At 52.3% G+C, this 43,781-nt stretch carries 37 protein-coding genes; 17 read left to right on the top strand and 20 right to left on the bottom strand.

What is annotated here, in order from left to right; translation table 11 throughout:
• Window positions 1-320 precede the first annotated feature (320 nt).
• The 6 genes from proX to OXI60_02940 all read left to right on the top strand — a co-directional run bounded on the left by proX (window position 321) and on the right by OXI60_02940 (window position 8,638).
• Window positions 321-1,322, top strand: a complete 1,002-nt coding sequence (gene proX, locus OXI60_02915; protein MDE0308769.1) for a glycine betaine/L-proline ABC transporter substrate-binding protein ProX — start codon at window positions 321-323, stop codon at window positions 1,320-1,322.
• 152 nt (window positions 1,323-1,474) lie between these two features.
• Window positions 1,475-3,040, top strand: coding sequence for a trimethylamine methyltransferase family protein (locus OXI60_02920; protein MDE0308770.1), 1,566 nt, complete (start codon window positions 1,475-1,477; stop codon window positions 3,038-3,040).
• Between the two features lie 393 nt (window positions 3,041-3,433).
• Window positions 3,434-4,126, top strand: a complete 693-nt coding sequence (locus tag OXI60_02925; GenBank protein ID MDE0308771.1) for a B12-binding domain-containing protein — start codon at window positions 3,434-3,436, stop codon at window positions 4,124-4,126.
• 89 nt (window positions 4,127-4,215) lie between these two features.
• A complete protein-coding gene (locus OXI60_02930) occupies window positions 4,216-5,091 on the top strand; it encodes a dihydropteroate synthase (GenBank protein MDE0308772.1) in 876 nt (291 codons plus the stop codon).
• 89 nt (window positions 5,092-5,180) lie between these two features.
• Complete coding sequence (locus OXI60_02935) at window positions 5,181-7,205, top strand: ASKHA domain-containing protein (protein ID MDE0308773.1); 2,025 nt, start codon at window positions 5,181-5,183, stop codon at window positions 7,203-7,205.
• Window positions 7,205-8,638, top strand: a complete 1,434-nt coding sequence (locus OXI60_02940; protein ID MDE0308774.1) for a D-aminoacylase — start codon at window positions 7,205-7,207, stop codon at window positions 8,636-8,638. Before OXI60_02935 ends, OXI60_02940 begins: the two co-directional genes overlap by 1 nt.
• A 23-nt stretch (window positions 8,639-8,661) precedes the next feature.
• Here the strand turns inward: OXI60_02940 and OXI60_02945 are convergent, their stop codons facing one another.
• Together OXI60_02945 and OXI60_02950 are read right to left on the bottom strand one after the other, a co-directional pair.
• Entirely contained in the window at window positions 8,662-10,638 is a 1,977-nt protein-coding gene (locus OXI60_02945; GenBank protein ID MDE0308775.1) for a hydantoinase/oxoprolinase family protein, read from the bottom strand.
• A gap of 139 nt (window positions 10,639-10,777) precedes the next feature.
• Window positions 10,778-11,779 (bottom strand): oxidoreductase, encoded by a 1,002-nt coding sequence (locus OXI60_02950; GenBank protein MDE0308776.1) that lies wholly within the window; start codon window positions 11,777-11,779, stop codon window positions 10,778-10,780.
• Window positions 11,780-12,152: 373 nt separating this feature from the next.
• Between OXI60_02950 and OXI60_02955 the strand changes: the two genes are divergently transcribed.
• Window positions 12,153-12,497: a histidine triad nucleotide-binding protein gene (locus tag OXI60_02955; GenBank protein ID MDE0308777.1), complete on the top strand. Its 345-nt coding sequence runs from the start codon at window positions 12,153-12,155 to the stop codon at window positions 12,495-12,497.
• A gap of 116 nt (window positions 12,498-12,613) precedes the next feature.
• Here OXI60_02955 and bamE read toward each other — a convergent pair whose 3' ends face one another.
• Genes bamE through OXI60_02975 form a run of 4 tightly spaced genes read right to left on the bottom strand, consistent with a single transcriptional unit; the run spans window position 12,614 to window position 16,012 of the window.
• A complete protein-coding gene (gene bamE / locus OXI60_02960; protein ID MDE0308778.1) occupies window positions 12,614-12,976 on the bottom strand; it encodes an outer membrane protein assembly factor BamE in 363 nt (120 codons plus the stop codon).
• A gap of 19 nt (window positions 12,977-12,995) precedes the next feature.
• Window positions 12,996-13,478, bottom strand: coding sequence for an N-acetyltransferase (locus OXI60_02965; protein ID MDE0308779.1), 483 nt, complete (start codon window positions 13,476-13,478; stop codon window positions 12,996-12,998).
• Window positions 13,465-15,144 carry a DNA repair protein RecN gene (gene recN / locus OXI60_02970; GenBank protein ID MDE0308780.1) on the bottom strand — a complete coding sequence of 560 codons (1,680 nt, stop codon included), beginning with the start codon at window positions 15,142-15,144 and terminating at the stop codon, window positions 13,465-13,467. The genes OXI60_02965 and recN overlap by 14 nt, the downstream gene beginning before the upstream one ends.
• A gap of 16 nt (window positions 15,145-15,160) precedes the next feature.
• Window positions 15,161-16,012 carry an NAD(+)/NADH kinase gene (locus tag OXI60_02975; protein ID MDE0308781.1) on the bottom strand — a complete coding sequence of 284 codons (852 nt, stop codon included), beginning with the start codon at window positions 16,010-16,012 and terminating at the stop codon, window positions 15,161-15,163.
• Window positions 16,013-16,321: 309 nt separating this feature from the next.
• Between OXI60_02975 and hrcA the strand changes: the two genes are divergently transcribed.
• The 6 genes from hrcA (at window position 16,322) to tsaB (ending at window position 23,922) form a co-directional block, all read left to right on the top strand.
• Window positions 16,322-17,377, top strand: a complete 1,056-nt coding sequence (hrcA, locus tag OXI60_02980) for a heat-inducible transcriptional repressor HrcA (GenBank protein ID MDE0308782.1) — start codon at window positions 16,322-16,324, stop codon at window positions 17,375-17,377.
• 97 nt (window positions 17,378-17,474) lie between these two features.
• A complete protein-coding gene (grpE, locus tag OXI60_02985; protein ID MDE0308783.1) occupies window positions 17,475-18,155 on the top strand; it encodes a nucleotide exchange factor GrpE in 681 nt (226 codons plus the stop codon).
• A gap of 74 nt (window positions 18,156-18,229) precedes the next feature.
• Window positions 18,230-20,149, top strand: a complete 1,920-nt coding sequence (dnaK, locus tag OXI60_02990; protein MDE0308784.1) for a molecular chaperone DnaK — start codon at window positions 18,230-18,232, stop codon at window positions 20,147-20,149.
• A 40-nt stretch (window positions 20,150-20,189) separates the two neighbouring features.
• Window positions 20,190-21,314: a molecular chaperone DnaJ gene (gene dnaJ / locus OXI60_02995; GenBank protein MDE0308785.1), complete on the top strand. Its 1,125-nt coding sequence runs from the start codon at window positions 20,190-20,192 to the stop codon at window positions 21,312-21,314.
• 63 nt (window positions 21,315-21,377) lie between these two features.
• On the top strand, window positions 21,378-23,297 hold the full coding sequence (locus tag OXI60_03000) for an ATP-dependent DNA helicase (protein MDE0308786.1): 1,920 nt from the start codon (window positions 21,378-21,380) through the stop codon (window positions 23,295-23,297).
• On the top strand, window positions 23,266-23,922 hold the full coding sequence (gene tsaB, locus OXI60_03005) for a tRNA (adenosine(37)-N6)-threonylcarbamoyltransferase complex dimerization subunit type 1 TsaB (GenBank protein MDE0308787.1): 657 nt from the start codon (window positions 23,266-23,268) through the stop codon (window positions 23,920-23,922). Before OXI60_03000 ends, tsaB begins: the two co-directional genes overlap by 32 nt.
• A 35-nt stretch (window positions 23,923-23,957) precedes the next feature.
• On the opposite strand, the gene OXI60_03010 is transcribed toward tsaB, so the two are convergent.
• Window positions 23,958-25,232 (bottom strand): CNNM domain-containing protein, encoded by a 1,275-nt coding sequence (locus OXI60_03010; GenBank protein ID MDE0308788.1) that lies wholly within the window; start codon window positions 25,230-25,232, stop codon window positions 23,958-23,960.
• A gap of 129 nt (window positions 25,233-25,361) precedes the next feature.
• Here OXI60_03010 and ffh point away from each other — a divergent pair, with 129 nt between their 5' ends.
• Window positions 25,362-26,723 (top strand): signal recognition particle protein, encoded by a 1,362-nt coding sequence (ffh, locus tag OXI60_03015; protein MDE0308789.1) that lies wholly within the window; start codon window positions 25,362-25,364, stop codon window positions 26,721-26,723.
• Window positions 26,724-26,832: 109 nt separating this feature from the next.
• Here the strand turns inward: ffh and OXI60_03020 are convergent, their stop codons facing one another.
• The 12 genes from OXI60_03020 to OXI60_03075 all read right to left on the bottom strand — a co-directional run bounded on the left by OXI60_03020 (window position 26,833) and on the right by OXI60_03075 (window position 39,030).
• Complete coding sequence (locus OXI60_03020; protein ID MDE0308790.1) at window positions 26,833-27,336, bottom strand: hypothetical protein; 504 nt, start codon at window positions 27,334-27,336, stop codon at window positions 26,833-26,835.
• Between the two features lie 3 nt (window positions 27,337-27,339).
• Window positions 27,340-30,294, bottom strand: coding sequence for a 2Fe-2S iron-sulfur cluster-binding protein (locus tag OXI60_03025; GenBank protein MDE0308791.1), 2,955 nt, complete (start codon window positions 30,292-30,294; stop codon window positions 27,340-27,342).
• An 8-nt stretch (window positions 30,295-30,302) separates the two neighbouring features.
• A complete protein-coding gene (locus OXI60_03030) occupies window positions 30,303-30,545 on the bottom strand; it encodes a sarcosine oxidase subunit delta (GenBank protein ID MDE0308792.1) in 243 nt (80 codons plus the stop codon).
• 38 nt (window positions 30,546-30,583) lie between these two features.
• Window positions 30,584-31,846, bottom strand: coding sequence for an FAD-dependent oxidoreductase (locus OXI60_03035; GenBank protein MDE0308793.1), 1,263 nt, complete (start codon window positions 31,844-31,846; stop codon window positions 30,584-30,586).
• Between the two features lie 43 nt (window positions 31,847-31,889).
• Entirely contained in the window at window positions 31,890-32,642 is a 753-nt protein-coding gene (locus OXI60_03040) for an amino acid ABC transporter ATP-binding protein (GenBank protein ID MDE0308794.1), read from the bottom strand.
• Between the two features lie 23 nt (window positions 32,643-32,665).
• Entirely contained in the window at window positions 32,666-33,577 is a 912-nt protein-coding gene (locus OXI60_03045) for an amino acid ABC transporter permease (GenBank protein MDE0308795.1), read from the bottom strand.
• Between the two features lie 74 nt (window positions 33,578-33,651).
• Window positions 33,652-34,476, bottom strand: a complete 825-nt coding sequence (locus tag OXI60_03050) for a transporter substrate-binding domain-containing protein (protein ID MDE0308796.1) — start codon at window positions 34,474-34,476, stop codon at window positions 33,652-33,654.
• A 34-nt stretch (window positions 34,477-34,510) separates the two neighbouring features.
• A complete protein-coding gene (locus tag OXI60_03055) occupies window positions 34,511-35,356 on the bottom strand; it encodes an amino acid ABC transporter permease (protein MDE0308797.1) in 846 nt (281 codons plus the stop codon).
• 30 nt (window positions 35,357-35,386) lie between these two features.
• Entirely contained in the window at window positions 35,387-36,019 is a 633-nt protein-coding gene (locus OXI60_03060) for a thiamine pyrophosphate-dependent enzyme (GenBank protein ID MDE0308798.1), read from the bottom strand.
• A gap of 2 nt (window positions 36,020-36,021) precedes the next feature.
• Window positions 36,022-36,549, bottom strand: a complete 528-nt coding sequence (locus OXI60_03065) for a thiamine pyrophosphate-binding protein (GenBank protein ID MDE0308799.1) — start codon at window positions 36,547-36,549, stop codon at window positions 36,022-36,024.
• Window positions 36,522-37,703 (bottom strand): histidinol-phosphate transaminase, encoded by a 1,182-nt coding sequence (locus tag OXI60_03070; protein ID MDE0308800.1) that lies wholly within the window; start codon window positions 37,701-37,703, stop codon window positions 36,522-36,524. Before OXI60_03070 ends, OXI60_03065 begins: the two co-directional genes overlap by 28 nt.
• Entirely contained in the window at window positions 37,669-39,030 is a 1,362-nt protein-coding gene (locus tag OXI60_03075; GenBank protein ID MDE0308801.1) for a Rieske 2Fe-2S domain-containing protein, read from the bottom strand. Before OXI60_03075 ends, OXI60_03070 begins: the two co-directional genes overlap by 35 nt.
• 186 nt (window positions 39,031-39,216) lie before the next feature.
• Between OXI60_03075 and OXI60_03080 the strand changes: the two genes are divergently transcribed.
• The 3 genes from OXI60_03080 to OXI60_03090 are packed head-to-tail and all read left to right on the top strand — an operon-like array spanning window position 39,217 to window position 42,713.
• The gene (locus tag OXI60_03080; GenBank protein ID MDE0308802.1) at window positions 39,217-40,404 is read left to right on the top strand and encodes a DUF1116 domain-containing protein; all 1,188 of its coding nucleotides are present in this window, start codon (window positions 39,217-39,219) and stop codon (window positions 40,402-40,404) included.
• 3 nt (window positions 40,405-40,407) lie between these two features.
• Complete coding sequence (locus OXI60_03085; protein MDE0308803.1) at window positions 40,408-41,679, top strand: amidase; 1,272 nt, start codon at window positions 40,408-40,410, stop codon at window positions 41,677-41,679.
• Window positions 41,676-42,713, top strand: coding sequence for a succinylglutamate desuccinylase/aspartoacylase family protein (locus OXI60_03090; GenBank protein ID MDE0308804.1), 1,038 nt, complete (start codon window positions 41,676-41,678; stop codon window positions 42,711-42,713). Before OXI60_03085 ends, OXI60_03090 begins: the two co-directional genes overlap by 4 nt.
• 24 nt (window positions 42,714-42,737) lie before the next feature.
• Here the strand turns inward: OXI60_03090 and OXI60_03095 are convergent, their stop codons facing one another.
• Window positions 42,738-43,361 (bottom strand): hypothetical protein, encoded by a 624-nt coding sequence (locus OXI60_03095; protein MDE0308805.1) that lies wholly within the window; start codon window positions 43,359-43,361, stop codon window positions 42,738-42,740.
• Between the last annotated feature and the right edge of the window lie 420 nt (window positions 43,362-43,781).

Here is a 43,781-nt window from a genome sequence, read left to right on the forward strand (position 1 = left end):
CCTGCCTTAGCCTATGCCTCATTTTAAAGAAATTGAAATATTTAGACGCACACCCGGAGGTGAAATTCGCGTCGGTCGATTCGCGTCGGTGTGGTACAATTTTCATGAATCTTGCCCTGTCTGTGTTTTGGTTTTGTTTCACCCATTGGGTGAAACGGTTTAAGTATGTAACCTATTATACCGGCAGGGCTTTTCTTGTTTTTGACTTGTCTAAAGAGATTTCAGGGTAAAATGTCATAAAATTTTTTCTAAGCTTTGCCGATACTTCCCGAAGGCAAGCGTAAGAATTTCATCAATCGGGAATATAGGAGAAAATTGAAGTGTCTAACTTTAAGAGAATCATTCTGGGCAGTTTGGCAATCTCGATGGTTGTGTTCGGTGCGAATACAGTATCCGCTGAGTCCATGCCGGGAAAAGGTGTTACGGTTCGACCTATTGAAGGTGTGAATCTTGAAGAGAAATTTCAGCATCAGATCATTTATCGGGCGTTGGAACAGCTTGGTTATGAAGTTGCAGACCCACAGGAAGTCGAGTACCAGACTATCCATCTTGCGCTTGGCACAGGTGATGGCGACTTCACGGCAGTACATTGGGACCCGTTGCACCTGGTATTCTTCAATGAATCGGGTGGCGAAGAGACAATGACGAAAGTCGGCGAGTTCATCGCAGGTGCGCTCCAAGGTTACCTCGTTGACAAGGCATCTTACGAAGCCGGCGTCACCAATCTGGGTGACCTGAAAGATCCGGAAGTCGCAAAGAGATTCGACGCCGATGGAAACGGAACGGCTGACCTCGCAGGGTGTGTTCCCGGCTGGGGTTGCGAGCGAGTCATTGAGCACCATCTCACTGAATACGGTCTTCGGGACACGGTCACACATAACCAGGGCGCATACAGCGCAATCATCGCCGAAACGATTGCCTTGGAAGAGGCGGGCGACCCGATCATCTATTACACATGGACACCGTTCTGGGTATCCGGAGTGCTCGTGCCAGGTGATAATGTTGAATGGATTGAGGTTCCATACTCATCCTTGCCGGACGGCCGCGAAGCCAACACTGAGTTCATGGGCATGGAACTGGGCTTTGAGGTCAACAGTCTTCGTGTGGTCGCAAACAACGATTTTCTGAACGCCAATCCGGCTGCAGCGAAGTTGTTTGAACTTGCGAAACTGGACATCAATGAAGTGTCTGCACAAAACAAGAAGATGCGCGATGGCGAAGACTCTGTAGCAGACATCGCTCGACATGTTGACGAATGGATCAGTGCCAATCAGGCAACATTCGACAGTTGGGTAGCTGAGGCCAGAGCCGCAGGAGGCTGAACTGTTGCATTTGCGGGGAGAGCGGGCACTCGCTCTCCCTGTAATTTTTGGGTTTTGCCGCTCCCAACTTGTCAATCACTGCAGCGAACCGTCTCGAACAGGGTTCGCCAACCAAGCGGATAAAGATCAAATTCGCATAAGTGACACGGCGGATGAACCAGCACCAGACTAACGACGGACTGCTGAATCAACGAGTCGGACGTTCCCGAAGAAAGAAAATCCGTAAAGATGTGCGCGAGGCGATGCTTCCGGCACTTGAATATGGAATTCCTCGAATTGAGCCCCTGTCCGCCGAGCAGATTGCCCGAATCCATGGCGCTTCGATGGATATCCTCGAGAATGTGGGTGTCGTATTTCGTGATCCTGTGGCAGTAGCCGACTGGAAACGCGCAGGTGCCGATATTCGGGACGGTGATCGGGTTCATCTCGATCGGGACATGGTAACCGAGTTGATCAGTACAATCCCGTCTGAAATCACCTACCACGCACGCGACCCTGAGAAAAGCATCAGGATTGGTGACAAAAGCGCAATGCTGATTCCCATGGCAGGTGCGCCTTATCTCAGGGATCTCGACGACAGACGACGTGCGCCAACGCTTGACGATCTGGCCATGTTCCACAAACTGTCTCACATGGCCCCTTCACTGCATTCAACATGCCACCATATTGTGGAGCCGATGGATCATGTTGTTGCACATCGCCACTTGAGAATCACCTATTCATCCATGAAGTACTCCGACAAGACATTCATGGGAATGACGACATCGGAACGAAATGCCGAGGACGTTCTGGACATGTGTGAGATCTTGTTTGGAAAGGACTTCCTGGAAACACGCCCTGTCATAACCGGCAACTGCAACGGCAATTCACCTCTGCTTTGGGATCAGACCATGCTCGGTGCGATGCGAGCATTCAATCGACGAAACCAACCCATCTTGTGTTCACCGTTTGTATTGGGCGGTGCCAATACGCCTGCATCGACTGCGGCAGCGGTGGCACAGCTGAATGCTGAGGCTTTATCAGCCCTCGCTTATACGCAGGTCGTGAGAAAAGGCTGTCCGGCGATTTACGGACACTACCTTTCGACTGTATCGATGCAATCCGGCGCACCGATGGCGGGCACCCCGGAAATCAGCCTGATGAATTTCATGATCGGTCAGCTTGCCAGGCATTACAACATACCGTGGCGCACCTCAAATACATTGGGCGGTGCCAAGACATTTGATGCGCAGGCTGGTTACGAAAGCGCTTCGACCATGATGGCAGCGTTGCTTTCCGGCGCACACTATGTATGGCATTCAGCGGGCTGGAATGAGGCTGGCATGCACTGTTCTGTGGCGAAATTCATGGTTGATGTCGAGCAATGCGCCATGGGGTACCGCATGGCACAAGGGATTGATTGGAGCGACTTCGATGAAGCGGTGGATGCCGTCTCTGATGTCGGACCCGGAGGTCACTACCTTGGACACCCTCACACGCTCCGGCGCTTTCAGGATGCGTTTTTCATGCCGAAGCTGTTTGACAATTCAACATTCGAGCAATGGTATGCAAATGGTGAGGTTGAGGTCACTGAACGAGCCTTGAAAGCGGCCCGTGAATTGCTCAACGCGTACGAGGAACCAAAACTCGAGGATTCTGTCGATGAAGCCCTGCTGGATTTCATCGCCCGAAGGGAACGTGAAATTCCGGCAGTTGATGAGTTGAATCAACGATACTGACAGCGACGGATGATGAACCGCGCGCCGAGTCCCGCACATTGTGATGACCCAATATCCTTCGAAGAGTTGCATGACCAGCTTCCAGTGCAGGATTCATTCATTTTGAGGCCACGCGCATTGACTGGTTCAACTCGACTTTTCGGTAGACGGTATGACCTGTTTCAGTGCTAATTCCATTGGTAATTCACATAGTATTATGCGGTTTGGCATTTCGCCGGGCATATAATTTTCGTGACGTACAATGAACTTGAATTATGCGGAAAAACTTGACTTGAATTCATCTGATTCAGAGTAAAATACGCCGAATTCTTGTCATGAACTGAAATTACAATCTCAATTACTTCGCTTGGATTGATTTGTCCACGATGCCCATCTTTAATTGGTCCGTAAATTATGGAAAACATAGACGATATTGATCTTTCATCATTGTCTGACGACGAACTGGTTGAGCAGATGCACGACGATCTGTATGACGGCTTGAAAGAGGAAATCGAAGAGGGAACCCATATCCTCCTGAGCCGGGGATGGGAGCCTTATGCGGTCCTTCAGGATGCCTTGGTTGAGGGAATGCGGATTGTTGGTATTGATTTCCGTGACGGAATACTTTTTGTACCAGAGGTTCTCATGTCAGCAAACGCCATGAAAGGAGGGATGGCAATTCTACGCCCACTTCTTGCAGAAACTGGCGCGCCCACTATTGGCAAGATGGTCATCGGCACCGTCAAGGGCGATATCCATGACATCGGCAAGAACCTGGTCGCGATGATGCTTGAAGGTGCTGGATTTGAAGTGATCAATCTGGGAATAAACAACCCCGTCGAAAACTATCTTTCCGCACTTGAGGAGCACGAACCCGAACTATTGGGAATGTCCGCATTGCTGACGACGACGATGCCCTATATGAAAGTTGTCATCGACACTTTGGTCGAACAGGGTAACCGGGATGATTACATCGTTGTTGTTGGTGGAGCCCCACTGAACGAAGAGTTCGGAAATGCAATCGGAGCAGATGCCTACTGTCGTGATGCGGCTGTCGCTGTAGAATCCTGTAAGGAATTGGTAGCTCAGTTTCGGGCGGCAAGCTGATCAAGACCTTTCTCTTCAGTTTTACTCTCTCCCGACCCTATCCCCCGGCTATGACTGAAACCGTTTTATCATCACCGACAAAAACGGTTGTGATCGGTTACGAAAAACCGTTTTGCGTAATTGGCGAGCGAATCAATCCAACGGGAAGAAAGCTTTTGGCGGCTGAAATGGCTCTCGGCGATTACAGTCGGGTTGAAGCGGATGCTCTAGCCCAGATTCAGGCCGGAGCACATATGCTGGATGTCAATGCCGGCATTCCTCTGGCGGATGAACCCAAGATACTGGCCGAAGTGGTTCAACTTGTTCAGTCGCTGACTGATATTCCTCTGGTATTGGATTCTTCCATTGTCGCTGCATTGGAATCCGCATTGGCCGTATACAAAGGACGCCCGTTGGTGAATTCTGTGACCGGAGAGGAAGAGCGGCTGGAAACGGTGTTGCCCCTGGTCAAGAAATATGACGCTGCAGTTGTCGCGATTTCAAACGACGAAACCGGAATATCGGAAGACCCTGATGTACGGTATGAAGTGGCAAAGAAAATTGTCGAAAGGGCAGAGGACTATGGAATTGCTCGCTGTGATGTGGTTGTCGATCCGCTTGTCATGCCGATCGGTGCGATCGGCCAGGCCGGTCGTCAGGTGTTCAATATCGTTCACAGACTACGCACTGAACTGAAGGTGAACACGACCTGTGGCGCTTCCAATATCAGTTTCGGATTGCCGAATCGTCAAGGTTTGAACGCAGCGTTCCTGACAATGGCCATAGGTGCTGGAATGACCTCGGCAATCACCAGCCCGTTACATCCCGAAATCATGAATGCCATCATGGCTGCCAATGTCATGACGGGCACCGATCGGGAATGTCGGACGTGGATTGCAAAATTCCGCGAACCGATTGGTGATCTTGACAGCGTAGAGAGAGCCAGTCGCCGTAATCGAGCCCGAAGACGAAGGGCGGTGCACTAGTTGTCGAGACTCGCTGTCCTCGGCTGTCGGCAAACACCTCCGACCGTTAAGTTTCTGAAATTGAGTCCTGATTTCAAGGTTGACCCAGGATGACGCAGAATACTGATTCCATGGTGGTATTCACCCCTTCCGGGCGGCGGGGTCGGTTCCCAAAAGGTACAACAATCCTTCAGGCCGCACGTTCACTGGGTGTGGATTTGGATTCGGTCTGTGGCGGTCGCGCAATGTGCGGACGCTGTCAGATCGAATTGAGCACTGGCGCTTTCGCCAAGCATGGCGTTGAGTCTCGAACCGAGCACCTGAGTTCGCTGAGTGCGGTTGAGACGGAGTACGCCAAGTCTCACGAGCTGCGGAACGGACGCAGATTGGGGTGTTCAGTCCAGATTTTAGGGGATGTGGTGATTGATGTCCCTCCGGAGAGTCAGGTTCATCGTCAGGTTGTGAGAAAACGCGCTGAAGTGCATGCAATCAACCTGAATCCTGTCGTTCGAATGTACTATGTCGAGGTGCAGGAACCGAACATGCACGATCCGTCGGGCGACCTGCAGCGCTTGAAAGACGCACTGGAGTTTGATTGGAGGCTGGAAAATCTTTCTTGCGACTTAAAGCAAATTCAACAGTTGCAAAGCGCCTTGCGGGAGGGCGAGTGGAAGGTTACCGCCGCGGTGCATGACGGTTCACAGATCGTTGCCGTTTGGCCCGGCTTCAGGGATCAGGCTTACGGATTGGCGATTGATGTAGGTTCCACTACGATTGCCGCACATCTTTGCGAGTTGTCAAGCGGTCAGGTTGTCGAATCGGCTGGCGTGATGAATCCGCAGATCCGATTTGGTGAGGATCTGATGAGCAGGGTTTCCTATCTGATGATGAATCCCGGACACGAAAAGGAAATGACTGATGAAGTGCGCCGGGCAATTCAGAAACTATCTGAAAATGTAGCGCAAGCCCATGGCATTGAGGTCGAGGATATTCTCGATCTCGTATTTGTCGGCAATCCGGTGATGCAGCATTTGCTGTTGGGGATCAGTCCGATCGAGCTTGGCGGCGCACCGTTCGCCCTGGCGACCGACGAGTCCGTCAGCATCTGGGCGAACGAACTGGATCTTTCCCTTCATCCGAATGCGCGCGCTTTCATTCTGCCATGTATCGCAGGCCATGTCGGAGCTGATGCGGCCGGAATGGTGCTGTCCGAACAGCCATACCTCAGTCAGGATAACATGCTTCTTGTCGATGTCGGCACCAACGCAGAGATTGTCTTGGGAAATTGCAACCGACTGGTTGCGGCATCCAGTCCCACCGGACCGGCTTTCGAAGGGGCTCAGATCAGCAGTGGTCAGCGTGCGGCACCGGGTGCCATCGAACGATTGCGAATTGACAAGGAAACCTTGGTTCCAAAGTTCAAGGTTATCGGATGTGATCTGTGGTCAACACAGGAGGGATTCGAGGACGGAATCAGGGATTTTGGAGTAACCGGAATTTGCGGTTCAGGAATCATTGAGGCCATCGCAGAAATGTACCTGGCTGGAGTGATCGATTCTGACGGAGTCATTCAGGGTGGCCTTTCGGCCCGAAGTGAGCGAATCATTGCCGATGGCCGTACCTTCTCCTATGTGATTCAGGATACCGCTCCGCGAGTTGTCATCACGCAGAATGATGTCCGTGCGATTCAACTGGCAAAGGCCGCTTTGTACGCCGGAATTCGTCTGCTGATGGACCGTCTGGCTTTGGAACAGGTCGACGTGATTCGACTGGCCGGCGCGTTCGGGAGTCATGTCGACGTCAAGTATGCAATGGTGCTGGGCATGATCCCGGACTGTGACCTGAGTCAGGTCACCTCGGCGGGAAATGCTGCCGGAACCGGAGCACGGATTGCCTTGCTGGACCGTAACTCCCGAAGCGAGATACGCCAGGTCGTCCGCAACATCGAAAAAGTCGAAACCGCGGTAGAACCTAGCTTTCAGACTTACTTCGTCGAGGCGATGGCCATTCCACATCGGTCAGCTTCGTTCCCGCAGCTCGGCAAGGTTGTGGATTTGCCGAAATCGGCAGGTTCATCGGATCACCAGTCGGGTCAGCGTCGAAGACGACGACGAGCCGCCAATCGGGAAGGCTGATGGCGGTTGACCTCAAGATCAGCGGTGGCCGGGTTATTGACGGTACCGGCGGCGAATCAAGAATTGCTGATGTAGTCGTCGACAAAGGCCGAATTACAGGTGTCGGTGAATTTCCAGATACTGCAGCGATCAGATTGCTGGATGCGCAAGGCAAATGTGTCGCACCTGGATTCATTGACGCCCACACTCACGATGATCGTGTGCTGTTGTCCTCACCGGACATGTCCTGCAAGATCAGTCAAGGGGTGACAACAGTCGTCACCGGAAACTGCGGCGTCAGTCTCGCTCCGCTTGCGAACGTCGACCCACCTCCTCCCCTGAATCTATTGGGTGACAGACAATGGTATCGGTTCGGCACCACCGCCGCCTACGTCAGTGAGTTGCGCAATGAGCCTGCGGCCGTCAATTCCATGATGCTTGTCGGGCATTCGACGTTGCGGGTTTCAACGATGGACCGTTTGGATCGCCCAGCGACCGCAAAGGAAATTGTTCAGATGGAAAGATTGGTTGATGCAGCCATGCAAGAAGGCGCGAGCGGGTTCAGTACCGGGCTTGAATATCCACCGTCGATCCAAGCCTCCGAAAAGGAAGTCATTGCACTGGCGAAAAGAGCTTCCATGGCTGGCGGAATCTACACTACACACATGCGCAACGAAAGTGATGATGTGCATCTTTCGATTGGAGAGACGGTTCGGGTTGCCCGGGAGGCGGACATCAGTACTGTGATTTCCCACCACAAGACCTGTGGCAAGAATAATTTCGGCAGGACCTGCGAAACACTGCCGCAGATTGAGGCAGCAAAGAAGTCCGTTCAACTCAACTTTGATGTCTACCCTTATGTCGCCAGTTCCACGTCTTTGCTTCCGCAGTACCTGAGCAAGGCAGATCGTGTGCTGATTACATGGTCTGATCCTCATCCTGAATGCAGCGGAATGGAACTGGAGAAAATCTGTGAGAATTGGAACGTCAGCACCGCTGAAGCTGTTGATTTGCTGTCTCCTGCAGGTGCCATCTATTTTCAGATGGATGAGGAGGATCTTCAGCGGGTATTGAAGTTTCCAGGGGCGATGATCGGCTCTGATGGATTGCCCAGTGATCGTTTTCCACATCCGCGTCTATGGGGAACTTTTCCTCGCGTATTGGGACACTACAGCAGGGACCTTGGGCTATTTTCACTGGAGGAGGCAGTTGCGCGCATGACCGGCAATACGTCGGACACCTTTGGAATCGCCGACCGAGGCTTTATCAGCAAAGGCATGTGTGCAGACATAGTCGTATTCGATCCTGAAACAGTCATCGACCGGGCCAGTTTCGAAGATCCGTTACAGCCGGCAGCGGGGATTGAATGGGTCTTCGTCAATGGTGAACTGGTCTACGAAGACTGCCAATGGACTGGAAGTCGTCCCGGCATGCTTTTGTCGCGCGCCGCTTGACCGATATCTTGATTCCTACGTTCTCACCGACGGGCACCCACCTGTCCTGAAACTGAAACAGTGATCTGGGACTCGATGAAGACCTTGTGCCCTCCAAGGCCGTTGATGATGTTGTCATTGCGTGAGACATCGATACTCGCTTTTTCCGGATTCATCGATACTGCACGAACTCGGGCAAGTGATTCGAGTTCCTCAATTGCCACATCAGCAGCTTTTTCGAGGTCGGAAAAATCCTGAACTCCGCTCGGAGTGTGTATGCGGTAGACTCCTTCTGCCGGTGACGTGATCAGTCCTGACACGCGCTGGGACACATCGCCGGCGGCAGCGCCTACGGCATTCCCGACATTCGAGTATTCAGGTATGTCACACGGGAGATTCAGCCGCGAGGCTACCTCAGGATAAAACGGCGATGCAGGTGCGCCCACCACCGCCAGTGTTCCGTTGAGGGTTAACTTCACGTCGACCAACTGTGAACCAGACTTGGATATCGCCTTGTTCAGAAGATAGTCACTGGTTTTCACCGGACTGGAGTGCGTCGACTCCGAGCGAACTGCTGCCATAACCAGTGATTCGCAGGACTTGTGAATCACCGCTTCGATCACTTCTTCGCAGAAGCGCTCCGGGCTGTCCCAATTCGCTTCCATGCCATTGGCAAAACCCCTGGTCCAGAGTTGGGCTGCGAGTGTCGCCGCCTCTACAGACCATCGATCCATCATGCCCAGTACATGCAGGGCGTCGGTCGGTGTGAACGCACACAATTGCACCAGGTCCAGGGTGCGAAGTCGGTTGAACGCACGCAGCATCCGTCCGTCCCGGAGAAGTTCTTCACAACTGACAGGTCCGTCTTCGAGCAAATCCCATAATTTCTTGTCAATTCTGCTGAGGTTCTGGACATCCACAGTTGATCTGCGGCGAGTAAGGAAACATCCCTGATATTCCTGTGGGTTACGCTTCAACTGTTCTTTCAGGGTTTCGACGACTGGATGGTGTTGGTGGCTGAGAGAACAGATGGGCATGGCGCGATTCGGGCCTATTTCGATCGGACTGGCAAACGAGACCTGACTGTCCCCACCCAAGCCCACCGTGTAGACATCAACGGCTTCAACGAATGTCTTGAACCCGCCGATGTGCGCACCTTTGTGATCAATTCTGGGTTCCCCGCCACTAAGGATTGCGATGTCTGTTGTCGTGCCTCCGATGTCCGAGACGATTGAGACATCGCAGTCCGACAGTCTGCTGGCACCTACAATGCTGGCCGCCGGGCCGGACAACACGGTTTCTACCGGCCGCACCTTGGCGACTTCTGCACTGATCATCGAGCCATCTCCCTTGACGACCATGAGGGGAGCGCTGACTTCATGAACTTCGAGCTCTGTGGAAACCGTCTGAACCAATTCAGCGATTGGAGCGATCAGCCGTGCATTCAGAACCGCGGTAGTCGCGCGGCGCGGGGCATCGAGATTCGCTGTCAACTCATGGCTGCAAGTGACCGGCCGGTCGGAAAGTTGCATGATAAGGTTCCTGACAGCGATCTCATGCGCATTGTTCCGGACAGAAAACATGCCTGCGACGGCGAATGCAGAAACACAGTTCGCATACTTGGCTACCGCAGCTTCAACCTGTTGCAGGTCGATCGGTTGCGACTCGTCGCCATGGGCGGTATGTCCGCCATTCAGAAAGACTGCCGGGTCTCCACGCAGGGCAGTATTCAGTTGTGCCCGATTCAGGGATTCCGGCTTATGCCCGATCAGCAGCAGACAGACAGACCCGCCGCGTCCCTCCACTATGGCATTCGTAGCCAGGGTAGTTGAAATTGCAGTGACCGTGATACACTCTGAGAGCGGTTGCTCAGCGCAATCAATTCGATTGATGGCATCGCGGATTCCGACCGATAGATCATAATGTGTGGTCAGTGTCTTGGCGGTTCGAACCACCCCTATATCGTTGTCATACAGGACCGCGTCGGTATAGGTTCCGCCTGTGTCGATTCCGAGGCGCATAGTCGGTCAGCCAGATAGATCAGGAGACGATCAGATTCTCTATGGGACCTGATGTCAGATCGGATACAGGGCGCGTGAGTCCAGGGAATCGCACAGGCATCAGGCAAAAACAGAATTCCGCCGACTGAAACCAATCGGGTCAGTCGCTTCCCTTGATTCGCACCACGATGCGCCCAACAATCGATCCGTCCATGAATTGATCAAACGAAGCGGGAAGGTTTTCGAAATCAACGACCTCTTTTACAATCAGATTCATGTCTGCGGGTTTTAGATCCGAACACATTCGCTCCCATGCCTTGTCTCGGACTTCCCGAGGCATCTCAAGCGAATTGATACCGAGCACAGACACCCCTCTGAGTATGAAAGGCATCACTGTCGTCTTGAAGCCGACTCCACCGGCAAGTCCAATTGATCCGATATTGCCCCAAGGCTTGACGGTTCTGGTCAGCCAACCTAGAATATCACCGCCTACATTGTCAACTGCGCCACCCCACTGGGCTCTCTCCAAAGGTCGGTCACCCATATCGAGACTATGTCGATCGATCAGTTCGCCGGCCCCAAGTGTCCGAAGATAATCTTCATGTTGTTTCTTCCCCGACAACGCGATGACATCGTAACCCAAACCCGAGAACATACTGATTGCGAAACTTCCCACCCCTCCGGTTGCACCGGTCACAACAATGGGGCCGCGTTCGGGAATCTGTCCGTTATCTTCCATTCTGATCACAGCGATTGCCGCGGTAAAACCGGCAGTGCCGAATGCCATCGCATCATATTCCGTTAACCCTGAAGGCATTGGCACAACACAATCACCTGGAACCCTGGCGTATTCGGAGTAACCCCCGTCGTGAATTTCAGACAATCCACAACCCACGACCAGTACAGAGTCGCCTTCCTTGTAGCGCGCATCATTCGAAGCGGCGACTTTGCCTGCCAGATCAATTCCGCCATTCAGTGGATACTGTCGCAGAATTCGTCCCTTTCCGGTGGCAGCAAGGGCATCTTTGAAATTGATCGTCGAATAGCTTGTCTTGATTACAACATCGCCATCAGTCAACTCGTCGACCGACATGTTCGTGAAATTCGCAGATATGGATTTATCTTCGCCTTGGCTGATACGGTAACTGCGGAACGATTCCATTTTGTTCTCCTTAGATTTTGGGGTTGGGTCGGAAACTCGATGCAAGGAAACAGGTCGAATCTGAATCGATGGTTCCAGAATTAATTCGAAATCTCAATAGCATGCGGTATTTTATAGTACGTTATCGACGTAACGCACACAACCAACACCGATCTGTCTGTCAGGTACCTGTTCAGCTTATGGGTTGCCGAATAACAATTTCGAGGGCACGAGCATGGCAGTTGCTCCGGGTTGCGCACTTCGGCTTGGGTGTGCGACAAGGTCCCATAGTCCGGGTCAGTGGAGGCGACATTCAACCAGTGAGATAGGCATCGCCATGTTTCCTATAATTTGGGATTTGATGAACTGATCTTGAACGAACTAGGAGCGTCCCGTGGCAGAGGAAACAATTTTCAGTAAGATTATCAGAAAGGAGATTCCGGCAGATATCGTCTATGAGGATGATCTGGTGCTGGCTTTTCGTGATATTGCACCGCAAGCGCCTGTACACTTTCTGATCATTCCCAAAAAAGTGATTCCAACCGTGAACGATATAGCCGAAGACGATGAGCCGATGCTCGGCAGGCTGTTTTCGGTTGCTGCAAGACTTGCAAACGAACACGATGTCGACGAAAGTGGCTATCGCCTTACCGTCAACTGTAACTCTGATGGACGCCAGGAAGTATTTCATCTGCACATGCACCTGATGGGTGGACGCCAGATGCAACGCATGGGGTAGGGTTGGCTGGTCTCCGACTCAATGAGGATCCTCGGTCGGAGACGTATAAATGGGAACTGAAAAAAACTCAATATCCAGGCATGTACTCGGATGACGAGTCATATTCGCTTAATTGATCATTCAGTTTGCGTTTCCGTGCCCTCCTCGTCGGGCTGTGCTTTACCGACCTGCTCAACTTTAACGACGCCGTCATTGTCGAAAAAGATTGTCACTCGCTCCTTGAATACCTCACTTCGCGGATTACCGACGATCAGCAGCACGTAATCCCATCGATCCGGATTGAACGTGTCGACCAATAGGGGCGTACCCAAAATACTCTGCACCTCCTCCTTGGTCATTCCGACTTGTACTTTTGTGATGTCTTCAGCCTCTGCAATCTGTCCCTGATGGATGTCCGGTCGATGGATCGCACAGCCAGCCAACACAATCACGCCTGCGAGCGCAATACACAACACATAATGTTTTTTATAAAATAACACGATTATCTTATTGAAATAGCTAATCTATATTTCTTTGCATCGCGATCTCGTCACAATCGGTGAACTTGTGACATTTGATGCAGACACCCCAAACCTTTTCCGGAAAGATCGACTTGGGCACAATATGAAAACCCAGACTTTGAAAGAATTCAGGCACGTAAGTCAGCGCCATGACGCGAGAAAGTCCCAACATCCTTGCTTTTTCGATCAATGCCTCTACGAGTATTCCACCCAAACCCCGATGGGTCGATGCGTTGTCAACGGCCAGGCTGCGGATTTCACAGAGGGATTGGGAGAAGATTTCCAGCGCCGCGCAACCCTGAACAACTTCGTTGACTTCCACTACGCTGAACTTCATCAGGTTGTCATAGATTTCGTCCCTGGAACGCGGCAAAAGCACACCGGAAGCCATATGAACTTCTATTAGCTCATAGATCCGATCGACATCCGAAGCGAGAGCCTCCCGGACGATTGGCTTGTGTAATAACTCAGCGGCATACATCAATTTTCCCCTGTTCGAGCATTTCCTTGGCATGCTCGATCGCACGACCGGTAATTTTAGCACCACCGAGCATACGCGCTATTTCATTTACACGCTGTTCCCGGTCGAGCAGATGAACTTCGACCGTAGAGGTATCCTGAGTTGTTTTCGATACATTGATCTGCTGATGTCCCTGCGCTGCCACCTGAGGCAGATGGGTGATGCAGATAATTTGTACCGACTGTCCAAGTGCCTGCAGCAACTGTCCTACGCGTTCGGCGACTCTGCCACCGATTCCGACATCCACCTCGTCGAAAACAATGGTTGGCACCTTTGTCGAATCCAGATTGGTCACCTGAATCGCGAGACTCAGTCGGGACAGCTCGCCGCCAGAGGCGACATCCGACAGTGCCCCAACTGCTTGCCCGGGTGTGGTTGAAACCAGAAACCTTGCACTCTCATCGCCGTAACTCTCAAAACGCTCAGGATCGGTCGGGGAAAACCCGATTTCAAAAACACCTCCCTCCATGCCGAGATTCTGCATTTGACTGGTAATCAGCTGCTCAAACTGGTCTTTCGCCGACTTTCGCCTGTCACTGACTCTTGCTGCAACAGTACGATATTCGAGTTTATATTGCTCAATGTTCGAATCGAGCTGCGCGATTTCATCAAGTCGCTTCTCGTAGGACTCGATTTTGGACTGTAGCGCATCCATCGCAGCAGGCAGTTCGTCGGCATCGACATCGTGAACTCGAGCCAGACGCTGAAGAGTGCCCATTCGCTGTTCGATTTCCTCGATGTCGCCGGGATTGTGTTCGATACGATCGGCAAGTGACCGCAGTTCCCGCGCGACATCATCGACACGAAATCTCGCTTCATCCAACAGTTCGGTGTGGGACTGTATGCCGGAGTCAAAATCACTGAGCCGTTGCAACTGTCTGGCGTATTCGCCGAGTGTTCCGCTCACAGTGGAATCATCGGAATAGAAAAGACCCAGCGAAACCTCACCCAGCGTGGACGACAGCTCCTCTGAGTGGGAAAGTTGCAGCAGTCTTTCCCGCAACGACGAAAATTCTCCTTTCTGCGGTGTCAGTTGATCAAATACCTCATACTGATCGCGCAAAAGCTCGAGATGCTGCTCATAGCTCGACCTGAGTTGCTTCGCCTCCGCTTTACCTGACTCCGCCTTGTGGACCTGCCTGGAATGATCAGCGAGCCCGTTCAGATCGTCGGAGTTGCCGGCAAAACCGTCGAAAATGCCTCGTTGGGTAATCGGTTTCAGCAGCATGTGATGTTCATGCTGACCATGAATATCAACCAGGGTGGTTCCAAGCTCACGCAAAGTCTGCAAGGATGCGGAGGTGCCGTTGACGTACACTCGAGTGGGCTTTTGTCTGTAGATTTCCCTGCGAATGGTGCAGGTTGAGCCGGCATGCAAGTCGTAGGATTGAAGAAATTCAACAGTGCGCGGATTGTTCGTTTCGAACATTACCGTAATTTGCGCCATATCGCACCCGTCCCGCACAATCGCGGAATTGGTACGTTCGCCGAAGGCGTATTTCAAGGAATCTACAACCAGGGACTTGCCAGCACCGGTTTCACCTGTAATGACCGTCATACCCGGGTCGAACTCGATCTCGATTTCCGGAATCAATAGATAGTTCTTGATATGGAGCGATCTGAGCATTCGCGACTTGACAGGATCAGACGCCCAGGCCGAGTTTCTGTCTCAGCGCGTTATAGAAGGTGTGGCCGGTAATGCGGATGAAGTCCACCGTATGTCGGTCGCGCTGTACTACAATCCGCTCGTTGCCGGCGAATTCAGCACGGACATGTCCATCCACCACAAGACTGGCATTGGTCGGAGCAACGTCTACGAGCTGAATGTCGATACTGCTGTCGTCACTCAATACGATTGGTCTGTGCGTCAGGGTATGGGGGTTGAGCGGTACCAGTTCCATTGCAGGCAGTGTCGGATAAAGCACCGAGCCACCTGCAGAAAGGGCGTATGCCGTCGACCCTGTCGGTGTGGCGACAATGACTCCGTCAGCGCGCAGATTCGTCATGAAATTCCCATCGACAGATATTTCAAAGTCAATGAGGCGGCCATAGTTTGACTTATGGACGACAATGTCATTCAAGGCGCTGAATGATTTTGTGCGGCTGCCCGACAATGTGGTTTTGGCCACCAGCACCATACGGGTCTCGATGGAGTATTGGCCGTCAAGGGCAAGTTGCATCGATTCCTCAATCTCGCGCACTGCGACGTCAGAAAGAAACCCCCGTCTCCCGACGTTGATTCCAAGAACTGGGGCCTTGCAGCCAGCGCGCAGTCTCGCAACATTCATGAACGTCCCGTCGCCACCAACAATAATTGCGAGATCAAGCTCGTCGTCGTCAACCCCGCGATTCTTATCGTCGTCCAGAATCGTCACGTAATACTGTCGATGCGTGATCGCGTTCGAGTCGAGTATGACAGTAATTCTGTCAACCACCTCTGTCACGGCAGCGTCTTCGAGATTGCCGAAAATTCCAATTGTGTTGAATTCAGTCATCAATCGTTTCGGGTTCTTCAAGTCGTTCCGGGTTTGTGGCATTACCGCCCGATAGCCATTGGAGGTCAGGGGGAATCACTGTGCGCGAGACAGATACGGCAGCCTGCGCTGCGATTGTCGATGGATTGCCCAAAACTGCCTGATCTGGCGGACTAGGATGGACAGTGAACATAAATTTTGTCCCAAGTTTTCCGAATTTCATGCAATCGGTTATATACTTGACATGACAGAGTCAAGCCTTCAATTTTACTCTGTAATCACCGAAAAGAATAACGGCGAATTGATTCCGGGATTGTAAGAAGATAGGCCATGGGAAACGCTGACTTCAGCCTCGACGAGAGATCGGAAAACTTGTTGCGCATGTTGATTGCCCGCTTCATTGCGGATGGGCAACCGGTCGGTTCGCGCACGCTATCCCACGAATCTGGCATGCAGTTGAGTGCGGCAACGATTCGAAATGTCATGGCAGATCTGGAAGATATGGGATTGATTCAGGCTCCCCATACTTCGGCCGGACGGGTGCCAACCGCATTGGGATACCGATTGTTCATTGATACACTTTTGACCGTTCGACCGTTGCGGTCCGCAAAAGAACAGGAGATCAAGTTTCGGCTGAACGAGGAGACTGATGCGAAAGTGCTGATGTCGACCGCGTCCAATCTCCTGTCTGATGTAACCCAGTTCGCGGGCATCGTGTTCCTGCCTAAGTCTTCGACCGCAAAGTTTCGGCAGATCGAATTTGTCAGTCTGCCCGGGGAGCGGGTGCTGGTCATACTGGTCACTGAAGATGGCCAGGTACAGAATCGAGTGATCAGTAATGACCGGAAGTATTCCGCATCAGAATTGACTGAAGCCGCCAACTACTTCAATTCTTCTTATCGAGGCAAGTCACTGTCCGATGTCAAGGAACATCTGCTCAGGGAAATGAACTCTGACCGCGATCAGATCAATCAGCTGATGCAGACCGCGATCACGATTGCAAGGAGTATGTTCAGTCAGACAATGAACGATGATGAGGACGTTGTTCTCAGCGGTGAGGAGAATTTGCTGCATGTACCCGATTTGGCCGCAGTCGAAAAGATCCGCAGAATTTTTGAGACTTTCAAGACGCGGCACTCGTTGTTGAGCCTGCTTGACCAGAGCATCCGGGCACGCGGTGTGTCCATTTTTATCGGCAGCGAATCCGGATACGAAGGACTGGATGAGTGCAGTGTGATCACCGCTCCTTATGAGGTCGAGGGACAGAGTCTGGGCGCAATCGGCGTGATCGGTCCCACACGCATGCCGTATGACCGGGTAATTCCTGTCGTTGACGTAACGGCGAAAATGCTTGGCAATGCGTTGACACAATTGACTCACGATTGATTTTTTTTCAATCCTCCTCTTGATTTTCTGCTTTTAGTTCTTATCTCGTTGATTGTTATAACGAGCCAAATCCAATTCATTTTGTACAGGTACGAATATGGGAGATCAGACCAAGCTGGATGAGCACGGTGACGGCACCCGTCAAGTCGCAGAAGATGCGAATGAGGCAAGCCCGGAGGCGGACGTTTGCATCGATAACGAGGGCGACATCGACCCGCAGGCGCAGACCGGGGAGACTGCAGATTCTGAAAAGTCGGACAGAGAGTTGTCCAGTGAGGAAACGATTTCCCTGCTGACGGACGAGATCAGTCATCTCAAAAAGCAGAGCGACGAGAATTTCGATCGCGTTCAGCGCGTTTCGGCGGAATTCGCGAACTATCAGAAACGCAAGGAGCAGGAGATCGACCGAGCCCGGAAATACTCGATTGATCAGTTTGCCCGCTCAATGCTAGACGTTATGGAAAGCCTGGATCAGGCCTGTGACATCGAACTGGCCAAAAAGCCAAGTCCGTCGGTGACAGCCATGCGGGAGGGTGTGGAACTGACACGCAAGCAACTGCTGAGTGCGTTTGAGAGTTTCGGCATCGAGGAAGTCAATCCGGAACTTGGAGCGGCATTTGACGCCAATTTTCATCAGGCCATGACGATGCTGCCCAGCTCGGAAGTTCCTGCGAATCATATCTGCGAGGTCTTTCGCAAAGGTTATCGAATTCATGACAGGCTTTTGCGGCCGGCGATGGTCATCGTGGCATCCCAACCCGTTGAGGATGCCGAATAAATTGAGTTGAAAATACGGATTTCAACTCCATATCAAACATAGTTGGAAATATTCAAGTTCAATAGGAGTTGAACATGTCAAAAATTATTGGAATTGACTTGGGCACGACAAATTCCTGTGTATCGGTTTTCGAAAGCGGCGAAACTGCCAAGATCATTGAGAATCAGGAAGGCGATCGTACAACCCCTTCCATTGTCGCGTACACCGAGGATAATGAGGTCCTGGTGGGCCAGGCTGCCAAACGCCAGGCTGTCACCAACCCCCACAACACGCTGTTTGCAGTCAAGCGCCTGATCGGACGCAAATTCGCTGAAGATGTCGTTCAGCAAGATCTCGACCTCATGCCTTACAAGATTGTCAAGGCCAGCAATGGTGATGCCTGGGTCAAGGTCGGAGGCGACGAACTCGCACCGCCTGAGGTTGCTGCCAGAATCCTGCAGAAGCTCAAGCAGGCGGCTGAGGATTATCTGGGGGCAACCGTCTCCGGAGCGGTCATTACTGTACCCGCGTACTTCAACGACTCTCAGCGACAGGCAACAAAGGATGCCGGTAAAATCGCCGGGCTTGATGTGAAGCGTATCATCAATGAGCCGACTGCGGCAGCGCTCGCATACGGTCTCGACAAGCAGGAAGGCGACCGAAAGATCGCGGTTTACGATCTCGGTGGCGGAACCTTCGACATTTCCATCATCGAAATTGCCGATGTGGACGGTGAACATCAGTTTGAGGTGCTATCCACCAACGGTGATACCTTCCTGGGCGGTGAGGACTTCGACCGTCGGGTGATCGACTATCTGGCTGATGAGTTCAAGAAAGACCAGGGCATGGATCTGCGCGGTGACCCATTGGCCATGCAAAGACTGAAAGAGGCTGCGGAAAAAGCGAAAATCGAGCTGTCCTCAAGCAGTCAGACGGAAGTCAATCTGCCGTATATCACTGCAGACAATACCGGACCGAAACACTTGAACTACAAACTCTCGCGGGCAAAGGTCGAGGCATTGGTCGACGATCTGATTGCGAGAACCGTAGGCCCCTGCAAGACCGCTCTGAAAGATGCGGATGTTTCTGCAAATGAGGTTGATCACGTGATCCTGGTTGGTGGACAGACACGGATGCCGAAAGTTCAGGAAACCGTTGCCAAGATTTTTGGCAAGGAAGCCCGCAGGGATGTCAATCCGGACGAGGCAGTGGCCGCAGGTGCGGCGATCCAGGGTGGTGTTCTTGGTGGCGATGTCAAGGATGTTCTGCTGCTTGATGTCACGCCACTTTCGCTGGGCATCGAAACGCTGGGCGGCGTCATGACCAAGCTGATCAAGAAAAACACAACAATTCCAACCAAGGAGACGCAGACTTTCTCGACCGCCGACGACAACCAGATGGCGGTTACAGTTCATATCTTGCAAGGCGAGCGCGAGATGGCCGCCGCCAACAAGTCACTGGGGAAGTTTGATCTGACCGAAATCCCACCCGCGCCGAGAGGGGTTCCTCAGATTGAGGTGACTTTTGACATTGATGCCAACGGCATCATGCACGTTTCTGCCAAGGACAAGGCAACCGGCAAGGAAAACAAGATCGAGATCAAGTCCAGTTCAGGACTTGACGACGAAGAGATTGAACGCATGGTTCGCGAGGCTGAAGAGCACGCCGACGAAGACCGGTTGATGCGAGAGTCGGTTGATGCGAAAAATCATGCCGAGAGTCTGATTCATTCCGTTCAGAAGACTCTGTCCGAACTCGCGGACAAGGTTGAGGAATCGGAAAAGACGTCAATCGAATCCGCGATCAGCGATCTTCAGTCAGCAATCTCCTCGGATGCCGACACGGCCGAGATCAAGACAAAGACCGAAGCCTTGGCGACAGCGAGTCACGCGCTGGCTGCAAAGGCCTATGCGGATGCGAACGCCGAAGCTCAGCCGGAATCACCACAGTCGGACGACAGCGGTGACGTGGTGGATGCGGATTTCGAGGAGGTCGAAGACGATAAACGTGATTGATTGTCAGTTCGATCAATTCTGATTTTCGCCTGTAGCCGGTATGTCAAAGCGCGACTACTACGAAGTTCTAGGTGTGCAGCGAGACGCCAGCGACTCGGACATCAAGCGCGCTTACCGTAAACTGGCGATGAAATATCATCCGGATCGAAACCAGGATGATTCCAAGACTGCCGAATCCCGGTTCAAGGAAGCGAAGGAAGCTTATGAGGTACTTTCGAATTCCGATCTGCGAACCCGCTATGACCGGTTCGGTCATGATGGGCTGGAAGGAATGCAGGGGCACGGATTTTCAGGTGCTGAGGGATTCAGTGACATATTCGGAGATATTTTCAGTGATATTTTCGGTGCTGGCAGGCAAGGCAACCGTCAGGCCCAAGGCTCAAATCTGAGATACACACTGGATATCGATCTGGAAGATGCAGTACGCGGAGTCGAGACCACGATCAGTGTTCCAAGAATGGTGCCTTGTGAAACGTGCAATGGACTTGGTGCCAGGAAGGGCACAAAACCGAGTACGTGCGGTACCTGTGCCGGTCATGGGCAGGTCCGGATTCAACAACTCGGATTCTCATTGCAGCAGACCTGTCCCAAATGTCACGGTCAGGGCACAGTCATTACCGATCCCTGTCAGGACTGTACTGGACAGGGGAGGGTTCACAAGACTACAAAGCTGTCGGTACAGATCCCTGCCGGGATCGATCACGGTAACCAGATCAGGCTGGCCGGGAAGGGCGAAGCGGGACGGGGAGGCGTCGCACCGGGAGATCTGTTCGTGCAGATTCGCTTGCGTCCGCACTCGATATTTGAGCGCGACGGTGACGATGTCTTTTGTGAGGTTCCGATCGGTTTCAAGACCGCCGCACTGGGTGGTACAGTTGAGATACCGACCCTCGGCGGCCGCGCCAACCTAAAGGTTCGCCCGGAAACTCAAACTGGAAAAGTCATGCGACTGCGAGGAAAGGGGATTCGCAACGTCAGCAACCATCAGGTTGGTGACCAGTACTGCAAACTGATTGTCGAGACACCAGTCAATCTGACATCAGAACAGAAGTCTATGCTCGAGAACTTCGACGAACGTATCAGTAAGGGCGGTGCCCGACACACACCTGGATTAAGCAATTGGACACAGAGAATCAAGTCATTCTGGGAGAAGATTGCTGCCTGATGCGCATTTGGTGCCAGGCGGACAGTTCAGGCTGAATCGGTAGACGTTTCCCGACTTGCCGCAATGCGTGACAGCACTGAGATTCTCGGCCCCGACGGCCCCTTCAGCCAGCAATACAAATGGTTCAAGGTGCGCTCGTGCCAGCAAGAAATGGCTGCTGAGATCGATGCAGCGATTGACGGCAAGTCCAATCTGATCGCTGAATCAGGTACCGGGACTGGAAAGACGTTCAGTTACCTTGTGCCGCCTCTCGCCGCCGGGAAGACAGTCGTCGTCTCCACTCGAACGAAAAACCTCCAGGAGCAATTGTTCAACAAGGATCTGCCTTGGGTCTGCAACGCACTCAGGGTCAATCCGCAGATCAGGATGTTGAAAGGCAGGAGCAACTACTTTTGCCTGTATCGTCATGACAGGGCCAGTCGGCAGACAGATGCCTTCGAGCCAGTCAAGAAAATCGACCGGGTCTATGATTGGGTGCGGACGGAACGGACCGATGGTGATATTTCGGAATATCCCGGATTGTCCACTGAACAGCGATCCGCGATCACGTCCACCGCAGAGAACTGTATCGGCAACCAATGCGAATATGCAAAGGAGTGTTATGTCAATCGGGCAAGGAATGATGCAAGAAACGCCGATGTGCTGATTGTCAACCATAACTTGCTGTGCCTTAATGTATTTCCCCGCAACGAAAGCGACTTCGGGCTTTTGTCGTCCAAAGATGTGGTGATTGTCGATGAAGCGCATCGCTTTCCGGAAATTGCGGCTCAGGCTCTTGGTCTCACAGTTTCGACCGAACGCCTGCAAGAGCTGTGCAGGAATCTGGAAGAACTCGGTAAAGACTCGACGGTTAGTTGGACCTGGATTGAAAATTCTGTTCGGAAAATCCTTGAGCTTGCGGAAGCAGCGAACGAAGCGCTCAATGGAAGTGCCGGTAAATATTCTTTGACTGAGGTTGAAGGAAACAAGAAATTCATGGCATGCTATCGCAAGATTTTTGAGGAGATTTCCTACGTTGCCGATAACCTTGACCCGTTCGAATCGCCTCCCATGGCAGGAAACACCAAGTCTCAGGCGGAAGTGCTCGTCGAAGATGCGATAGACTTGTTCGCAAGACAGAGTGAGGACAATGCGAGCTGGTGCGAGAAAACCCAAAAGGGTTTCAAACTGACCAGAATTCCCTTGGAGCCCGGCAGTCAGTTCGGCAAACGACTGGATGAATTCGAATGCTCCTGGATTTTTACTTCCGCGACTTTGGCTGTGGGTTCGGATTTTTCGCATTTCGTCGGTCGACTGGGTCTGACGGAGTCCGAATCCGCTCAGTGGGAGAGCCCATTTGACTTCGGCAGGCAGGCGTTGGCCTATTTCCCAACGAACATGCCTTTGCCCAGAAACGATAACTTCGATAAGACTGTTGCTGCGCTGGTCGGGGAATTGATGCCGATCACCAGGGGACGGACATTCGTGCTGTTCACCAGTTACCAGTCAATGCGGACGGTTCGCGAATTGCTGGAGGGGGAACTTGATTATACGTTGCTGTGCCAGGGCGACGATTCAAGTGCAAATCTTCTTGAGCGATTTCGCGAGGACGGCAATGCCGTCTTGCTGGGTACGTCCAGTTTCTGGGAAGGTGTGGATGTGAAAGGCGAGGCATTGTCCTGTGTTGTCATTGTCAAGTTGCCGTTTTCGCCGCCGGATGCGGTCATGGAAGCTCGGGAAAGGCATATGCTTTCACAAGGCAGGAATATATTCAACGACTGGCAGATTCCAACCGCGGTACTGACCATGAAGCAGGGTGTCGGGCGTCTGATACGGGATGTTCAAGACAAAGGCATGCTGGTATTGTGTGACCCGAGAATCACAACCAGTTCGTACGGAAGCAAGTTCCTTGAGAGTCTGCCACCCATGCAGCGCACCGACAGGATTGCCGAAGTGAGGAAATTCTTTCAGAATGAAGGTACTGGCGATCAGCTGCGCGGATAGGCTGCTGTCTGTCTCACTCAATATCGACGGTGAGATTATTACCAAACGTCAGCCGTCCAATCGTGATCAGAACAATTCCGTCCTGGTCCTTGTTTCGGATTTGCTATCCGAAACGCAAATGGTGACAGACGAGATTGACGCGGTTGCGTATGGCAAAGGCCCCGGCTCCTATACTGGATTGCGGATTGCTGCCGGTGTCGCCCAAGGCATCGCATTCGGTAGCGAAATTCCGGCACTGCCGGTCTCAAATCTGGCTGCGATCGCACAAGGTCTTTCACACGACAAGGCCTTTATCGTAATGGATGCAAAGCGAAACAAACTGTTCGTGGGCGCTTATGAAAGAAATCCCAATGGCATTGTCGAGCCTGTTTGTGAAGATGGCCTGTTTGAGATTCAGGATGTGCAACTGATCGGCAAGAATTGGAAAGGTGCCGGCAATGGCTGGGATCTGCGGCATCAGGAACTTGAACAGCGATTCGCAGATCAGGTTGACAGTTGGGAAGCCAACCGGCAACCTTGTGCTGAACAGATATCGATTCTCGGTATGAACTACCTCAGGTGCGATCTGGGTGTCGACGCATATTTGGCGCTCCCGAACTACCTCTCCCCTTACTTTTCAAACTGATGGGACCATCCAGCAATCGCTGATCGTCCGCTGCGTCAATGGTTGGATTGCTCCAGCTCTGAGACGGCGACACCCTGTTCGTAGGATTCCGTGTCAGCGACTTTCGGGTATACACGTGCAACCTCGACCGAACTGCCCTGCGTTCGCACAGTCTCTATTGAGTAGCCATTGAGTGTGAAGCTCATGCCGGGCCGCGGGATGTCTTCGTAATGATTGAGTATTTGGCCGTTCAAGGTGTTCGGACCGTCAGTAGGCAGGTCCCAGTTCATTTTGCGATTCAGATCGCGGACATTCAGCATTGCGTTGACAAGATAGCCACCCTTGCTTTCGTCTTCCTTGATACCGAAGTTTCCTTCCCTGAGCTGCCATCCGACGATTCCGGCCAATTCATTCATCATTTCATTGATAGTGATCAGTCCATTGATCTCACCGTACTCATCGACAACGACACCCATATTCCTCTCGACCTCCTGCAACCGGTTATACTGCTCAAGAAGTCCTGAATTCTCAGGCAGATAGACAGGCTCCTTGAGGTGACTCTCGATGACCGCCTTGGTGAGTTCGTTTCTATCGTGGGCCTGCAGCAATTCCTGGATGTCAAGCTCACCCTTGATGTGATCAAAGGACTTTTCGAACACAAGTACGCGGCTTTTTGTTTCGGTCAGAATCTTCTCGATAATATTGGTGATTTCGTCCTCGAACTCAATTGCGTGAATCTCTGCACGCGGAATCATGATCGAGTCGACTGAACGGTCACCCAATTCAAGTACGCCGAGCAGGAATTCCATCTGATCCGGAGCAAAATGTTGTTCTGACACCTTTACGGCTTCGCGCAACTCATCGCTGCTGAGCGACTCAGAATCCTGCGCCTCGCGAAGTCCCGGTATCATCTTGATCGCCTTCACGACAGAACTCAGCAACCAGACTGCCGGATAAAACAGTTTCTGCAGGATGTCCAGGAAATATGCGGCAAAGAATGCGATTCGTTCAGGATAGACTGCGGCGATGGTTTTCGGAGGAACTTCCGCCAAAACCAGGATGATGACCGTGATCGCAGCGGTGGACACCGCCACTCCTGCCTCACCGTAGTATTTCCAAGCCAGGATTGTGGTAATTGCCACAGCAGCATTGTTTACCAGGTTATTGCCAAGTAAAATGGTACTCAGCAATCGATCCGGTTCTCGAATCAGCTTCTGGAGAAGAATGGCTCGTCTGTCGTTCTTGTTTGCCTTGTCGGCGAGCCGATAGCGGTTCAGGGCCATCGACGCGGTTTCCGATGAAGAGAAAAATGCTGACAGACAGATCAGCAATAGCAGTGCGGCAATTAATAAGCCGTCAGGTATGTCGTCCAATAGAATTTATAGTAATATCGCCAGTCGTGTTTAAAGTGTATTGGAAATCAATGGAACTTTTCAAATTATTTACACATCGTATCGAGTATGTTTGAGACACTTACAAGCAGGTTCAGCCACGCATTCGGTGCGCTGCGGGGTCGAAGGGTATTGTCAGACAAGGCAATCGAGGAAACCCTTCGCCAAGTTCGGCGCTCACTTATAGAAGCCGATGTCGCCTTGCCGGTGACGTCGGATTTAATCAGCCAGGTACGGGAACGAGCAACCGGTCAGGAAGTGGCATCAAGCCTCACCCCTGATCAGACGGTCGTGAGTATTGTTCTCGAAGAGCTCACGCGCGTGATGGGTGGGTCGAATGTCCCGCTGCAGACATCCACGACCGGACCGTGCGTGATATTGGTCGCTGGACTTCAAGGAAGCGGAAAGACTACGACTGTCGCAAAGCTTGCCAGGTTTCTCGTCGAGCAGCAGGGCAAGAAAGTCCTGGTGGGGAGTATTGATATTTATCGGCCTGCGGCTATCGATCAGCTTGAAAGGCTGTCGGAAATGGTCGATGTCGATTTCTTCTGGACGGATGTGACGCGCAAGCCGACAGCCATTGCCAGCCAGATCGTCCGGGAAGGAAGGAAAAGAGCGTACGACTACGTCATCGTCGATACCGCCGGACGATTGCATGTCGACGAAGTGATGATGGATGAACTCAAGTCAGTCCATTCAGAGATCACACCATCCGAAACACTGTTTGTTATCGATGCGATGACTGGTCAGGATGCAGTCAATAGCGCGTCTGCCTTCAATGAGGCACTGCCGCTGACCGGCGTGGTGGTCACGAAACTGGATAGTGATACACGCGGTGGTGCATTGATTTCAGTAAGGCATGTGACAGGCAAGCCTGTCAAGTTTATCGGAGTGGGCGAGGCTACAGATGCGTTGGAACGATTTCATCCAGACCGGCTGGCCTCCCGTATTCTTGGAATGGGTGATGTTCTGTCGCTTCTGGAGACGGTCCAAAACAAAACGGACAAGGAAAAGACAGAAAAGTTTGCCAAGAAAATCATCCGCGGCAGGCGGTTCAGTCTTGAGGATTATCGTGAGCAGATGCTGGCGACACAGAATATGGGCGGATTTTCAAGTCTGATCGAGAAAATGCCAGGACTGTCCTCAAACCAGATTCCCAAACTGAATCGGCTTGAAGATGATGCAAAACGCGAGATTGCAATCATCAATTCCATGACTCCGCATGAGCGTCAGCATCCCGCAGTCATCAGAGGGACTCGTCGGGTACGCATCTGTGCCGGAGCTGGCGTGGAAGCAAGATACGTGAATCAATTGTTAAGAAAATTCGAAAAGATGCAGAGAATGACGAGAAAGATGAAAGGCGGGAAACTCAAAGGCATGAACAATATGCCGGGACTCGAAGAACTGAAAGGGAAACTGCCATTGCGATAGAACAGCATCGGCCTGTTTCACTGCCCGCCCACCTGAGCTTCGCTATTTGTGAGAAAAATCGATTTTCTCGGCTTCGGTCGGATATCTCCACTGTAGTTTGCTTTCGGTCTCAGCGATCTGGAAACGCACATTTCAGAGTTCGCTTCATTGTGTAGTCCGCGTAACTCCGATCGCAGAATATGGTGTACATGTTCGGTCCATGCCTGACAATGAATCCCTTGAGTCCAAAAATTTCTGTGAAGGTCGCACAATCGTCCGCAAGCTCGTAAAGATTCAAGGAAGTAACCTGAGACAGCACGTCGTCCGCATCAGGTCCCTTCAGTTCGATTCCGCGGTAGGAATCTGTGACGCAGGTACATTGGACCTGTAAAGTTCTGGATAGCTCATTCAGGTCAGCGAGCAGGTCTGACTCCTGATCCATGGCTGTCTTGACAAGGCACCAATTTCGACCGACTCGGTATACTGTAGCTGAATCCGATCGCAGCATCGAATGCGGAGTCGGCGGCAACCCCAAACCTGCACCTTTGAACACTGGCTCCATGTATTGTGACGCACCGCGCACATCGATCAGTGCGACAGATTCTGTAAATTGAACCGTAACGTCGAATCCCACTGGCTACATCCTCATGTTCGCGCCGTCTGGATCATAGAATCTCGGTTCGCACACAACTGCAGGTATGATTTTTCCGTATGCATTGATATAGACAGTCTCATTCAACCGTTCGCGACCATTGACCAGTAGCCCCAAGGCAATGCTGCGATTGAGAACCGGGCTCCAGACACCCGCCGATACAAATCCTTCGGAGCGGGTTGCATCTTTTGCTGAGACCAGTGGAGCGCCCTCAGGCGGCGGTTCACCGCAATGAGCTGGTAAAAGTCCGATCAGATGCTGCCGGCTGTCATCACCTTTTCGTCGGATCTGCATCGCTTTCATACCGACAAAGTCTGATTTCCTTTTGGAAACAATCCACCCCATGCCAAGATCGTACGGATCTATTGTTCCGTCCACCTCATGCGCAAGCGATATAAATCCCTTTTCCACTCGAAGAACATGGTTGGCTTCAGAGCCTATCGGACAGATCTGGTATGGTTCGCCTGCATTCATCAGATGGATCCAAAGATCAAGTCCGTAGCGCGCCGGGGTATTGATTTCGAAACTTAGTTCTCCGGTGAAGCTGACCCTGAAAACCCGAACCGGCATGCCTGCGAACACTCCCTCGCGCATATGCATGAATGGGAACGCGTCGGCGCTGAAATCAATATTCGATTCGATGCGCTCGAGTAAAGTCCTGGCCAGGGGTCCGCATACGGTTGCGTTCGCCCATTGACTTGTCACGGGCGTAAAGAGGACATTCAGGTCTGGACGCTCCACATTGATAAAACTGTCCAATCGAGCTTCCAGAAGAGCTCCGTTCCCGGTTGCTCCAGACATGAGATATTCCTCGTCACCCAGTCGGAAAGTCACGCCGTCGTCGAAGATACGACCATCCTCGTGCAGCATGATGCCGTATCTTCCTTGTTGAATTGGCAGGTTCTCGAATGAATTCGTGTACATCAGGTCCAGCAGGGTTTCGGTGCCCGGCCCCTGAAGCGCAAACTTTGCGAGGGGAGAACCGTCATAGATGGCGACGCCTTCCCGAACCGCCCGACATTCCCTTTGTATAGCTTGGTCCATGGATTCACCGGGATGTGGATAATAGCTTGGGCGAATCCATCGCGCACCCGCTTCAAACATGACGGCTCCAGCTGACTTGTGCCACTCAGTCATCGGTGTAAAGCGGTAAGGCAGCACAGCATCTTCGCGGCAGCTGCCAGCGAATTCACCGAATTCAATCGGAGTGTATGGCGGTCGGAATGTTGTTGTTCCGAGTTCCCCAATGCTGATTCCCAGATGTTTTGCGGCGATACCGATTGCGTTCACATTGGCGGTCTTCCCTTGGTCCAGCCCCATGCCGGTGGTTGTATAGCGTTTCAGATGCTCAATGCTTTCGTATCCTTCTCGCAGCGCGAGATGCAGATCATGGACAGTGACGTCTCCGGCAAGGTCGACAAACGCTTTGCCGCGTCGGTTGTCGGTCGGTACACTCCAGTATTCCTCGATGCCATAGTCAATATCGAAAGGAGCATCGACCTGGTAGCTTGGCAGAGTCGGATCCTGAAATCCAAGTGTTGTGGCAGCAATCTTTCCCGCCAGCAGACCATCCTGGATACTGTCGTTAAGGTTGAGGTGGCCGCAAACGGCTCCCGCGGCCAGAGTATTCTGCAGCGGCTCAGCTGGGACGAATCCATGGATCCGCTCACTGTATTGAAGTCGCCCTCCGGATTGTGAAAACAGATGCACGTTCGGATTCCAACCACCTGACACACATACCAGATCACAATCCAAGCTGGTATTGAAACTTCCGGTCGTCCGGGAGTGTATTGCCACTGCGGTCACTCTATGCCCTCCTTGAACCTTCTGGATGACGCTGTCCGGATAAAACGCAGCATCTTGCGGCACGATTCCCCGCACGTTGTCATCGACGCGGGATCTGACATCAACCACTGCTGCGATTGATATGCCGGCATGTTTCAGGTCGGAAATGGTACGGTACGAACAATTGTTGTTGGTAAACAAGACGGCTTTGCGTCCCATCTTGATCGCATGGTTTCGTATGTAGGATGAAACTGCCGATGCGTGCATCACACCCGGTCGATCGTTGTTTTCGAATACGATCGGGCGTTCAACCGCTCCGGTAGCAACAATCACCTGTTTCGCCCATACTCTGCGACTGCGCCGAAGTATGTTTTCCGGCTCCGGGGACCGCTCAGAAATCACCGCGTGGTTACCTTCGAGATATCCCCACACGGTTGCGTCTTGCAGTCGGGTCACATTTGGGTTGGCATCGAGTTCCGCGACGACTTCCGATAGCCATGCTGTGACGCATTTGCCATCGATAGCTGCACAACTGCCCAGCAGACTGCCACCGGGCTGAAGCATTTCGTCGGCCAGAATCACCCTGGCGCCAGATCTCGAAGCTGCGAGTCCGGCACACAGGCCAGCAGGTCCTGCTCCAACGACCAGAATGTCGCAGTGGTCATAGCCGCTGGCGTGAGGTCGCGAAGGGATTGACTTGGGGGCATGACCGAAACCGGCTGCCTTTCTGATGAACGGCTCAAACAGGTGCCAATGGGGCCACATGAATGTCTTGTAGTAGAAGCCAGCTGGAATGATAGGTGAGAGCAGGCTGAGTGCGGCTCCCATGTCGAATTTCACACTGGGCCAGCAATTGACGGATGTTGCGGTCAGACCCTCTGAAAGAGGTACAGTACTGGCAAGCATGTTTGGGGCGTCCTCATCACCATGAATCTGAACCATCGAAGATACATCAGCATGACCTAACGCACGAAAACCGCGCGGCCGATGATATTTGAAGCTACGGGAAACGACATCTATACCGTTGGCAAGCAGGGCGGCTGCCAGCGTGTCACCCTGAAAGCCGGTGTGCTTTCGACCGTTGAATACGAATTCGATTGTTTGGTTGCGGTCTATGAGACCTCCGTCAGGAAGTCTGTTGAATCGGTTGGACATGGGGTTCGTCAGTCCTGCTCCACCTCGTGTGTCACCACATTCCGACGCAGTCGAAACCACTCTCCGCAACCTTTGGAGTGACACCAGTCCTCTTCGATCCATCCTTTGAAGTTCAACCGATCACAGATGTGGTCCACCCACTGCTGATCATTCATCGATGACGCATCCGGTCTTGTTGGACGAACCTCGCCGTTGCAGTGAAATTCGGATTCGGCGCGTGAACCGCACCAGGGACAATGGATCAGCAACATGACCAAGGATGACTGTTCAGCGCCATGTGGAATTCCTGTCAGTGAATCGGGACGGTTGTCCCGCCTTCCATCAGAAAGTTCAACGTATCGAAACGGTTCAGTCTGTAGCAGGCGGAAAGGGGGTGCGGCTCATCTTCCGCAATCGTGTGTGCCAATGTCAGACCGCCTGCCGGAATTGCCTTGAAGCCGCCCCACCAGCCAGCACTGACATAAAATCCCTTGATCGATGTTTTTGAGACAATGGGACTGCCATCGCGCGCGAATTCCAAGGCGCCTCCCCACTGACGAAGAAGCTTGAGTCGTCGAAATGTCGGAAAAAGTTCCAGCAGGCCGGATACCGTGCTGTCCAGAACAGCAAGTTTGCCGCCGCGGCGAAAGGAGATTTGCTGCGCGTCGGTTATCCCTCCGATTACGAGCTCACCTTTATCTGAGTGGCTGAGATAGACCTGCAAGTCCGGGCAATTGACGACAACATCCAGTACTGGTTTGATCGGCTCGGATACAAAGGCTTGCAGATTGAACGTCTGCAGCGGCAGGCGAATCCCCGCCATCTGCGCGACGGAATAATTCTCACCGCCGGCCACAGTCGCGATCTTGCTGGCTCTGATCGGACCGTGATCCGTATCAAGTTCGGATACAGCGCCATCAGCGGCACGGCGGATTGCGTTGATCGAGATGTTTTGGATGATATCGACACCGTATGCGCTCGCAGCGCGTGCGTATCCCCAGACGATCGCATCATGCCGGGCAATACCAGCCCTTTGCTGTACTGAGCCGCCCAGAATCGGTAAACGACACTCTCGCATCGGTGCCAAGGCTGGAATTCTGCTTCTCACCTCATCGGCGCTCAGCATCCTGAATTCCACTCCCTGCAGGCTCATATTCAGAGAACGACGTCGCATGTTGCGCATGCTGGTGTTGGTGAGCAGAACGTCAACCTCACTTCTTTGACTGAACATGATGTTGTAATTCAGATCGCGACTCAGGGTCTCGTACAGCTGCAGTGACTTGTCAAAAAATCGAATGCTGTCCTCGCGCAGATAGTTGGAACGGATGACTGCGGTGTTTCGTCCGCTATTGCCGCCGCCTATCCAGTTTTTCTCCAATACCGCAATCTTGCGAATTCCGTGGTTTCTGGCAAGATAGTATGCGGTTGCGAGTCCGTGGCCACCGCCACCGATGATGACAACGTCATATTCCGGTTGCAGGGGAGGGCTGTGCCAGGCTCTGTCCCATTTCCGGTGGTTGTGAAAAGCTCCTTTCGCCAGCGCACCGAGAGAGTAGCGTTGCCTGGGCTTCATGGCAATCTTTCCGGCCGTGCGCGGTTGAACAACAGGGCCAGTATCAATGTGAGAGAATCTGACCTAGAAACAGTTCGGAACGATCGCTCTTCGGGTTGGTGAAGAATTCATCAGGTGGGGCGATTTCAACGATCTCTCCGTGGTCCATGAATACCATGGTGTCGGCGACCTCCTTGGCGAAGCCCATTTCATGGGTCACGACAATCATCGTCATTCCGCCTTCAGCCAGTTCCACCATGATGTCCAGCACACCGGAAATCATTTCCGGATCGAGTGCGGAAGTGGGTTCGTCAAAAAGCATCATTTCAGGATCCATGCACAGGGCGCGTGCTATGGCCACACGTTGCTGCTGGCCACCGGAGAGCTGGCTCGGATATTTTTGAGCCTGTTCGGGTATCCGGACTTTTTCCAGATATTTCATCGCCGTTTCTTCCGCTTCGCTCTTTGAAACCTTCAGATTCCGAATGGGTCCCAGCATCAGGTTCTGCAATACCGTAATGTGAGGGAACAGGTTGAAGTTCTGAAACACCATGCCGACTTTGCGTCGAACAATCAGCATTTTCTTCGGCTCATTGACAACTTTCTCTCCATCAATCAGAATCTCACCGGCCTCGAACGTCTCAAGCAGATTGATGCAGCGAATCATCGTTGACTTTCCAGATCCTGACGGTCCGCAGACTACAACCCGCTCACCCGTATGCACTTCCAGATTGATGTCCCAAAGGGCGCAGAACTGACCGAACCACTTGCCGAGTCCCTTGATTTGAAGAAAATGATTTACTTCGGAATTGTTCATGGTTATTTCCCTTAAAAAAACGCCTAATGTTTCTGAATTCCCATTCCTACCCGCTCGAAGCGCTGGAACAATATCGCCAACGGAAAGCACATCATGAAGTAGAGTGCTGCGGTCAGCATCCATGACTCGAAAAAGTGTGTTGTTGTATTCGAGACGTCCTGCGTCAGAAATGTCAGCTCCTGGACGGAAATCAGCGAAACAATGCTTGAATCCTTGACCAGAATGATGAATTGACCGGCCAACGGCGGAAGAATTGTTTTCAGTGCCTGTGGCAGTATGACATCACGCAGGACAAAAAACCTTGAAAGTCCGACTGCCCGGGCTGCTTCCCACTGCCCTTTGCCGATCGATTGGATGCCGGCCCGTACGATTTCCGTTATGTACGCACCTTCAAAAACTGCCAGGCAGATCAGTCCGGCAAGAAAGTTGGAAAAAAGCTCAATCGGTCCGAATAGCGCTTCCAGTACGGCGATGGTGCCCGGCGATGCTGTGTACGCAAGATTGTCCAAGCCCAGCAACGGGATGATTTGGCTGCTGATGAAGAAATAGAAGACAAAAATGAATACGACGGGCGGGATATTACGGATCAATTCGACATAAAGACGGCTGCCGATTTTAAGAAACAGGTTATTGCTCACCCGACACAGGCCCATCACGATTCCGATGACGGCTGCAATAATGGTGCCCCAGAATGCCAGCCTGAGTGTCATGGCGACCCCTTTCAGGAACAGGTTGGGCAGGATGTCTCCGGTTACTTCGTCAATCCTGATGAAGTATTCGAAAATCAGCCCCCAGTTCCATTGGTAGACCAAGACATGCTCGACCCGATAATAGGTTGCGATAAGAACCGCGGTCACGATGCTGATCACAGTGATATCAAGCCAAGTGACTCGCTTTTGCTTTTTCAGTATCGGAGGTGGTCGATTCTCAGGCATGGCGGTGCTGCTTCATCAATGTCGGCGGAACTTCCCCGATTGCAGATCGGGGAAGTTCCCGACTGTACAGATGCTTACTGTTCCTCTATCTGGTCCGCCCAAGTCTGGGTCGTGAACCAAAAATCGTGACGCTCCTTCAGCCAACCATTACTGGTGTTGACCAATATCCAGTTGCTGAAGAAGTTCAACGCGTCAGGGTCGCCCTTACGCAATGCAAATGCCTCATCACCGGTCGTGAGGTTGTCCTCGGTCGGCATGAACAGTTTTTCAGGATATCTGCTCATCCAAAAACGCGGTTTCGGCGCACTTGAGATCATCGCGTGGGAATTGCCATTGACAACTTCCTGAAATGCCTGCGCATCGTCGTCAAATCTGCTCACGCTGGCTTCGGGGAACATCTTCTGCGCCACATTGCACGGTGTTGCGCCGCGGCGACACGAGATGGTCACATCAGATGAGTTGAAGTCCTGGACAGAAAATCCGTCAGCCAGAGCCTTATTCGCAACCATCTGTTGACCCGAGTGCGCGTAAGGAGCAGTGAAGTTCACCGTCAGGTTGCGTCCGGGTGTGATTGACATGCCGCCGATGATCACATCGAATTTGCGAGCGATCAGTGCCGGGATGATTCCGGACCATGCTGTCGGCACGAACTCGACCTGGACTCCCATATCTTCGGCAACCTTGGTCGCGACGTCAATTTCAAATCCAATCAGGTCTCCTTGCTTGTCACGCATTGCCCAGGGCACGAAAGTCGACATCCCTACGCGAAGAACACCGCGTTTCTTGACTTCTTCCAGTACGCTGTCTGCCGAAAGTTCCTGGGAACTGGCACCGGCCAATCCGGAAAATGCGATCAACGCTGCAGCCGCAATTGCGGTAAAAATTGTTTTAATTTTCATCGATTTCAGTCTCCATGAATAGTGAGGTATCAAGTTACCTGCCTCTTGCAGCTCTAGACTCGAGCCAGGAGACAAACAACGATAAAGACACCGTTACCACAAGATAAATTGCGGCAACAGTGAACCAGATCTCGAAGGCCATGAAGGTCTCCGAAATAATGTTCAAACCTTCCGTGGTGAGGTCGGCCACGGCTATGACACTCACAATCGCCGAGTGCTTGATCAGATTGATGATCAAGCCAGTCATCGGCGGGAGTATCAAAGGGACGGACTGAGGAAGTACGATGTAACGGAAACGGTCAATCCGGGTAAAACCGAGCGCATTGCTGGCTTCGGTCTGCCCCTTTGGAACCGACTGAATTCCGGCCCGGATGATTTCGGCTGCAAAGGAACCCTCAAAGAAACTCAGACAGAGTACACCGGTCCAGAACCGGTCAATACCGACGATCGGGGCGACGATAAAGTAAAACAGGAAAAGCTGGACAAGAAGGGGCGTGTTTCGGATGAGTTCCAGATAGATGTTCGCAAGCAGTTTACCGGAAAACGAGTTGGACATGCGAAGAAGCGCAGTGATCAGTCCGATCGTCACCGACAGCACCAGGCTGAATATCGTGATTTCGAAAGTCACGATCAATCCGTCGATCAGGCGGCCTTGGATGAATTCGCCATCCACTATCCGGTAGATGAATTGATCCACCCGATACCATTGCCAGTTGTATTGCATCGCCTGGGCACCCTTAAAGATTACCCAGCTGACCAGCGCGATAACTACCGTCAACTGTGCGATATCGATGAGGGGCGACTTGCGCGTAAACAAAAGGCCCGGTCTCGGCGGCGGCGGCCGGTGATTCGGAACGTTCTGACTTTTCTTGAAAATCATCTTCGGTACTGGATTTCCATCTGCTTCATGTCATGCATCGTCGGTCGTCGATTGTGGTGTTCTGTGCGATGCCCCGTCGCCTTGTTGCCTTGCGAACAATCTGGCGTGCAGGGCATCGCGGAATCTCGTTCGGGACTCCAGACTGTGAATGACTTTATAGTCACGGGGATAAGGCTCTCCAGGCTCAACGTGAAGGTTTACGAATACAGGACCTTTTAGCCCAAGTATATGCTTGATCATGGACTTGAATTCTGCAATATCGCTGAAAGCGAAAGAATGTCTGTAACCTGCGATCTGTGCCAATTCCTCAAACTGGATCACCTTTGACCCCAAAACCGGAAACTCACCATTCGCCTCATAGGTACGATTATGCAAGACAAAGTGCACCAGATTTTTCGGTGCCGCATGTCCGATGGTGAACAGGCTGCCGAGGTTCATCAACAGACTTCCATCGCCGTCAAGTATCACGACCTTCTCGTCCGGCGCACCCAATGCGATCCCAAGACCGTGGGATGAGGCCTGACCCATGGCACCGGTGCACAGATAGTTCAAGGGGTCTGGACGAATTTGCATCCAATCGAAAAGACCCTGGTACGCACCTACGGCAATACCATCCGCGTACTGTGCGGCCAGCGCTTTCAGTGCATCATCCCGTTTCAGCATGACTAGTCAGCTGATGGGTGTTGTGCAATCAGAAAGACAACGGGCTGTGAAAGCTCGTAAGCCCGGCCGATTCCGGCAGACAAAGTCCCGACGGACGCATAGTCGTTCAGCAGATGAGTTGTCAGGTTCATCGCTTCACATATGGGTTGTACGATTCGAACTCCGAATTGTGCGGACTCAGAAGGGTCTCTCCCGTCAGGCTCCATCCCCTGCAAGCCGACCAGCATCACAATCGGCAGTTGGTATTCAACAGCAATGACCCGGATCGCATTGATCGAATCCAGAAAGCCCGTGTGCTGAATCAGGAGTGCCGAACGCTGGTTGCAATACGAAAGTCCGGCGCAAATTGAAACCCCCTCGTCTTCCTTGCACACTGAAATCAGTCTGAAATTCGAGTGTTTGCTGAGTGGCCACAACAGTCCGGAGCAGGTCACAATGTCAGGAAGTGCGACGACTGTGCGTACGCCGGCTTGATCCAGAGCGGAGATGATTGACGAACCCTTCACGATCGCACGGATGTCGATAGACACCGATCAGGTGTCTCGGAACGAGAGCGTTGTCGGTCGAAAAACAATTCCAGTGTATCCAGAACTTCATTCATCTGCTCAGGGGTGCCCAATGTGAATCGCAAGTATTCCGTGAACGATTCGGACATCAGACGTCTTGCAAGTATTCCTTGAGAACGAAGGAACTCGTACGCCTTTTGCGCAGTATGGCTAGAATGCGGAAACCTCACAAGCACAAAATTGGTCTGGCTTGGAATGACCTCAAGCTCGAGTTGGGTGAGCCCGCCGGCAAATTCAGTTCGCACGCTTCGGTTTTGTCGGTATACGAACTCTGAATGCGACAAGTCATCAAGTGAAGCCATGCCGGCGCTGTATGCAACGTTGGAAAGTGGGAATGTCATTCCGATCTTCCTCACTGCGACAGCCACCTCGGGTGCCGCATACATCCACCCCAAGCGAAGTCCGGCAAGTCCGTGAATCTTTGAAAATGTCCTGGTCATGACCACATTCCCTGATTCTTCGATCAGAAACTTCGGGTCTTCAAACGCTGGTAAATCGACATACTCCAGATAAGCTGAATCCAGTACCAGCAGCACATTGTCTGGAAGGCGAGCGTGCAACTGCCGAACTTCTTTTCCAGGCAGGCACGTTCCGCTCGGGTTGTCCGGGTTGGCCAGCATGACTACTCGGGTTCTGTCGTTCACGCACTCCACGATTCGATCGATGTCAGCCGTGAATTCCCGATCCGCCGCTCTGATCGGTTTGGCGTTTGCCGTATGGGCAAAGTTTGGGATTCTCTGATATCCGTTGACACTGCATATCAGTTCATCGTCAGGTTGCAGAAACGACTGCGCGATTCGAAGCAGCAGATCATCAGACCCATGTCCACAGACAATTCCGTCCGGGTCGATCCCATGAGTCCTGGCAATCTGAGCAGTCAGTTCCCGGACTGCGTCACTGGCATAGCGATACATCGACCCGCTTTGCTTTCTGACGGCCGAGATCGCGGACTGACTGGGCCCATATACACTTTCATTCGAGGAAATATCAATATGTATTGTCGGCAAGTCAGCCGAACTCTCGATGACCATGTGTGGCTTGATTCTGCCGAGACCTGCGTGTGGTCTCACACCGCTTTGTGATTCAGACAGCTTCTGGGTATCTAAGTGCGATTTCATGTTTGATGTAATCGATTCTCTCAGCGGACGAACATTTCTCCGACTGTTCGTACACATCCATTACGCGATTCATGACATCCTCGATGTATTTGCTGTCATTCTCAAATTGGGGCAATGATAGAACTGTGTCTCCACCATAGGTTCTGAAGGGCGTTTGCCGGGTGCCCGTGATCCGGTTGACAGACTTGCCATCCGCGACAGCCCGTATGTCCTTTCTCAACCGGGCACGAAGCATGGCGACACCCTTGTCGGTACTGCCCAGATATTCACGCTTGTGAACATTCATCGGGCCTTGACTGGTCCAGGCGTCCCAGTCGCCCGGGTTGCCCTGGCGCTCATCGTATGATCGATGTCCGGTCTGTCCGTAGAAGTCCACAGTCTCCCAGCCGACATTCTCGCGACTTCCCTGGCGAAGCACCTCGTCCTTATCGTTGAAGTGACGCCAACCGAACTTTCGGCTGTTGGTATCATCGAGCGGAACAACCCATTTTGTCAGACTGGTGCGGCCGAAAATTTTCGGCTTGTCCATCACTTGGAACATGCCACCGTTCTGAGCCAGATTCGGCAACAGGTAATCGTGAAATCGCAGGCGCACTAGATCTCCCGTTCGTCGGGCATGAGCGTAGAGAATCCCTTCCGGTCGCGCTCGATACACGACAACTGGCAATTCAGTAAAGTGCTCCAGACCGGGAAACTGCGGCCCGCTTATCCTGCCATGCAGAAATACACTGTGAAACGGATCAATGGCATTTTCAGTTTCCTGCAACCAGTTGTTCGGAGAGTGAATGGAGTAGGGGACAAGGTCATGATCTGGAATTGCCATGGAGTCCATGAATGGAAATTCGGTCATTTCATCCGGTGGTCCCATATATGCGAATATCAGCCCCTGGTACTCACGGGTCGGATATGCCCCCTGACAGATCTCGTAACGGATTTTGCTGTCTTCCGGCTCGCCAGGGGTGTCCAGAATGGTACCATCAACATCAAAGTGCCAACCGTGATAGCAACAGCGGATCCCCCGCTGTTCGATGCGTCCGAATTCCAAAGACGCCCGCCGATGGGCGCAATGACGATGCAGCAGTCCGACCTGCCCGCTGAGATCCCGGAATATGACCAGATCCTCATCCAAAATCCGAATCGCGACCGGTGTCGCATTGTTCAATTGGGACGACATTGCGACCGGATGCCAGAATCGTCTCAGATATTCCCCACAAGGGGTTGACGGCCCCACATGCAGGAATTCCGGATCAGGGTCCAACTGATTACGAATCGAATAGCCATCGAAAGCTTTTCGCGACCAACGCGTTTGTTGAACTTTGTTCGTCATGAAGGAGTCTGCCTTGTCAGGTAATCACCGGGCAATCAGTACAGCGGGATTGATGAAAATAAGACGTTTGATTCATTATAAGAACGCGAATGCACGGTTATAATTGATTTTGGCTGGTCGTTGCAGCGAATTATATTTCCGGATTATCGTATTTTTTCAACCTATGGATACCCATTGTGAGTTGGGATGAATGACGCGATTGTTTGCCCTTCAGATTCCGAAGCGCTGAGAAAAGTTCATTCAGTCCGTCCGACGTTGTGCGATCATCGGCAGGCACGGGACGTACCAGGCATCGATCCCAACGTTTTGTTACATGCTGGTCCGGCATTTTCGTCGCCATCGAATATTCCCAAACCGATTCTGAACTCAGCTGGAGCTGCACTTGTCTTTGAAGGAGTCGCAACAGATTTCTCGGAGGCTCGAAAACAGATTCTGTCAGGAGAAGTGGTCCTGAAACCTGCCCAGGACCATGCTGTTGTGGTTCCGCTTGCGGGTGTGGTGTCCAGCTCAATGTGGCTGCATGAGATTGTTGATGCGGCTGGCAGGGCTCCAGCGGCTTACGCCCCCTTGAATGGAGGTAGTGGACCGGCAATGCGACTTGGGCAGTTCAGCGATGACGTCATCTCTCACTTTCGCTGGCTGAACGGTGAATTCATGGATGCGATCGCGTCGGTACATTCCCAGGATATCGATCTGATCCCGATCGGTGTCCGTGCACTGCAAAGCGGAGATGACTGTCACGGAAGAACAATTGCCGGTACCGGATATTTATTGGGCGAATGGCGACCGCAGATTGAATCTTACCCGACAGTGCATGAGTTTCTCCGGCAAAGCCCCATGTTTTTTCTGAATCTCTGGATGGCTGCATGCAAGTGCATGCTGTCAGGAGGGGCAGACACGCAAGACAGCAGTCTGATTACCGCCGCTGGTGCGAACGGAGTTGAGTTTGGATTTCAGATTGCAGGTATTGCCGGGAAGTGGTTTGTCGGGTCTTCCGCACCGCCCAGCGGAGACATTGGTGAATACGCACCGGATCGGGCACTTGGAGCGATTGGCGACAGTGCAATTGTTGACGCCGCAGGTTTCGGTGCCATGGCACTTTCCTACGCACCTGACCAACAAAAAGCATTTGAGGGGTTCGTACCGGACGACGCATTTGAACTGCCAGGATTGCTCTTGCCGAAAGTTCATTCTGGTTTCACTGACCTCGGTATACGTGTTGGGATGAGTGCGCGTGCTGTTCAAGCAACGCGACGGACTCCTGTCGTCGCTCTGGGAATTCTTGACAGAGATGGTATTGCAGGACGTCTGGGCGGCGGTATTTTCCGTTATCCTCCCGACGTTTTCGATACGATTTCAAAACATTTGGACTGAACCGTGACTACACTCAATGAATTGTCGCTTAAAGTTGCAAGCGACATGATTGCCCGGGATGAGATCAGCCCGAATGAACTCCTTGCGGACTGTTTTGCGCGGATTCATCTGCGTCACCGCGAGGTGCTTGCCTTTACACATTTTGATGAGGATCGATCGATCTATCAGCTGTCTCAACTGAGGGCAACCCAATCCGCCGGACCGCTTGTCGGAATTCCTGTCGGAATCAAGGACATTATGGATACCTCTGAGTTCCCGACCACGAAGGGATCATCGATCTACACCGATGAATATCCTCAGCGAGACGCGGCCTGTGTCACGATGTGTAAGAATGCCGGTTGCATCATTCCCGGAAAGACGGAAACAACCGAATTTGCGTACTTCTCTCCGGGCCGAACGCGAAATCCGCATAACCTGTCCCATACTCCGGGCGGTTCATCCATGGGATCGGCCGCGGCGGTAGCGGATTTCATGTTGCCATTGGCACTCGGCTCCCAGACTGCGGCATCAGTCATCCGTCCAGCTGCCTATTGCGGTGTGGTCGGTTACAAGGCGAGTCATGGACTGTTCAGTTTGGAAGGAGTCTGTGGATTGGCCCAGAGTCTGGACTCACTGGGTTTCTTCGTTCGAGAGGTCGAAGATTTACAGGTGCTTCGCAAAGTGTTTCTTGGTGTAGCTGACCAAGATCGGGATTCATTCACAAATCTTCGTGTCGGTCTGGTTAGAACGCCTCACTGGAACGAGGCTGAACCTTACCAACGGGAAATCGTCGAATCGACGGCAAAGCGATTGTCGCACAATGGCTGCGATGTGGAGGAGGTTCAGGTCGGACCATCTGATGATGCGCTTACCGCCGCCCAGATCACGGTTATGGCATACGAGGTCAGTCGTTCACTGGATAGCGAATATACGATGTTCTATGATTTGCTGAGTGATCAGATCAAGGATCTGATTGAATCGGGTCGAAAGACGAGTTTCGATGAGTACATCAATGCGCGCAGTCTGGCCCGGACATGGCAACAGAAACTTGCGACAGTACATGAGCAGTTTGATGTTCTGCTGACTGCAAGCGCTCCGGGTGAGGCACCTTCAGGGCTAGATTCTACCGGTGACCCGATATTCAGTCGAATGTGGACTTTGTTACAGGTTCCATCCATTAGTTTGCCGGCAGGCTTCGGCCCCAATAAGCTACCATTGGGCATTCAGCTCATCGGTGCCTACAACAAGGACGATGTCCTGATCGATAACGCCCGGAAAGTTGCACAAGTGTTATGACTGAATACTCCCGACCCGAACTGAATCAGACCAGATTCTGGACCGAATTGGATTTCGTCTCACCGGGGAAGCGTTCGGGAGAACTCAAGTGTAAATATTCGAATAACGAACTGGCACTTGGGATCATTCCAATTCCCGCGGCGGTCATCATAAATGGAAGTGGTCCGACGGTGCTGATGATCGGTGGCGTCCATGGCGACGAATACGAGGGTCCGGTGGCCTTGCTCAAGTTTTTCCATCAGGTTGATGTGAGCGAGGTGAGCGGAAGGATCATCATGCTTCCCGCATTGAACTTTCCGGCTGTCGACCGCGGATCAAGGGTATCGCCATGGGATGATGGCAATCTCAACAGAGCCTTCCCCGGTGATGCGAACGGCGGTCCGACTGAAATGATCGCCAATCTGGTGGAATCAGCGATCATGCCGGTTTGTGATGGGGTCCTGGACCTGCACTCCGGTGGTAAGGCCGCCTGGTTTACACCGTGTTCGATGGCCATGAAAGGTGATGATGAGATTCTTACTGGGCGGAATCTTGAACTTGCTGATGTATTCGGAACTGATATTGTCTGGCTGATGGGTGAGTTAAGCGACGATCGAAGTGTCAACAACGGTGCGCTTCGGAACAATATTCCAATGATTTCGGTGGAACTAGGTGGTGGCGGTCAGGTCACACCGGAGACTTTGAGAGCCGGGGAAGCCGGTATGCACAACTTCCTGCGATATTTTGGTGTGCTTGAAGGCAAACCGCAGCCGAGAAGTCATGCCGCGAAGTATCTGGAGTTCAACTCTCCGTCGCAGTCAAGCTATGCCCCGCACAGAGGCCTGTTCGAACCTTGTTTCACACCGGGTGACAACGTTACCGCCGGCGAAGTTGCAGGTTACATTCATCACTTTGAGGATATTTCCAAGCCTCCGACTGCAATCAGATTTCCTATCGATGGTATCGCCATGATGCGTTGCCACCGGGGACTGGTGGAACACGGAGAACTGTTGGGTATGTTCGGCTTGGAGGTTGACCCGTCGAACCGGCAATAAGGGATCTCGACCAGCAAACCCCTGTCAGCGGGCCGGAATCAGCCAGGTTTCGGAAATCGCCATAAATGCGGTGCTCATTTCCTTGCCGAAGAATTGTCTTGTTGCAACTGAGCCTGAAAATGGTTTGCCATTGACAGAAATGGCGGCATCTTTCGCCTCTAGGAAAACACTGTACATCTCGTGCTCACCTGTAGCCGACGCTTCGGCTGCCACTTCTGCGGCAAACGGTTCTTGAAGCTGACTCCAGACCATCGTTACCTCCAGATCATCACCGGACACCACTGTTTCGATCCATTCATCACGAAGATCACCGCTTGTGTACGCCTTTTCGATTAGTCGGAAAGTCATCGCATCCAGTCCCTTGCGGCCCTTAAAGGACGGGAACTTGGACAAGTAGTCCCGAATCAGGTAATGTGTCAATTCATCATTGTTGGTGAGGCAAATGTTATTGGCATCGGGTAATCCCAAAGGATCGTCCGGCTGTTCCAGGACGATCATCGTCTCGCCGGTTCCATGTGGAGAGAGATTGACGCTGAAATATATACCGAGCGATGACCAGTCTCCAGCCGGATCTTGTTTCAGGTAAATTCCGGGATTATCTCCCGACCATTCGACTTTTCCAGGGTTTACAGGTCTGTATGGGTCCATGTCTTAACCTCCAAATCTCACCAATGTCCTTGCAGCATCCCGCGAGTGAAAACGTTGATAAGCTCGCACTTTGTCATTCACAATCAGAACCGACGGTGAACTTTGGTGAAAATGAGTATGCAGTCGTCATTTCGCTCACCTTACAGTATCTCGATAGTCCGGCAGCGCCGATTTGAGAAATATGCAGTGAGAATTCAGTCGAAAGTATAGCAAACAGTTGCATCACGAACGGAGCCAGATTCGACTCCTGCATCCGTTCGAATTCTGTCAGGACTGCTGACATTTCCAATTTATCTTGGTATCTGCATCACGGATTGCGAAGTTACTGTGCAGGGCGGCTCGGTCGTATCGTCCGACTCATAATTTGAGGCATTTTCGTTAACTGAAAACCGTTGGTATGACTCGCGATCGCAAGGGGGC

The organism is Acidiferrobacterales bacterium, from assembly GCA_028820695.1.
Classification (GTDB): domain Bacteria; phylum Pseudomonadota; class Gammaproteobacteria; order Arenicellales; family JAJDZL01; genus JAJDZL01.

What these genes read in the sequence shown, in the direction of transcription:
- OXI60_03070 (MDE0308800.1), bottom strand. Translation starts at nt 37,703, where the DNA reads ATGAAATCGCACTTAGATACCCAGAAGCTGTCTGAATCACAAAGCGGT.
- OXI60_03025 (MDE0308791.1), bottom strand. Translation starts at nt 30,294, where the DNA reads ATGTCCAACCGATTCAACAGACTTCCTGACGGAGGTCTCATAGACCGC.
- tsaB (MDE0308787.1), top strand. Translation starts at nt 23,266, where the DNA reads ATGAAGGTACTGGCGATCAGCTGCGCGGATAGGCTGCTGTCTGTCTCA.
- OXI60_02950 (MDE0308776.1), bottom strand. Translation starts at nt 11,779, where the DNA reads ATGGAATCGTTCCGCAGTTACCGTATCAGCCAAGGCGAAGATAAATCC.
- hrcA (MDE0308782.1), top strand. Translation starts at nt 16,322, where the DNA reads ATGGGAAACGCTGACTTCAGCCTCGACGAGAGATCGGAAAACTTGTTG.
- dnaJ (MDE0308785.1), top strand. Translation starts at nt 20,190, where the DNA reads ATGTCAAAGCGCGACTACTACGAAGTTCTAGGTGTGCAGCGAGACGCC.
- OXI60_03080 (MDE0308802.1), top strand. Translation starts at nt 39,217, where the DNA reads ATGAATGACGCGATTGTTTGCCCTTCAGATTCCGAAGCGCTGAGAAAA.
- OXI60_02940 (MDE0308774.1), top strand. Translation starts at nt 7,205, where the DNA reads ATGGCGGTTGACCTCAAGATCAGCGGTGGCCGGGTTATTGACGGTACC.
- OXI60_03030 (MDE0308792.1), bottom strand. Translation starts at nt 30,545, where the DNA reads ATGTTGCTGATCCATTGTCCCTGGTGCGGTTCACGCGCCGAATCCGAA.
- OXI60_03090 (MDE0308804.1), top strand. Translation starts at nt 41,676, where the DNA reads ATGACTGAATACTCCCGACCCGAACTGAATCAGACCAGATTCTGGACC.
- OXI60_02935 (MDE0308773.1), top strand. Translation starts at nt 5,181, where the DNA reads ATGACGCAGAATACTGATTCCATGGTGGTATTCACCCCTTCCGGGCGG.
- OXI60_02965 (MDE0308779.1), bottom strand. Translation starts at nt 13,478, where the DNA reads ATGTATGCCGCTGAGTTATTACACAAGCCAATCGTCCGGGAGGCTCTC.
- OXI60_02945 (MDE0308775.1), bottom strand. Translation starts at nt 10,638, where the DNA reads ATGCGCCTCGGAATCGACACAGGCGGAACCTATACCGACGCGGTCCTG.
- OXI60_03035 (MDE0308793.1), bottom strand. Translation starts at nt 31,846, where the DNA reads ATGAAGCCCAGGCAACGCTACTCTCTCGGTGCGCTGGCGAAAGGAGCT.
- OXI60_03040 (MDE0308794.1), bottom strand. Translation starts at nt 32,642, where the DNA reads ATGAACAATTCCGAAGTAAATCATTTTCTTCAAATCAAGGGACTCGGC.
- recN (MDE0308780.1), bottom strand. Translation starts at nt 15,144, where the DNA reads ATGCTCAGATCGCTCCATATCAAGAACTATCTATTGATTCCGGAAATC.
- OXI60_02975 (MDE0308781.1), bottom strand. Translation starts at nt 16,012, where the DNA reads ATGACTGAATTCAACACAATTGGAATTTTCGGCAATCTCGAAGACGCT.
- grpE (MDE0308783.1), top strand. Translation starts at nt 17,475, where the DNA reads ATGGGAGATCAGACCAAGCTGGATGAGCACGGTGACGGCACCCGTCAA.
- OXI60_03055 (MDE0308797.1), bottom strand. Translation starts at nt 35,356, where the DNA reads ATGATTTTCAAGAAAAGTCAGAACGTTCCGAATCACCGGCCGCCGCCG.
- OXI60_02920 (MDE0308770.1), top strand. Translation starts at nt 1,475, where the DNA reads ATGAACCAGCACCAGACTAACGACGGACTGCTGAATCAACGAGTCGGA.
- OXI60_03045 (MDE0308795.1), bottom strand. Translation starts at nt 33,577, where the DNA reads ATGCCTGAGAATCGACCACCTCCGATACTGAAAAAGCAAAAGCGAGTC.
- OXI60_03060 (MDE0308798.1), bottom strand. Translation starts at nt 36,019, where the DNA reads ATGCTGAAACGGGATGATGCACTGAAAGCGCTGGCCGCACAGTACGCG.
- OXI60_03075 (MDE0308801.1), bottom strand. Translation starts at nt 39,030, where the DNA reads ATGACGAACAAAGTTCAACAAACGCGTTGGTCGCGAAAAGCTTTCGAT.
- OXI60_02925 (MDE0308771.1), top strand. Translation starts at nt 3,434, where the DNA reads ATGGAAAACATAGACGATATTGATCTTTCATCATTGTCTGACGACGAA.
- OXI60_03095 (MDE0308805.1), bottom strand. Translation starts at nt 43,361, where the DNA reads ATGGACCCATACAGACCTGTAAACCCTGGAAAAGTCGAATGGTCGGGA.
- dnaK (MDE0308784.1), top strand. Translation starts at nt 18,230, where the DNA reads ATGTCAAAAATTATTGGAATTGACTTGGGCACGACAAATTCCTGTGTA.
- ffh (MDE0308789.1), top strand. Translation starts at nt 25,362, where the DNA reads ATGTTTGAGACACTTACAAGCAGGTTCAGCCACGCATTCGGTGCGCTG.
- OXI60_03050 (MDE0308796.1), bottom strand. Translation starts at nt 34,476, where the DNA reads ATGAAAATTAAAACAATTTTTACCGCAATTGCGGCTGCAGCGTTGATC.
- OXI60_03000 (MDE0308786.1), top strand. Translation starts at nt 21,378, where the DNA reads ATGCGTGACAGCACTGAGATTCTCGGCCCCGACGGCCCCTTCAGCCAG.